Genomic DNA, 57,671 nt, shown 5'->3' with positions numbered 1-57,671 from the left:
ATCAATGAGATTCCAACGACAATTGAAATGGATGATATAGAGTATCATATGGAAGAACAATATAATGGACGTGTTGTTGTCATGGGGAAAACACCATTTGCAGCATCTGATGAACAATACGTATGGGAGTTCCAATCTGATAATCGAAAGCTGCTTCGCATTGAGTGGCAAGATGGACGTACAATGATGTATGAGGGAGAATCAATTCTTTCAGCTGATGTACAAATTATAAGAGCAACGTAAGGGGGGATAATCATGTCAAACCGATTGTTTTCCATGATTAAATCATTCGCAATCCCTATACTTGCCATTGTTATGTTACTTGTGATTGCAGGTTTTGCCTTATCGGGATGTCAAAATGGAAAGTCGATTCAAGACCGTTACCCATTAGAATCAGTTGCGAAAGACGGTAAGCAAGAATCTTATGTGTATCGGGCCGCCAATCGGACAGTTCCTCAAGTTGCCAAAGAATTAATTGATGAACAGGAACCAAAACAAGCGTCTAAAGAAGACGAAAATCAAATGTTCCTTGTGTATTCTGACAAAATCTATAACCTTCAAAAGGATAAAGAAAAACCGTCGGATACATTAATTGAAATCAGTAATAAAGAGTTTGTTCGTCAAAATTATCAGCCATCCTTTTTAGAAGGATATATTCTGGCAAGTATATTACATGATATATTTGATTCGCGTAAATCGTATCCCGGAGATTACCGCGGGTATACAGATAGGCAAAATCATAAGCCGGTTATTACGCAGCGACCACCGACAAAAGAAGAGAAGAAAACACCACCGCCAATTACAAAGCAAGGTACAGGTTCTATTATTAAAAGAAGTGATAAAGCAGATCCAAAGACATCGGTAGGTGATTCAGGAAGTATTACGGAAAAAGGCACGCAGAATGCTCCACCTTCTACGGAAAATAAAGGTAAAATCATAAAATCACCAGGTGGTTCTAGCGATTCAGATGTGCAGCCGAAATCATCAATTAAAAGCCCACCAAAAAATACATCGCCTCCGAAAACAAAAGTTGGCGGTTCGGGGAAAGTTACGAAAAGAAGGTAAAGAAAAAAGCGCAAGAAGCAGGGTGTATGCTTCTTGCGCTTTTCTTGTATGTGTTAAGAAAATAGAAAACGAATCGCTGCTAGGAGTACGGAGAATCCTAAGATAACTCCTACAACCTTAGTATGGCGTTTACGACCCATGACAACAATCGCAATATACTCTCGAATCATCGCGTTTGGCCAGTAATAAAAAGCTGTTTTTGAACCAATTCCTTGGCTATCGAGCCCTGCTTGTTTTGCGTATAATCCGGCACGAAAAAGATGGAAATTATTCGTCGTAAAGATGCTTTTGTATTGTCCTTCTTTTCGTGAATCCATAATTTTCTTTGAAAATAACATGTTTTGATACGTGTTAACGGAACGATCTTCTTTTATCGTATGTCGGATAGGAATCCCTTTTTCAACGGCATACATTTGCATCGCCTCAGCTTCAGAGATGTTTTCATCAGGGCCTTGTCCACCAGAGAAAATGATTGTAGGTGGAAAAGAAACAGCTGTTTGTTTCCAATAAAAATCAATCGCTTTATTAATTCTGCTTGCTAAAAGTGGTGGCACTTTATCATGAATTAATCCACTGCCAAGAACAATAATGAAATCTTGATTGTATCTTGGTCTGTTGAATTGATACAGAAAATAAGCTGTTAAGAAGTTGGATAAATGGAAAAAGAAATAGACCATAATGAAAAATACTCCTGTAAAAATCGGGCGGAAATGAGGAGATAAAAATCGAATTGGCTCAAATAGTAAGAAGAATATACTAAATAAAATACCTAGTCCAGCTAGTAAAGTTAAACAATTTGAAAGCCGTCGTCCTTCTTTTCGTATTAAAATTCTTGCATTAAGAAATAGCCCAATCATTAAAGCGAATATACCAAAGGTTAACATAAATGCAATGATAAAAAGAGGTATAATTGCAATCATTCTAAGTATCTCGTTATCTGAACTAAGACCTAAATAAAGACAAAGGATAAGGAATGAGCAAAAGAACAGATTAAATAAAAATCCGATTATTAAACTTCTTGGATCTCTTAAATAAAAGAATAGAAAAATAATAAGTAAAATAAAGGTGATAATTTCTAAAAACATAAATTTTGTAAACACCTCAACTTTCCAATGAATTCCTTTTTCATTATATATCAAGAGATAAAGAAATGAATAGAAAAAACCATCCCCGGATAGAGGATGGTTCGCGATTTTAGTGATACCCTTTTGCAGAGTCTTTATGAATTTTCTCTTTAAAGATTGTGTAGCTCCATAATTGATAGCCAATAACGATTGGTACCATTACCATTGCGACAAAGAACATAATTTTTAAGTTTAATTCACTACCCGCTGCTTGGAATAATGTTGTGCTGTATGCATCGTTAATACGAGATGGCAGCATTCTTGGGTACATACCAGCAAAACCAGTTGCCATAAACGTAGCAATTGTTAAGCAAACAAATGTGAAAGCTAAACCAATTTTACGTTTGAACACCATTGTCATTGCGATAACACTTAGCAACATCGCAAGTGCTGGAATTAAGAATAGTACAGGATATTCCGTAAAGTTTTGGAATAAGTTTGTACGATTTGCTGTTGCAACGTAGAAGATAGCTAAAATGATTGCTGCTGCCATTGAAAATGGTTTCGCAATTGTATAAGCACGATCTGATACTTCACCAGTCGCTTTAATCATAACCCAAAGTGAACCCGATACAACAAAGATTGCCGTGAAGAACAGGCCGCCTAAAATGCCGTAAGGGTGTAATATGCTAAGTAAATTTCCTTCATAGCCATGTTTACCAATTTGTAGCCCGTAGTAAAGGTTAGCGAATGTAACGCCGAATAAGAAAGCAATTAAGAAACTACCAACGGCATATGTCCATTTACAAACAGTTTGCCAAACTGGTGAATCATCTTTATGCATGAATTCTAGTCCGGCTGCGCGAGCGAACAGAGCAAGTAATACTAAGAATAATGGTGTATATAAGTAACTGAACATGTTTGCATATGTGATTGGGAAAGCAGCGAATGTTGCTCCCCCCGCTGTAATTAGCCATACTTCGTTGCCGCCCCAGAACGGTCCAATTGCTTCTTGCAGCTGATTGCGTTCTTGGCGATCTTTCGTAACGAATGGGAAAATCATTCCGTTACCAAGTGCATAGCCATCGAGAATAAAGTAAACTGTCCAAATCACGCCCCATAAGCCGAACCAAATAATTGCAAGTGTATCATGAGACATGAGCTGCACCTCCCTCTGTAGTATCTTCTAATGCTTCAGGTCCTTTTTTCGCAAATTTTAACATAAGGTATACATCAGCAATTAGTAGTAAAGTGTAGAACAAGACTAAGCTAATTAAAGAGAACCAAATTTGTGGTACAGAAATTGGTGAAACTGCTTCTGCTGTTCGCATCAATTTGTATACTGTCCAAGGTTGACGTCCTGCTTCTGTAACAATCCAACCTGCGTTAATTGCTACATATGGAAGTAATACAGACCACATTGTAATTTTTAAGAAACGTTTTGAGCTTTCTAGTTTTCCTTTGCGGCTTAAATAGAAGCCAAACCATGTAAGTGCCATAAAGAATGTGCCAAGTGCAACCATTAAACGGAAGCTGTAATAAACAAGATTTACGTTCGGACGATCCTCTTTCGGAACATCTTTTAAACCGACAATTTTTCCATCAAATGAATTTGTATAGAAGAAGCTTCCGAGTTTTGGAATTGTTAATGCTTCGAAGTTTTTCTCATTTTTCACATCAGGAATTTGAATAATTGAGAAGCCTTTTCCTTCCCCAGTGTCCCAAACTGCTTCCATTGCTGCACCTTTTACAGGTTGCATTTTCGCTGCGAAAGCACCAGATTCGTGACCGATGAACGGCGTTGCAGTTGATGCAAATAAACCAAATATTAAACCGAACTTAAATGATTTTTTAAAGAATTCAACATCATTTTTACGTAGTAAGTGATATGCACTAATCGCCATAACGAAGAATGCACCAACGATATAACAACTAATAACAGTATGGAAGAACATATGCCATGCATATGGATTTGTAACTAATGCCCAAAAGTCATTTAATTCAGCGCGGCCATTGCGGACTACATAGCCAACTGGATTTTGCATGAAGCCGTCAGCTGTGATGATCCAAAGTGCGGAAATGTTTGTTCCAATTGCGACCATCCACATAGAGAAAGCACGGAATTTTGGTGAAATTTTATCTTTACCGAACAACCAAATTCCCATGAAAGTAGATTCTAGGAAGAAGGCAACAAGTGCTTCTATTGCTAATGGAGATCCGAAAATATCTCCCATATATTTGGAGTACTCAGACCAGTTTGTTCCGAACTGGAATTCCATCGTAATCCCGGTGATAATTCCCATTATGAAGTTAATCGTAAATAACTTACCCCAGAAATTCGCCATTTTACGATATGTTGGATTTAATGTACGTGCATATTGCGTTTCCATACACGCTACTAAAATAACAAGTCCGAGTGTTAACGGTACAAATAAGAAATGATAAAAAATTGTAATTGCAAATTGAAAACGACTCAGTAACAGAACGTCGGACATAATAAAGCTCACTCCCTCTTTTCATTATCTACATTTAGTTTATAGTGAAAAGGTGAGCAAATTCTGAGGTAGTTGTTACAGAACTGTGTGGAAATTATGGAAGAATTATGACTGTTGTCTGAAAAATTATATTCTTAGGATAAAACAATACATTTTTTGTTTTTTTTGTTCTTTGGTACACTTGCATTGTAGGTAAATAAAGAAAAAGGGGGATTGACTATGAAAGCGCTAGAAGAGATTTTGCAATATAATAATGAATTTGTTGAAAGTAAAAAGTATGAAGAATACGTAACAGGAAAATTTCCAAATAAAAAAATGGTGATTATTTCATGTATGGATACGCGTCTTGTAGAACTATTGCCAAAAGCGATGAACATGCGTAACGGTGACGTGAAAATTATTAAAGTAGCTGGCGCTGTTATTTCGCATCCATTTGGAAGTATTATGCGCAGTATTTTAGTTGCGGTTTATGAACTTGGTGCTGATGAGGTTTGTGTAGTTGGTCACCATGATTGCGGGATGGCGAAAATTCAAGCGAGCAGCACAATTGAAAAGATGAAAGAGCGCGGTGTTTCAGAAGAGAAACTAGACACACTTCGTTATTCTGGAATCGATTTAGAGAAGTTTTTACGTGGATTCTCAAGTGTAGAAGAAAGCGTAGAGCACAGTGTTTCTATACTTCGCAACCATCCGCTTATGCCAACTGAAGTGCCTGTACACGGACTTGTTATTCATCCGGACACTGGAAAATTAGATATTGTTGTGAATGGTTACGAAGGTTAATTCTTCTTCTCTTTTTTCTCAGGGACAGGATCGAATCCGCCTGGATGAAATGGGTGGCATTTCAAGATGCGTTTTACTGTAAGCCAACTTCCTTTTAATGCGCCGTGAGTTTGAATAGCCTCAAGCCCGTAGTGAGAACATGTGGGATGGAAGCGGCACGTTGGCGGCGTCATCGGAGAAATAAACTTTTGGTAAAAGCGAATAATACCGATGGAAATGCGTTTCATAATAAGCTCCTTTCCTGCATATGCTGTAAGTATTATAGCACGGTCTGTACATAATACTTTACTAATTCGCAATTCCGTTATATCATATTGGATATATAGGGATTTAAAATAAAAGCGGGAGAGATGACTATGCCATCAGTAGAAAGCTTTGAATTAGATCATACAATTGTAAAAGCGCCTTATGTAAGACATTGCGGTGTTCATCAAGTAGGAAAAGACGGTATCGTAAATAAGTTTGATATTCGTTTTTGCCAACCAAATAAACAAGCGATGAAGCCAGATGTCATTCATACGCTAGAGCATTTATTAGCATTTAACTTACGTAAATATATCGATCGTTATCCACACTTTGATATTATTGATATTTCGCCAATGGGCTGCCAAACAGGATATTATCTTGTCGTAAGCGGTACACCAACAGTACGCGAAGTCATCGATTTATTAGAGTTAACACTGCAAGACGCAGTGAAAATTACAGAAATTCCTGCGGCAAACGAAACACAGTGCGGCCAAGCGAAACTTCATGACTTAGAAGGCGCAAAACGCTTAATGAATTTCTGGTTAAGCCAAGATAAAGACGAACTTGAGAAAGTGTTTGGATAATACGTGGGAAAGCTGCCTGGGGAAGGCAGCTTTTTCTAGTTATAAATAAGGAAAAAGCCAATTTCATCGAGTAGAAATAAGTATGCTACACTAATGATAAGAAAAGGAGGCGGTTGTAATGAACTGGTCAGAAGTAAGAAGGAAGTATCCTCATACATTTGTACTTATAGAGGCTGTTTCTGTATATTCAAAAGACAATAGGCGTATGATTCAAGAAATGTCTGTGATAGATGAGTACAAAAGTACAAGTGATGCATGGAATGCTTATAAGAAATTACATCGCGAGTTTCCTAAAAGAGAGTTTTATATATTTCATACGAGTAAAGAAGAGATTGAAGTGGAAGAGCAGCAGTTTATTGGTGTGCGAGGACGAGTATGAATATTAGAATGGAACATGGCCTTCCGATTGCATCGTTTACATTGCATTACAATGGGAATACACTTTTGCTAGATAATGTATTACTTGATACAGGCTGTGCAACTACTATTTTTGATACAGATGTACTAGCAGATGTAGGAATAGAGTTAGATGTAATGAATGGGAAACCGAAACGAATGTATGGTGTCGGTGGATATAGTGAACCATGTTATGAGCAAGAAATGACCAATATAAATATTGATAGACAACAATTAGATAAAGTGAAACTTCCATCAGTGGAGAGTTTTTTCATCTCCCACTGATGGTTAGTTGAACCAATCGGGCTTTTACGGGCAGTTATCCCCCACCTATCTTCCTCGCTTCTCTCTGAATCTTGAGGTGGGGGTCTTACTGCCCGTTAATGCGGGATAAATTTCTTATCCAGCTTGGAATAACAAAAGAATCATATGGATTTGATGGGATTTTAGGAATGGATTACATGAGAAAAACAGGAATGCTTTTAGATTGTAAATATATGAAGATACGCTATTGAACATAGACGCCACCCGTTATCACGGGTGGTCAGAGTGGATAGATGGATGTTGAACCTTGTCGAGGAGTCTTTATTTCGTGTCGCATCGCCGATATATTGCAAAAAGCGCTGATATATATGCTATTTCCGTCGATATATTGTAAAAAGCGCTGATATCCAGAGGTGAGAATATTACCGGAGCATTTTTACGAAGGCGACGAAGGATATAACGAGAGCACCACAAAAGAGTAAAATCCCCATTGATTTGCGCTACTCTTTCATTTCAGATATTCCCCAAGTTATAAAGGTTGGTATTGGAAATATTTGTATATAAAAAAGTAACTGGTCCCCTTCATGAGAAAAGGAATAAATAGCTAAGATTACAACAATTGTACTAAATGGAATGCGAAGTATCTTTAGCATGATAGCACTCCTTATCATTTTTTGTGGTAGTTTTTAGTGAAAGAATTGCGAGAGTGGAACATATATTGACAATGCACCAGTAAGAAATAGTAAAACCCCAGTAGATGTTTGTTGTTTTTGAAATTCTTCAATACTAGAAATGAAACACATGAGTCCTAAAGAGATGAGCATATAAGGTAAAATAAATGGAGTGTTATCTGTAAAAAATCCAAATGCGCCTAAAAGTAGCGTGATGATGGGAAAAGTAATTCGCAATATTTTGAGCATATTCGTGCCTTCTTAACTGAATCCTTTTAAATAAGATGGAGAAATTCGTTTTTTATTTCAGAAACCCACTACTAAAAAGGTGATACTGAATACAGTATCCGTCTAGCGAAGGAACATTGATATAACAACGAAGAAAAGGAAGCCAGCAACGAAAAAAGATAGCATGCCCATGTCTTTTCGTTTAGCTTTTCTTTCGGAAATGCCGATGATGATAAACATGAAAGCAAGAGACAATTGCATGTAAGGCATAAGTGAAACATCCTCGGTAGATAAACTGTATATACTGATGGCGATTGTGAGCAGTCCAAAGAAAATCCGCAATCCAGTTAGCATCTTATTTCTCTCCCCTATCCTTTTCTTCTTAATCTGGATTATTATTAGTCGAATCCATATGTATCTTTATTTTAACATTGTTTATATTGTATTTTACATATTTTTGTAAAAAATGAAAACAATAGAAAGTAAAGTAGGTGAAAGAAGGGACGTTCTATGGATAAGAAAATATACTATATTTCAGTAGCAAATGGCGAAATTTCACAAATGAAAACGGCCAATACATATAGTTTTACGATTGAAGCGACGGATGAGGAAATTCTTAGGCTGCGCGAGTATTTTGATAACGCGTATCGTGAAGATCTTGGGACGTTTGTACGTTCGCATGTGCCGTTTGTAGAATATCATCATGATTCCAATAATGACCGGTATGATGAACAGCTGCAACAAGCATATCGAATGATCTACGAGCTTGGGGACAATGAAGCGAAAGAGTTAATTGCGCAAATGGGTATTATCGATGGGTTATGATAGGATAAGATTAGTCATACTAGTCAGAATGTGCTACAATTTATGGTAAGAAACTTGTAACCATCAATAGGGGAGTAGGGCATGTACACATTTAAAGATTACTATCATAACACTGTACAATTATCGTTTGAACGTTACCCATTTTCTCCTGAACCAAAGCATGTGTGGGTTGTGTGCCGGTACGGAGATCAATGGTTGTTAACCCATCATTTACGCCGTGGTATTGAATTTCCAGGTGGAAAGGTAGAAGAGGGGGAAACACCAGAAGAAGCGGCAGCTCGTGAAGTTCATGAAGAAACGGGCGGTATTGTGTCGAGCTTAACGTATATCGGACAATATAAAGTATCCGGAAAAGACAAAATAATCATTAAAAACATTTATTTTGCAACAATTAGTGCCGTAGAACAACATACGCACTATGAAGAAACGAAGGGATCTGTACTATTGACACATATTCCAGAGGACATTAAAGAAAATAGACGCTTCAGTTTCATTATGCGCGATGACGTACTAGCGCGCACAATGCAGCATATAGAAGAAATCGGCTGTTTTACGAAGTAGAGCAACCGATTTCTTTTTTTATTTTTACAGAAGTAGGTTTGTTAGTATGGGATAAATAGTTGCAGTGTTTATCCCGCTATTCGTGGGCAGTAAGACCCCCACCTCAAGATTGAGAGAGAATCGTTGTCCAGCTCCAGTGGCTAGAATGTTCGGTGGCTTCGCTTCTTCCTACGAGGTAAAAAACACCTCTACGTCAGAAGCTCCATCCCCCTCACATTCTGAACGAGCCACTTCCGCTTTTCTAAAGAAGATAGGTGGGGGATAACTGCCCGTAAAAGCCCGATTGGTGAGAGCTTTCCGTCAGTGGGGGATGAAGAAAACCCCCACTGACGGAAGTTTCACTTTATATAAATTCATTTTGCTTTTTTGACATATAAGCCACTGCTATGTAGCATTTCTCCTATTGTTTTTAAAAAAGGCCCTGACCGTTTCTATGCGCAGTCAGATGCTCCCTTTGTTTTAAACCCCGCATATGGCAGAAAAAGGCCCTGACTGTTTCTATGCATGGCCAGATCCTCTCTCCTACCCTAAAAAGAAAAGGTTTTTATCAACTTGTATGTATATAGTTAAATCATATTATTGTATCCTTTGCCAAAATTGATTATGATTTCAATGACATAATAGATTGCAAGGAGGATGTTATGAGGAAACACCATATTCATTTTTTATTTTTGCTCATATTTATTTGCTTGATTAGTAGCTGTAGTAAAGCAAATGATGTTGCAAAAGAAGTATGTAAAACAAAAGAAGAGTGTTTAAAAACCGGGGATGCATTCCTTAGTAAAATTAATAAAAACATGCAAGGAATCTCTGAACTAGAAACACATACAGAAGTAGAAAATAAAGAAGAATTAGCAGCTTATGAAGAACAAAGAGGAGATGACGAACGTTACTTCTTTTTAGCATCTTATTATATTGATAACAATGAATTAATAGATCCATATTTTGAAAAGCTAGATAAAAAAAGATTACAGAAAGTCTTTGCTGATGATAAAGAGGCGAGGGAAGAAATTAGCGCATTTCATGAAGATACAGATTATCACCAAACATTATGGGACATGTACAGTCTTCTCATTCCAGCAAAATATAGGGAGAATATAAAAGAATTTGATATTGTATCGGATGGATATGATCATATCGTTGCGCATGTGATGCAAAATGAACACAAACCTGAAGACTGGATATTAAGTTTAGATGCGCTAGATTCTAATATTAATATAAATGAAGTGGTGAAAACGTTAATTCATGAAACTGCTCACGTTTTAACGTTAAACAAAACGCAAATTCCTGTAGATAAAAAGTATGTAAAAGCTGTTACAGAAGAACAAGATGTCTCGGCATATGAAGCGAAATGTACGACGCTGTTTTTAACAGAAGGTTGTACAAAGAAAGAGTCGTATGTGAATCAATTTTATGAACAGTTTTGGAAACCACTTGAAAGTGAATGGAAAGAGAAAAAAGTTGAAACAGATGTAGAAGCGCAAATCCAGTTTTTTAAAGAACATGAAGACAAATTTGTTTCTGAATATGCAACAACGAACGTCGCAGAAGATATTGCCGATACATTTACAGCGTTTATTTTACAAGATTCTAACAAAGTGAAACAAGCAAAAGAAGTAAAGTATCAAAAGATTGCTTTCTTTTATCAATTCCCAGAGCTTGTGAAAATGAGAGCGGAAGTGCTGGCGGGGTTACAGCAAATTTCGGAGGAAGTGGAAGAAGCATAAAATGAAAAAATGAGATAAAGTCATTATGTAATAGGGAGAGAATGCATCAGTTATGAATAATAGTGTAACTATATTAATCATATCTTTTTATGGGACTAATTTGGGAATATTTTTGTTAACTGTATTTGGTGTTTCTATGTTTTTAGACGCTCCAAATGCTGAGTTTCCACCTATAGTAATGTTACAGCTATATCCTCCTTTGATTGGTTTTTAATGTTTATTTATATCTATTCTTTTCTGTTACTTTTATCAAAAGTTTGCCCCAGAATCGCAATGGAAAAAGCAAATAGTTCAAGGGAGTTTTCTTGTTTTTGCACTTATCATTCCTGTGTGCTTAGGCGCATTTAAAATACCACTTGTGGAAATGGTAATGAGTGAGTACCCCTGTTAATTTGATGTGGAAAAAGTGAATTATCTTAATTAATAGAATAATAAGGGGGGAAACGTAAAATTATCCCTAAATCTGTTATACTGTAATATAGTAAAGGTTTGTAGTTTTAAGATGTTGCAAAAAATGTTTTATATAAGTGTTGTTGTTTATTAAGTGATTTTTAAGAACACGTTTTTGTTAACCTTATTGGGTTTAAGACAATTTATAATATATTGCTAAACTAGAATATGTAAGAGAAAAGGAGCGTATAATATGGATCAACAACTAGCTGGGTTTTGGAGACGATTTGGAGCCAATATTATTGATGGATTATTGATGGTTCCATTTGTGGTGATTTTTATGTTATTAGGTGTATCTGAAGAGGCATCAGATAAAATAGTAAGTAGTTTATCAACACTATACTACTTAATCGTTCCAATTGTATGGGCAGGGTTTACAGTAGGTAAGAAAGCGCTAAATATTCGAATTGTATGTATTGATGGAAAGGAAATTACGATTTGGACTACGTTAAAACGTTACCTATTAGCTGGATTTGTATATGGAATTACATTTGGAATTGCTATTATCGTAAGTGCATTTATGGTAGCACTGCGACAAGATAAACGCTCTATTCACGATTTGATTGCAGGAACACAAGTTATTCGTGACTAATAAGAAAAGCAACCTAGTTAACTTAGGTTGCTTTTTTCGTGCGCGTAATGAATTTTTCAAATGCTGCGACAAGCACATACATAAGTGTTGCGAGAATACATGTGAGAAGGACGCTCAGCAAGACGAGTGTAAAGTTAAAGACTTGAAAACCATAGCTAATTAAATAGCCAAGCCCTTCTTTTGAAATGAGTAGTTCTCCGAAAATGACCCCGACCCAAGAGAGACCGACGTTTACTTTTAATGTGGAAATAATCGCAGGGAACGATGACGGTAAGATAACCTGTTTGTAACATTGCCATTTGTTTGCACCAAAAGTTTGCATGACTTTCAAATAATTGGCGTCTACCTCTTGAAAGGCACTATAAATGACAAGGATCGTAACGATGATGGAAATGATGACGCCCATCGCCACTGCAGATGAAATATTTGGACCGAAGATGACGATAATAATTGGCCCGAGCGCTACTTTTGGCATTGCGTTTAAGACGACAAGGTACGGATCGAGTACACGGGCAATGAAAGGACTCCACCATAAAAAGGTTGCAATGCATGTGCCAAGAAGTGTTCCAAGGATAAAGCCGAGACACGTTTCAAGGAGTGTTGTATATATGTGCGGCCAAAGGGAATGATCTTGCCATTTTGTGATGAGTAAATGAAAGATGCTAGAAGGTGAGCTAAATAATAATGGATCAATCCACTCGTTTCGGCTAGCGACTTCCCATAATGCGAAAAAGAGAATGAGCATGAGCAGCTGCAATGTTCGAACGGCAATTGTCCGCTTTGTTTCACGTTTTTGAAAGCTTTGATGAAATTCTTTTATATTATCCAAGTTGTTCCAACTCCTTCCATATTAATTGGAAGAATGAAGGAAAATCACGGTGCTGACGTGCTTCAAATGGCGAGAGGGAGCGAATGGTTTCTGGAACAGAAAACACGTTGGCAATGCGGCCTGGTTTCGGTTGTAACAAGTAAATACGATCGCTCATCGCAATGGCCTCTTCAATGTCATGGGTAACGAGAAGTGATGTTTTCTTATATTCTTTTAAAATAGAAAAAACGAGTTCTTCTAATTTTAATTTTGTTTGATAATCAAGTGCAGAGAATGGTTCGTCTAGTAATAATATTTTCGGGTTCGTTACGAGTGTACGGACGAGAGCAGCGCGTTGGCGCATTCCACCTGATAATTCACGCGGATATTGCTTCTCAACTCCCTGCAGGCCGACTTGTTCTAACAGATGTAAGGCATGTTGTTTCGTCTTTGATGTGTATGCTTTCGTAATCTGTAAGCCGACGGAGATATTATCTTCAATCGTTTTCCACGGAAATAAGTAATCTTGCTGGAGCATATAACCGATGGAGGACGTTGGTTTTGTGACGCATTCACCATCAAGAAAGACACTCCCTTCAATTGGCTGCAGTAAGCCTGAAATGATAGAAAGTAATGTAGTTTTGCCGCAGCCGCTTGGACCGAGGAAGGAGATAAATTCTCCTTCCTCGATTGTTAAGGAAATATTCGATAAGACGAGGCTGGCATTTTCTTTTGAGAAGAAGCAATGAGATACGTTAGAAAGCTGGAGGAAGTTCATTGTCTGAGCCTCTACTTCTTAATAACGCTTTCTGCAATGGAGGTGTTTACTAACTCTTTATGTTGCACTTCTTTCGGTAATTCGCCAGCTTCTTTCATAATGCTTTGGAGTTGTTTCCACTCTGCCTCGTCTAACGATGGATTCGTTGCGTACGAATGTTGTTGTTTATAACGATCAATGACTTTTACCATAATATCTTTCGGTGTATCTTTAAAGCGTGGTTCAACAGCTTTTGCGATTTCTTCTGGGCTATGTGTATCGACCCATTGCTGCGCTTTATAAATAGCGCGTGTGAATTTCTCCGCAGTTGCTTTCTTCTTCTTTAAGAAGCTTTCTTTTGCCATAAAGGTTGTATACGGAACTGTTCCAGATTCAACGCCAAAGGAAGCAACGATATGACCTTTCCCTTCTTTCTCGAAAATGCTAGCAGTCGGTTCAAAGAGCTGTACGAAATCACCAGTGCCAGACGCAAAGGCATTCGCGATATTCGCAAATTCGATATTTTGAATTAAATTTGTATCTTTGTGCGGATCAACTCCATGCTTTTTCAGTACGTATTCCCCAACCATTTGGGGCATCCCGCCTTTACGCTGACCGAGGAAAGTTGTGCTTTTCAGATCATTCCAGTTAAAAGAATCAAGTTTTTTACGGGAAACGAGAAATGTTCCATCTGTTTGTGTCAACCTGGCAAAGTTAATTGCCGGATCTTTTGCTCCTTGCGCATAAACATAGATGGACGTTTCTGAACCGACAAGTGCAACATCGATGCCATTTGATAATAAAGCGGTCATCGTTTTATCGCCGCCGGCAGTTGTTTGCAGATCAATTTCTAATCCTTCATCTTTAAAAAATCCTTTTTCCATGGCGACATATAACGGAGCATAAAATAATGAATGTGTCACCTCACCAACGCGCACTTTCTCTACCTTTGCACTTTCTTCTTTTTTATTACATGCAACAAACGTAAAGGCAGTAAGGAAAACAATTAAAAAACACGCTAGAATTTTTCGCAATGTATGACACCTCCTAAAATACATTTACTTTAATGTATGTAGGTAAACGCCTATATGTGAGTGGACATAGGAGGAATTTTTTGAGTAGGAAAGAGGTCTAAATCAATATCATTCTGTAATTAAAAACTCTGGTTATAACATGCGCTGAGCGAAATTAGTGCGTGTTTTTTTGTGTAATTCAACTATACAGTTGAAATGTATAGTTGAACTGTATATAATAAGTGTTAAGTTCAACTATATAGTTGAACTTAATATCTGGAGGTGAATGAATGATAAAGCATAAATTACTGCCATTATCCGAAACGATGTATTATATCTTATTAGCGTTACGAGAGCCGTTACATGGCTATGCAATTATGCAAAAAATAGAACGAATGAGTAAAGGTGACGTAATTTTAGCAGCTGGCACGCTCTATGGTGCAATCGAAAACTTAAGTAAACATGATTGGATTGAACCAGTACCAGGTGAAACTGGACGACGTAAAATATACCAGATTACACATACTGGAGAAGAAATTTTAAGAATAGAAAAAAGACGGTTGCAGCATATATTATCACTCTATGAAATGAGGGAATTCGATGAAGAAATATAAGTTATTCACAAATATTTTAAACGAACAAATTTGGTTAAATGATATGCTTTCTCAAGGTTATACATGTACCGGCGTCAATCTGCTTGGGGGATATACATTTGAAAAAACAAATGTTAAAAAAGTAATGCGCCTGGACTGTCGAGATTGTATGAGCAAGGAAAAATACAATGAATATATCGCAACACATGAAGAATTTGGATGGGAGCATGTTAGCGGTAGTCGTTTCGGTAGAATACAATATTGGCAAAAGAAAGAGGATGGACGTGATGAAATGTTCTCTGATCAAGCGTCTCAATTCGCTTTTTACAGGAGATTGATGAACTATTCGCTTGGACTTGTGGTGATACTTTTTATTTACATAAACATGTTAGTTGATGGTCCGTTTTTTTCTCATTTGTTAAATCCTAAAGCGAGCTATTTAACAGAGGGATTATGGGAAAAGGAAGGGACAGCATTTTGGAGTGCTTTTTTATTTGAAACTCCATTTGCGATGTTTCGCTTTTTACCACCATGGATGTGTATTATCGCAGTCTTTTTCTTCCTGTATTCCTATTCACAATATAATAAGAAAAAGAAAGAATTAACTTAAGTCGAAACAAATGAATGTTACATAAGCAAGCGTTTATTTAAGAAATATTTTTTTGTTTATCAAAAGAACCCTGTTCAGAGACAGGGTTCTTTGCCGTGAATAAAAAATACAGCAATCGTTACAATAAAGTACATACAAAGATTATGGTAGTCTTCGGTGGCATCGATCAAAAAACAGCTATTCATCATATTGATTTTCATACAATTGATTTGTTAGTAGGGATGATGATATCCATTATCCCGCATTAACGGGCAGTAATACTCCCACCTCAAAATTCAGCGAAAGCAAAGAAGTTAGGTGGGAGATAAACTGCCCGTAAAAGCCCGATTGGTTCAACTAATAATCAGTGGGGGATGAAGAAAACCCCCACTGATTAAAGTTTCACTTTATCTTATCAACTATTTACATATATGTTAGGTGTTTTATGTGAAGAAAGAATAGAAGAGCATTTTTCCTAAAAAAATGTATAGGAGAAACAACTATGAATAACAAACAAAAAATAATTTATATGGATCCTCCGAAAACGTTAGTAGCAGGATTCGCTTTCATTATTTTCATCGGCACGCTCCTTTTAACGCTTCCAGTTGCGACGGAAGACGGTCAAGGTCTTCCGTGGTTAAATGCATTGTTTACAGCTACGTCTGCTACATGTGTAACTGGGCTTGTCGTAGTGGATACGGGAACAACTTTCACGTTGTTTGGCCAACTCGTTATATTGTTTCTTATTCAAGTAGGTGGTTTAGGATTTATGACGTTTGCTATCTTTTTTGCTGTTTTGTTAGGAAAAAGGATTTCTCTTAAAGAACGGTTGTTATTACAAGAGGCGTTGAACTATGTATCCATTGCGGGCATTGTTCGTTTGGCAAAAAGAATTCTTATTTTTACAGTCGTGATTGAATTCATTGGCGGGATTTTATTAGCGATTCGTTTTGCGTTTGATATGCCGCTTTCCAAGGCGTTGTATTACGGGATATTCCATGCCGTTTCAAATTTTAATAATGCAGGATTCGATATAATGGGAGAGTTTAAAAGCTTGACTATGTATGTAGAAGATCCAATTGTTACATTGGTAGTCTGTGCATTAATTACATTAGGCGGTATTGGTTTTATCGTAATGAATGAGGTATATGAATATAGACAGATAAGGCGCCTTTCCTTACATACGAAGGTAGTTCTTTTTACAAGTTCTCTGCTAATAGTAGTAGGAACGATTCTTATTTTCTTGTTGGAATTTCATAATCCAAAAACGTTACAACCGTTATCCGCGTTTGGTAAATTTTTAGCTTCTTTATTTCAAGCTATCACACCGAGAACAGCTGGAGCGAATACGCTAAGTATTTCCGATTTACATCATTCAACCCTTTTTCTTATTATTGTTCTTATGTATATTGGGGCATCTCCGGGATCTACAGGGGGAGGAATCAAAACAACTACATTTGCAATCCTTTTAGGTGCAGTACGGTCACAAATAAAAGGAAAAGAAGATGTGATTTTTTTTCGGAAAAGAATTGCATACGATACAATTTATAAATCACTTACCGTTATGTTAGCCGGTCTTTTTATCGTTATGATAGCTGTCATGCTGCTAACAATAACAGAACCGGGAAAAGATTTTTTAATGATTCTCTTTGAAGCAACTTCTGCTTTTGGAACAGTAGGACTTTCTATGGGACTGACTCCTGAATTATCTCCGCTTGGAAAAATCATCATTATTTTAACGATGTTTGCTGGAAGGGTAGGTCCATTGACAATCGCTTTTGCCGTTACACTTCGAAGAAATTCAGATCCGTTCCGTTATCCGAAAGGAAAAATTATGATTGGTTAGATTTTCATTCATCCTTAGAGGAGCGATAGAAATATGAAAAAGCAATACGCAGTCATTGGATTAGGAAGGTTTGGTTCAAGTATTGTAAATACATTAGTAGAAGCAGGAAATGAAGTATTAGCGATAGACAGCAATGAAAGACGTGTAAATGAGCTTGAGGACGCTGCCACACATGCTGTTATCGCTGATGCGACAGATGAAGAGGCATTAAAAGCAATCGGCATTCGGAATATTGATACAGTTATCGTAGCAATTGGAAATGATATTCAAGCAAGTATTTTAACAGTTTTAGTACTAAAGGAATTAGGAGTAAACAAAGTTGTAGTCAAGGCGCTTAATAAACGCCATGGCCAAGTGTTGGAGAAGATAGGAGCAGACTGGGTCGTATTTCCTGAGTGGGATATGGGCGAGCGTGTAGCCCATCAGCTTATGTTACCGAATGTTCTTAATTTCATTGAACTCGCCAAAGATTACAATGTTGAAGAAATTAAGGTACCTTCCAGTATGTCAGGAAAAAGTCTTAAAGAACTGGATATTCGAGCGAAGTTAAATGTAAATGTAATTGCGATTAAAAGTAAGGGGAGAATCAATATTTCTCCTTCCCCAGATGAAGTTGTGCAAGAAGGGGATGGTTTAGTTATGGTTGGAGAAAAGATAAATTTGCATCGTTTTGCGGATTTTGAATAAACGGACGCAAATATCACAGTTATTCCTTGCGGTGAACATTGGGAAAATCCAAAAGAAGATGAAAATGACTTGAGGCCAGCAATAGAGGATTACTTAGGTGCAGGTGCAATTATGGAAAAATTGCAAGGAAGTAAGTCAGTTGAAGCACAATTATGTATGGGCGCTTTTCAATATGCAAAACCTAATCTTAACGAATTGATTTGGGATTGCGGAAGTGGCAGGGAGTTACGAGAGCGTGGATTTTCGAAAGATGTAACGCATAGTACATCTTTAAATGTGCTGCAAGTAGTACCTATTTTACAGAATGGTCGATTTGTGAATTTCGTGAAATAAGATCTCCTTTAGGGGTCTGTTGCAAAGTTGTATTATATAACAAGCGAAGTCTTCATCAGACTCCGCTTGCTTCATATACCACAAATCACAAAACTGTTATAGTCTAAACTTAGGTTTGTCATGTTTGTTCAAAAGCTTTAAAAAGAACCGATATTTCCTTATTTTTGTGGAGGTTGCACGTTTAATGCTTTTATCCCTTCTTTTAATGTGACCGCATCTGTTTTTACTGTTTTCCAACTGTCTTTAGCCGCATCCAAGTTAGGTTTTAAGAATTTAAATTTATTTTGATCAGCTTTTTCAGATGTCTTATCAATGAATTGTAGAACCGACCCATATTGACGATCTAAATCACTCCATTGATCGTACATAAAAGTAAGAGATTTAAGAGCATTATCAATCGCACTATGCATCTGATCAATATTATTAAACGCAACTCCAACTACACGATTTAATGTTAGTTTATAATCTACAGTCTGACGTAATTTTGCTAATTCTGGCTCTAACCAGCCTAACTTACTTCTTGCATCACCTATCATTATACCACCAGAAATCATTACGGGAAAAAACGGAATCTTTACCATTGTCAATCCTTTAGATTCTATGTCTTTCTGATAGTTTACTTGTCCTAAAACCTCATTTAGACGCTTTTGATCGGCCTCAACATCAGCACCTTGGTTTTTTAAAATTGACTGCAACTGATCTTTATCGCTTCCAAATGATCTAACATCTTGTCCAATATCTTCTTTTAACTTAGTTAATTCTTGTATTAATTTTTGTGCATGCTCTTGGTTTTGTTGAATTTCACCTCGTAAATCTGTAATCCCTTTCTTTAAAGTAGCTCCATTCCCGGAATTAATCGCCTCTACTAATGTTCCGTAATGATTGTCAAATTTTGCATCATATTCAATAATGTCTGTCAATGTATCTAAAAGCTGTCCTTTTACTTGCGTATCCCATGTAACAGCATGTTCTCTTGCATTCTTTTGGTCTTGTATAATTTTACCGGGTAAATCTGGATACCCATTAATAATAATTCCTTGAAAATTGACATCTGGATTATTAATTAACAAACAAGAATAGTCATTCATAGATTTTGCAAATACTCCAGCATCTTGCAAAGCTTTTTTCATCTTTTCTTCATTTGCTGAAAGAGACATATCTCCATTGTTAGTTTGCACAATTTCACTTGCAAAAGTTGCTACTGGTGTGACTGCATAAGTTGTTGTAATCGTTAAAAATGTCGATACAGCGAGTAGTTTGTAAGGGATTTTTTTCATCATTTCCTATTCCTCCTATGCAGGTTTTGATTATAGGTTCTATTCTTTTTTAAAAGTGAAATTAGTTCTGTATCTTTATGAATATCATCCCAACTTTGTTTCGTAGTATTTATCCCGCTATTTGTGGGCAGTAATACTACGACCTCAAAATTCGGCGAAAGCGTTGTCCAGTTCCAGTGGCTAGAATGTTCGGTGGCTTCGCTTCTTCCTACGAGGTAAAAAACACCTCTACGTCAGAAGCTCCATCCCCCTCACATTCTGAGCGAGCCGCTTCCGCTTTTCTTAAGAAGTTAGGTGGGAGATAAACTGCTGGCATGCGCCCGATTGGTGAGGGCTGATAATCAGTGGGGGATGAAGAAAACCTCCACTGATTAAAGTTTCACTTTATAGTGAAAGGCGAAGTCTTTCATCAGACTCCGCCTTTTCGGTTTATAAGGAATTGTTAATTGTTATACTAAAATTTAAAGATACAATCCTGGATTCAGAACCGATATTTTCTTATTTTTGCGGATTAACAGGTTCCACTTTTAATTCTTTTATTCCACTTTTTATTGTGACTGCATCTTCGTGTAATGTGTTCCAAAGATCTTTAGCTGTCTTCAAGGTAGGTTTTAAGTAGCCAAATTTATTTTGATCAGCTTTTCCAGCTGCCTTATCAATCTGTTGCAGTACCCCAGCATATTGATTATCTAAATCAGTCCATTGCGTTTGCATATAAGTAAGAGCATTAATAGCATTATCAATCGCCTTATGCATCTGATCAGTATTATTATACGCAACTCCAACTACGCGATTTAATGTCGTTTTAGAATCTACAGTCTTACGTATTTCTGTTAAATACGGCTCTAACTTACCTAAATTATCTCTTGCTGTACCTACTATTATACCACCAATCCAGTATAGGCCAAAAACGCCAACCTTCATTGTTGTAAATCCATCAGATTCTAATTTTTTATAATAGTTTACTTGCCCTAAAACTTCATCTAGACGTTTTTGATCGTCCTCAAGCCCAGCTGTTTGGTTTTTTAAAATCGAGTACAATTGTTCTTTATTGCTTCCAAATGCTCTAACATCTTGTCCAACATTGTCTCTTAACTTAGTTAACTCTGCTATTAAATTTTTTGCAGTCTTTTGGTTTTGTTGAATCTCAGCTCGTAAATCTGTAATCCCTTCTTTTAAAGTATCTCCATCCCCTGTATTAATCGCATCTACTATTGTGTCATAATAATTGTCAAACGTTGTATTGTATTCGACAATGCCTGTCAATGTATCTAAAAGCTGTCCTTTTACTTGCGTATCCCATGTAACAGCATGTGCTCTAGCATTCTTTTGATCTTGTAAAATTTTACCAGGTAAATCTGGATACCCATTAATAGTAATCCCTTCAAAATTAACATCTGGATTATTAATTAACAAATAAGAATATTCATTCATAGATTTTGCAAATACCCCAGCATCTTGCAAGGCTTTTTTCATTCCGTCTGTATTTGCAGAAAGAGACGTATCTCCATTGTTAGTTTGATTAATTTCACTTGCATAAGTTGCTACTGGTGAGACTACAGAAGTTGTTGTCAAAGCTAAAAGCGCCGATGCAGCGAGTATTTTGTAAGGGATTTTATTTAGCATTTCATATTCCTCCTATATAGGCTTGGATTTTTAGTTCTTTGTTTCTTGTGTAAAAGCGATGTCTTTCGAAATGAATTCTGCATCTTTATGAATATCACTCCAACTTTGTTTAGCAGCTTTTAAATCATCAAGTATTAAAGAAAGTTTATGATCTTGCATAGAGTCGATATTATCATGTAAATCTGTATAATTCGCCCCCATTTTATTCCATTGTTGTTGAATACTTGTTAGAGACAGTATCGCTTGATCCACTGTTTGATACAGATCTGTCAAAGTTGCTTTCGCGTTAGTAAGCGAAATAACTGCTTGGCTAGCAAGGTCGGCTTTCGTACTTAATTGTCCGATTTTGTTAGAAATTGCGTTATAGGAGTCCATATTCTTAGACGCAATGACACCAGATGCTGTTCCTAAACCGATACCAGCTGCACCGAGAGCTGTAAGACCACCAATAACAGCTGGTGTTGCTGTACCGCCAGTCACAACAATTACTACCGTTCCTGCAATGGCTGCAGCAACTAGAATGAATGCTCCCAATCCACCACCAATTGACCATGCTAATACATTGTTAAAATGCTCTGTCTGAGTAGAGCGTAGCTTCTCAATTTCAGCTTGAAGTTGTGGAATCAGGGCATTATTTCCGGCTAATAGTGCCGTTAATCCACCTTGTCCATCTGGACCACCAACATTATTTTTAAACCCTGTAGAATTGTCATACAGTTTTGCTTTGAAGTCTTGTAACATCTTAATTACTTCTGTAACTTCTTGTGAATTTGTATTAATTGTAGTGATTAAATCATTTAATCCATCTTTTAACTCTGCTTTATCTTTCTTTTGTACAGCAGCTGCCAATGTATCGTAATAATTTTTAAATTCTTCATCGTAATTTACAATATTACGTGCTGTTTTTTGAATTTTCGGCTTCGCTGTATCTAACCAATAATTCGCATTGATTCGTGACAGTTCCTGATTAAGGTGAATGCTTTTGAGTAATTCTGCTCCTTCTGAACCTAAATCAATACCGGATAAATTTACATTCGGTTGTTTAATCATTGTTTTTGCGTACAAATCCATTACAAGAATATTAGATCCTGTTTGAGCTAATGCTTTCTTCAGCCCTTCAGGCCCTAATTCATAATTCCCTACTTTTTGTTCTTGAGCGGTTTGTTCCTGTGCAAGTACATGAATCGTGTTACCGTTAGTAGCAGTTATAACCGTTGCAAGAGTGGCTACAGCTAACACCTTAAATGGAAGTTTTTTCATAAATATTCTCCTTCTTCGTTTTTTTGATAGATTCTTATATACATTTCATTTTTCAGTAGATAGATTGCTGTATTTCTTTGTTTGTAACTACTCAGCCATACATTTCATGTAGAAGTTTGGTAAGTGTATTATTCCAGTGAAAATACAGATTGCTGCCACGAAGATAAAAATGGCCATGCACCTCGCCACCTTTCTTTGTTTTAAAACGTTGCGCGTGGCAGAAAAAGGCCCTGACCGCTCCTATACATAGCCAGTCCCCTTCGACCATTAAAAAAAATGCTTTTCTGCCTTTTTTTCATCGCGTGACTGAGTGGGTGTAAATTCGTAATATTAAAACTTATTAACTTGTTCTCCAAGGTAACTTGTTACATTTTTTAATTGTCTTAATGTATCTTTTTGAGACTGCTGGTCAGTTGTATCAACATTAGTAGATAATTTTGTAATATTATTTTTGATTAGATTCAAATCTTCTTTATAGCGTTTTAGTAGGTCAAGTTCTACATCTACTTGATTTGCAAATGTATGTAAATCATTTTGCGTAATAAGAAGCATTGATTTTTGTAAATCTGCTACTGTTAGGTTTTTTGTTAAATCATAAAACTTTTGGTTTTGTTGCTCTAAATCATCTAAATGTGCTCGTTGCTCTGCTGTTAGTTTATTTACTTCAGCGAAGGCACTATATGTTTTTTTGACTTTTTCAGGGTCAATAACTTTCGTAAGGTCATACTCTTGTGTCTTTGTAATTGCAGCTGCAGCTAGTTCGCCTTTTTTGTTTTTTTCAATTGCTTCACGAGCTTCCTTTTTGGCAGCTTCAATCTCTAGAGCAGATTTACCTTTTTCTTTCAATTCCTGCTCTACTTTTTTCTCTGCTTCTAAAATAGAGTTGTTAATTTCTTTTCCTTTGTTATACGCCGCCACTGCTGTTTGAGCAGCTGGTTCAATGATATCTTTTGAAAGACTATAGACTTCTTTGAATATATTAAATCCTTGTTCATTTAAAGCGCCTGGTAACAATGCTATTTGTTGTAAATCATCTTGAATTGATTTTTGGGTATTTTGTAATTCATTTTTTAGTTGGTCTATTTTCCCTGTTCCATCTGAACTTAGTACACCTTGCGCTTTTGTCACATCAGTGTCGAGATCTGTAAGTTTTTTATCGAGTTGTAATTTAAGATCTGTTAGTTCATTAATTTGGCGCTGCACGTTATCTTGGTTCGTCATAGCCATGTCTTGAAGAACTTCAAGTCTATCCAAAAACCCTTCTTTATCCTCTTTATTGTCTACAAATCCTTTTAATGCTGGATAATAGTTATTAAATTTAGTTACGAATCCTTTACTTTTTGCATTTAATAGAATTAACTTTGGATAAAGTTCCGATGACCATTCGTTCATATCTTGTTTGATTAGGGATTGGTTCGTATTTAAAGATGGAACTTCCATTAGTTGTATATTAGGATTTACTAAAGCTTTATCTATATATGTTTGGATTAATTTAGATTGCGCACCTAATTTTCGTAATGATGAGGAAATATCCGTGTTCTCTTGTTGCGTTTCGGCCTTAACGATTGGCGTTGCGAGAGCATTGATAGGAATATTCGCTCCAGTAACAATGGATGTTATTAAAAATCCTGTAATTATTTTATTTTTCATTCCGTACACCTCTTCACGATTGTCTGTTTACAATCTTATTTATATATCTTGAACGATCTATCGCTTTGTTTTCTCCTTGCATAATTGAGGTAGGAGAATTCTTTCGGATAGAGTGTTAAATCAAGAAACTCTCGTTAGTATCTATTTTTATAGAATGTAAGGACCCTACGCCCTCATTGTAAACATTATGTTTTTAAGAAGTAAACAACAAAATTTCACCGCTTACATCTGATAATTACAATATTTGATTTTTATATTTTAAAAAACATTATATCTAAAAAGTTAAATAATACGGATTGCTTTACTAAGTGAAATAATTATACTCTGATAATTAAGTCTAAAATGTAATGATTTTCATTTATCTATATGAATTATTTGATAAAAAATTTTTTTAATATAATTTAATAGTACTTTGTATGTTGCTTTCCTTTATTTAGGAAATGCAAAATTGCATATAAATATGGTCACATCAACGATAAATAATCCGGAATATTATTATTGTATGAATAGTAATTATATTTCCTGTAAGCATTACAGGAGAAAATTTCCTTCCGCAGGGAATGAGATAAGATATGCTAAAAATATTACTAAATGTACACCTTTAATAATATTTTTATATATAAATCATTATAGGTAGATTAATAGATGAAGTGGAATGGCGGAAAAAAGTTTGAATATATTCGTATTAGTAGCAAGAAGCAAAGTGAAGGTAGACAACTATATAGTGCATCTTTAAATGTGCTGCAAGTAGTACCTATTTTACAGAATGGTTGATTTGTGAATTTAGTAAAATAAGGCTCTTAATCCCTTTAGTGGAATATAAAGCTATTACGACAAAATGTAACAAATATGAACTTGTATATTTGGTAAAATAGATGAGTGAATTATTTATATGATTGTTCTAGGGGGATTATTAGATGTTGAAAAAGTTAGTAACACTACTTATTTGTAGTATGTGTGCCTTTAGTTTAGCGGCATGCGGCAATAATGCGAAGGCGACAGAAAACAAGGATACAAAAGCAACAGAACAAAAAAAGATTGAGGAACAAAAGAAAGCTGAGGAACAAAAGAAGCAAGAAGAGGAAAAGAAAAAGCAGGAAGAAGTAAAGAAACAACAAGAAAGCAGTACGTATGAAGATGTTGCAGTGGCGGATCGTGAAAATAACACGCCAAACAGTACGGAAAATAAAGTACAACATGAAAGTTTAGTAACTGGTTCAATTCATCATATTGATGATGAAAAAAATAAAATGAATACGAATCGCGTTGTGAACGCAACTGTAATTAAAAATATTGACGGCGATACGTTGAAAGTGAAATTAGAGAACGGAAAGGAAGAAACAGTGCGCTTTCTTCTTGTTGATACACCGGAAACAAAGCATCCACGTCTAGGTGTGCAACCATTTGGGCCAGAAGCAAGTGCATTCACTAAGAAATACGCAAGCGAAGGAAAGAAAATTCAGCTTGAATTAGATGTAAGTGATCGTGAAAAATACGGACGTCTATTAGCTTATGTATGGGTAGATGGTCAAATGTTAAACCGATTATTAGTGGAGCAAGGATTGGCACGCGTGGCATATGTATATGCTCCGAATACAAAGTATGTTGATTATTTGCGTGAATTCCAAACAAAGGCACAGGCAAATAAAAAAGGCATTTGGAGTGTAGAAAACTATGCAACAGATAACGGATTTGAGAAGAGTAAAGTAGCAAAGCCTGCTACACCTGCACCAGCTCCGAAACAATCACAACCAAAAACAGAAGCACAACCAAAGCCAGAACCGAAACCAGAACAAAAACAACAAGTGCAACAACAACCAAATAACAACTTACCACAAGGTGAATATCATTTTAGCAGCTGTAAAGAAGCAAAAGCAGCCGGGTTCTCCAATATTCCGAAAGGTCACCCCGCTTATTCTTCTAAGCTAGACCGAGATGGCGATGGGGTCGCTTGTGATAAGTAAATACAAAAAGGATTCGCCTGATACGCGAATCCTTTTTGTTTAAATCTCTAAAATTGGTACAACAAGAATGTTTTTGCGTTTTTTTAATATATAAATCCATTTTTCAACTTGTATCTATAATAGATGACTTTCTGTTGTTCATAATTTCTTATATTGTTAGTATAGAGTAATAATAAAAACGTGTAGAAATTTATGTCTACACGTTTTTATTAAGATAGAAGAAAAATAATACACCATCCTTTGTATTGGATGCGCCATACTGTACACCGTGTAAATCTAAAATGTTTTTGGAAATGGCAAGTCCTAATCCAGTTCCACCTGTGGAACGTTGTCGAGAAGTATCTCCGCGATAGAAACGCTCCCATATTTTACTGAGTTGTTCTTCAGGAATATGGGATCCTTTGTTTTCTATGCATATTTTTACGCATGTACTCTCTTCTTCTGCTGAAATAATAATTCTTTCATTTTCAGGAGTATAACGAATGGCATTCGTTATAAAGTTTGTGATAACTTGCTCTATGCGATGCGGATTGGCTAACACTTCAATTTCAGAAAGACTCGTTTGAACGTTTAACTGTTTATTTTTTATTTCGAAGGATAGATGTTCACATATATGCTCAATCGTTTTGTTAATAAGAAATGGTCTCATTTCCATTTTATACGTACCGGATTCTAATTTTGCTAATTCAAGCATATCCACAATGAGTAGATTCATCTTGTTTACCTCTGTTTCCATTGCCTTGAAATAGTAATCTTTCTTATGACTAGCGACCCCATCTTTTAAAATAGACATACAACTTGTCATAATACTTAGAGGTGTCTTTAATTCATGTGATACGCCTGCAATAAATTCTTTTCGTGTATGTTCTAATTGTTTTTCTTTTTCTATATCTTGCTGTAGGTTGTTAATGTATGAATGTAACGTAGTTGATAGTATATTAATATTTTGTGATAAGTCACCAATTTCATCTTTTGATGTAATGGGAATTGCTTCTGAAAAATCAAGCTTTGCCATCTTCTGTGTCGTGGTATTGATTTGTAACAATGGTTTTGCAATTTTTTTTGAATAATAAAATGCAGCAAGAAAGATAAGGGACAATGCGAATATAATGATGTATATATAATAGTCTTTTATCATTTGTATAGCTTCATCAACGGGTTGTAAAGATGCTAGTGCGAAAATATATGTGGTTTCACCATTCGGTTCTGTTATTGGTTGAATAAAAAGGCGGTATTTTATACCATTTTCTTCCTTCTCGAGAATTTGTAATGTATCTTGTTTCAATCTCTCTTCATCGAACAATATCTTTGCTTGAAATTCGTTTACTTTTTGCATAAATAAATGATTTGTATAAATCGAATTGGATAGCGTATTTTCTTCAGGAATGTGTATCGTTTGAATTTTCCCATAAACACCTACATTTTGTTGTCCTAAATTATTTTGTTTCATAACATCACGTCCACCGAAATATGAATCTACTTTTTTTAATATTTGTTGATTCACTAATTTTTGATTCACTACTTCTTGATCATTGTCGGCTCTAACTAAATGATAAGGAACTAGGGTGGTACTTGTCTTTGGTGAAACAAAATAACCGAGTAACTTTTTATTAGGCGAGAGATGTTCTTTTAAAGAAATATCCCCTATATTTATAAGATTATACAGTGGTATTATGAGTGTTGTATTAATTAGTTCTTTCTTAGAAGAATCTTCCACTTTTACTTCGATATAAAAGTCATTACCGTTTTTTAAGTTTCCGTTCGTATCTAGTAACGTAATCGAAGCATTATTATTTCTAGAAAAATCTTGTTCGAGTCTTTGAATACTTTGTAAATTATCTTTGTTTTTCACATAATCTTTTTTAAATGATTGTATATTTGTTTTAATCGTATTTATTTTTTTATTTACATAGTATTGTTTGAAAAATACGGTTTGTCCAACAAACACACACGCCAAAATTAACATACATAATACTGTTGTTAAGATAAATAATTTGAATACAATCCCTTTTTTCATAGCTGGTCCTCAAATTTATAACCAGTACGAACAATGGTTACGATAGAGGAGGATTTCTGTCCTAATTTACTTCGTAAATTTCGAATATGACTATTTAGTGTACGGTCATCCCCAGTGAATTCATATCCCCAAATGTGTTGAATTAATTGTTCTCTTGTTATAACAATCCCTTCGTTTTGCATCAAATATGTTAATATTTCAAATTCTGTATGAGTTAAATTAATAACTTCCTCATTTATTGTGATAGTACGTGAAGGAAGATGCACAACAATCTCATTTCTAGATAACAAATTATTTTTAGATGGTTTATGTGCCACATATCTGGTTTCGAGTAATCGTTTTGCTCGCGCGAGTAAAATAGGTGGGCTGTATGGTTTTGTGACATAATCATCTGCCCCTAACTCAAATCCAAGTAATGTATCATCTTCATCGGCTCGAGCTGTCAGCATAATGATAGGTACATTAGATGTTCTTCGAATCTGTCTACAAACAGACCAACCATCTAATTTTGGCAGCATAATATCAAGAATGATTAAATGTACTTCATGTTTTTCAAAAATAGATAGTGCTTCTGTTCCGCTTGTCGCTTCTAGTACTTTATATCCATCGTGTAACAAATAGTCTTTAACAATTTCGCGTAAAATATCTTCGTCTTCTACAATCAAAATAGTTTTTTGCATTGTATCTCTCCTGTATGAATTTAAACTTATTCATTTCATAGTTTTCGAATGGAAATATATAAATTATAGCAAACCCATATAAAGATAAAATAAAGAGTAGAGTAATTCAAGAGGAATATAATTCATTTTACTATCCATAAAAAACGTGTAGAGAGTTATTTTTACACGTTTCTTTTATTTTTCGACTAATTTCTACATTATCTGCACATTATCTTTATTTGTTTGTATTAATATATTTATTGAAAGAGAAATTAATGATTTATATGTATGAGTGAAAAAATAGAGGTGAGTAATATGAAAAAAATATATAGAGGAAATGTAATATTAATAGCTGTAACGATTATGATATTGATTACATGTATTATTTTTGTGTGTAATCCACTTATTTTCTCAAATTCTATAAAAGCAAAAGAAAATCCATTAACAGAACCAACTAAAAAGCACGAAAATCCATTAACAGAACCAACTGAAAAGCACAGTGAAACTCCTGTAAAAAAAGAGATTCCAAAAGATCCAAATGATATTCATATTATTGTAAATAAGAAGAGTATGCTTCCCGATGGATATAGACCAAATGATTTAGTTGTACCAGATGTTACTTTTGCATTTTCTGGTATATGTGAAAAAAGTTATATGCGTAAAGAAGCTGCAAGAGCATTGGAGAAACTGTTTGCGCTAGCTGAAAAAGATGGAATAACATTACAGGCTGTATCTGGATTTCGTTCTCTAGAGTATCAAAAAAGTGTTTATCAAAATAACGTTAGAAAACAAGGTAAGGAGGAAACTGATCGAGTATCTGCAAGACCTGGTCATAGTGAACACCAAACGGGGTTAACAATGGATGTTTCAGCAAGTAGTGTAGATAACACATTAGAACAATCCTTTGGTACTACAAAAGAAGGAAAATGGTTGGCTGAAAATGCCTATCGTGCAGGGTTTATTATTCGGTACTTAAAAGGAAAAGAAAATATTACAGGGTATTCATACGAACCATGGCACATTCGATATGTAGGCGATATTGCAAAAGAAATTTATGAAAAAGGTATCACGTTAGAAGAATATTACAATGAAAATTAGTGATATTCTTATTACAAATAATCTATACATGGTGGGTGCTTTTCATCAGTGGGAATAAAGGAGAACGCATTACATGTCTATCAAGTTCGGATTTAGAAGTCCCATCTAAACGAGAATTTTCCTTCTATACAGTTAGTTATTATCTCGTTTTTTTCATTTTGGGAACAAAGAATTTCTTAACTTGATGGCGATGGGATTGCTTGTGATAAGTAAATATAAAAAAGGATTCGCTTAATACGCGAATCTTTTTTTGTATTTTACTCGCTGCTTATTGATAAGGTTATACTTAACAATCAAGATAACTATATAAATTCATTTTAAAAAATAGTAGGTGGAGTGTATGATTCGAAAAGTGATTTTTGCTGCTTATGAAAAAGAGTCTGAGGCTAATTATAATACGGCATGTTTTTGACGGTATTGTCTAGGAGTAGTATTCGTGAACTTTTTGAAAATCTTTGTGAAGTAACTTTGATCGTTAAAGTTAAGCCAAGCACAAATATCGGATAAAGGATATGTAGTTAATGTTAGTAATTTTTTTGCTTCTTCTACCCGTTCCATCTGAATATATTCACTTAAAGGGATACCTACTTCTTCTCTAAATAATTTAGATAAATAAGTAGGATGTATATTAATAACATTAGCGAGATCATGGAGGGATATTTCATGGTAGATGTTTTTCGTAATATGATTTAGGCATGTAGTGATCGTATGCGAATACTTGTGAACGTTATAGTCTTTAACACGATCTGCAAAAGTACATAAAGCATCTTCTATTAATCTATTAACAGAGTACATATTATCTAGTTGTTCGAGGGTTTGTATATATAAAGCACTAAGCGAAAAAGCAATTTCTGATGGAAGGTTACCCTCTATTGCATATCGAGTAGCTAGGGTAATGGCAATAATTCCATTATTTTTTTGGTGTCTGAGTTGATTTCCTTTTGATAAAGTTACAGCATCTTCTTGTGGGAATGCATACGCATATTCTATTACTTTCTCCTTGTTTCCTTCCTTGATGTTTGTGAAAAATTTCCTTTCTAATAATATATCATAATTACTTGGATTATTTTGACGACGGGTTGAAATATATAAATCAGGATTTACAATCGTATAGGAAGTTTCTTCTAATAATTTATTTTTCTTCCAAACAGTGTTTACATCTAATTTTTTATTATAAATCATGTAATATAATAAAATGCCTATATGAATTAAAGTTATTTTTTTAATTATAGGTACTGAATGATAGTAATCGATTCCGTCCTGTACTTTAGTAGTCAAATCAGATTCATTCATAAGTTTAATGACCATGTCTTTTGATATTTTGGGATATACGGAAGGACCAATAATAAGAGTTCCTTCCGTATGTATATTATTTGCTATGTGAATGAAGAGGAAGTTTTCTAGATAACGATTGGCTTTGATAAGTGGAAAATTATTGAGATCATTTTCTTGATACAGATCACGTAGTTGTTCTTCTTTGGAAGAATAAAAGGGGCTACAAGTATCGCTAGAAATATATTCGTACAAGATATCTTTGTTTGTGGATAAAAAACGGACAGGAATTGCAAAAGTTTCATAGATTAAGTGGTACAGATATTGTATATCGTTGACTTTATTCATGATATCCTCCTTTGAATTTTTAGTGAATTACCAAAAAAATTTAAAAAGATACTACCATATATTTCTTTTAAAAACACTTGTTTTAAAATCTGCGCATTTTAACTGGATTTACAGGCTTATCTTTTTTAGTCTGCGAGCTTTGTTCTATCATCTACCTCACTTCCTGTTCTTTGCTCCATCCCACTATGATTAAACTTCTTTACATAGCTTGAAATTGCTTCGTGATGTACTCCATCTTTCTGCCGCTTGAATCGCATGATTTCTCCTCGCTTTTTCATAGGTGCCCTTCTTTTAAGTTAGTTGAAATGAAAAATATATATTTGTTAATTCGGATATACATTTTTACGGAAAATATCTGCAAATTTCTATAAAAAAATACCATTTATGATAATAAATTACCATAAATTCAATGGAATAACATTTAATATTTTTAATGTAAGGAACATTTTTCAAAACAGTATAAAGAGGGAGGGGAACTATTTTTCACTTTATAGTTGTTTAGGTGTGAAGCTTCACTATTTTCGAAAGGGGGAAAAGGAGAGGACACGATGAATAAAAACATATCTATAGTTGTGATATTTCTTTTGTTATTACAGTTATTCTTGCCAGGTTTGCAATCCCTCGCTGCGTCGCCAGCCACAGGAATAGAGCATACGTTACGAACGAAAGAAACAGCGAATATGTGTTTAAGAGAACATGAAGGAGAAATAAAATTTCAGTGGCCATCCAACAAAAAGAAAATAGACCTTGTAATTGTCCAAGATGCAAGTGGGAGTTTTAGGGACACTATAGGAAGTGTGAAGAGTTCATTAAAAAAAATTGTTGATCAATTGGATCCGCAAAATGATCGAGTTATGGTAACAAGTTATCAAGATTACCTTGGATATAAAAAGATGAATGGTAGCGTACTGGACCAAAGGGGATCGGGCATAAAAACTATTTTGCAGTCAGGTTTAAATAGTGGTTTTCAGTCTGCCAAAAATGGGATTGACAAAATTAGCGCGAATAGCGGAACGCCAACTGCAAGTGGTCTTCAATTTGCATTGCAGCAATATGAGCAAGCAAAAGGACAAAATGATCCAGATCGCGAGACAATTTTCTTACTAGTAACAGATGGTGTTGCGAACGTTCGTTTAGATGGATATATCTATAAAGAAACAAATCAACTAACAGATACAGGACCAGGATATAGTTCTAGTGAATATGGTCAAGATTACAAAGGAGCTTTACGGGAAGTTACCGATATAGCTGGGCAGATAAAACAAAAAGGATATAAATTAGTTACTGCTTTCTCGGAAGACAGAAAATCTTTATCAGCTCCTAATCAATATCATACAAAGTATGATAAAGAAGTAGGACCATATGCAAGGAATGCACTTCAAAATATGGCGACGAAACCGGAATGGTTTGTCTTATCAAGTAATATTGAAGAGTTTTCTAAGAAATTGTTTGAGATAATAAGTGAAGTTACAAAAAATGACAAGCTGGTTTTAGATTTTTACAATGATCTGCAAGTAACGGGATTCAATGGATCTGGACCGAACGGTGTTACGACGAAACCTATTTTAAAAGATAATCAATTAACTTGGGATCTCTCAAAACAACCAGAAGGAATGTATACACTTACTTATAAAGTAAAAGAAACAAAGCCGCAGCTAAATCCATTTGATGTTGCGGGTGGATATTTCCTTTTGTATGATACAAAAGGAAATATCCACCCGCAAAAGCAAGTCCTAATCCGAATGCAGGAAATTGTTCCAATCAAGTAACGAAGAAGGTTTCGGATGTAGATGAAAAATTAGTAGAGGGTGCATCGCTAACTACAATTGATGAAGAGTTTACATATGATGTAAATTACAATTTTGGCTACGATGTGGAATCAAAAACAGAAATTAAGTTACAAGACGACTTAGAAGATATACTAGAAATTTTAGATACCAAATTAACGAATACTAAAGGTGAAGTGATTTCAATACAGCCGTCGATTGATAATGAAAAGTCTATCGTTTCATACAAGATTCCTCAGCAAAATGGTTCCTATGCTTATCTAGCAGGAGAGCGGTATAAGCTAACTATTAAAGCAAAAATTAAGTTGGGTACAAATATTGAGGTATTGAAACAATATATTTCAAACGGCGGGATTCCAAATACGGCAAATCTTGTATTAGATGATCAAGCGTTAACATCGAATAAAGTTACGGTCACTCCTCGAATTGAAGAGCCGAAACTTCATAAAACGGTTTCTGACACAGATGAGAAAAATGTAGAAGAAGCTACATTATCAGATATAAAAGAGAAATTCACCTGGAATGTAAAATATGAATTTGGAAATGCGCCAAGTAGTTACAATTCCATCATATTAAGTGATGATTTAGAGGACATTTTAGACATTACTGATGTAAAAGTTGTGAATAAAAAGGGTGAAACGATCAACGTTCAACCGAAAATTGATTCAGTTTCGAAAAAGGTAACAGTAGAATTACCGAAAAAAGATGGAAGTTATGCATATTTAACGAACGAAACATACACGTTACAAATTGCTTCTAAAATTTCTGATGTTGCATCACCAGAAGAATTGGCGAAATATTTAGTAAAGGGTAAAGTACCAAATAAAGCAGAGCTCGTATTGGATAATAACCCGAAAATATCTAATGAAGTAAATGTTATCTTACCGAAAGAAGATCCAAAGATAACAAAAACAGTATCAGATCGCGATGAAAAAAATGTAGAGAAAGCTACATTGCAAGCGAAAGATGAGGAATTTACTTGGAATGTCAAGTATCAGTTCGGCACTGATACTGCAAAGTTAGAAAAAGTAGTACTGCAAGACGATCTAGAAGATATCCTTAATATTTTGGAAGTGAAGCTTGTAGATGCGAGCGGTAAAGCGATAGAAGTTACACCGCAAATTGATGAGACAACGAAGAAGATAACAATTGAGTTGCCGAAGAAAGAGGATAGCTATGCGTATTTAGCAGGACAAACGTATACGATGCACATGAAGGTGAAAATTGCCGATAGTACTTCAGTTGAAGTAATTGCGCAGTATTTAGCTAAAGGTGGCATACCGAATAAAGCAGAGCTCGTATTTGATCACAACTCAATGATGTCTAATGAAGCAAAAGTTGTACCGCCAATTGGTCAAATCGAAATTGAGAAAGTCGATGCGAAAGATGAAAATTTGAAACTGAAAAATGCGGTGTTTCAAATTTTGGATCAAGACGGTAAAGAAGTTGGCAGAGTAACGACAGATGAAAATGGTAAGGCAGTTTCTGAACAATTATTGTTTGGAACGTACATGATTAAAGAAATAAAAGCGCCAGATGGTTATATGTTGTTGAGAGATCCTATTGAAGTAGAAATAACTGCAAATAAATCCATACAAAAGATAAGAGTTGCAAATACGAAGAGTGAATGGAATATTCCAAACACTGGTGGCGTAGGAGCGAATATTTTCTATATTATTGGGGCTGTCTTGATGGTGGTAACACTATTTTTGTTTTTCCGTAAGAGAAACAAAAATTAATAGAATTCAAAATTTGTAGGGATAATAAAGGAGAGAAGAACTGTGAAAAAGATTTTTAGTATGCTTTTAGTCTTTGTATTAGCCTTTTCTACATTCCCAAGTATGTTTGCAAGTGCAGCTTCAAAAACGACAGGCTCTTTAACAATTCATAAGTATGAACAAGAAAAAGATGGGAAACCAGGCGCTGAAGGTGATGGATCTGCGAATCAAACCGTTCCTGGTGATGCAAAGCCGTTACAAGGTGTAACGTTTGAGATTAAACAAATTATGTCATTCGAAAAAATTTCAAGTGATGGAAAGATTGTTAAGGAAAGTGTAAAACCTGTTACAAATGCAAAAACAATTCAAGTGACAACAGATGCAAATGGACAAGCGGTATTTAAAGACCTTCCGTTAGGACGTTACGAAGTAAAAGAAATTGCTGGCCCAGCACATGTTAACTTAAGTCCAAATACGTATACAGTTGATATTCCAATGACAAGCAAAAATGGTGATGTGTTAAACTATGATGTTCATATGTATCCGAAGAATGAAATTAAACGCGGAGCAGTAGAATTAACGAAAACAGGTGCAAAAGATAAAGCATTAACGGGTGCTGAATTCTCTTTATTTAAAGAAGATGGTACAGAAGTTCAAAAAGGTTTAGTAACAAGTGCAAATGGTAACATTCGTGTTCAAGGTTTAGAGTATGGTAAGTACTATTTCCAAGAAACAAAAGCACCAGCGGGATATGTTGTAGATCCAAAAAAATATGAGTTCTTTATTTCACAATCAGGTACAACGAATGAAGATGGTACAATTACATCTGGCGTAGTCGTAAAAATAGCAGTGAAAAACTACGAAGAGCCAACGATTGATAAAAAGATTAATGGAGATCAAGAAGCGGCAGCGATGAATCCGCTAACGGATTACAATTATGATATTAAAACATTAATTCCAGAAGATATGAAAGACTATAAACATTATGTGGTAACAGATACTCTCGATAACCGATTAGCTATTCAAGGTAAGCCAGTCGTAAAAATCGATGGTGTAGAAGTAGATGCAAGTGTTGTAGAAGTAGTTGTAGACGGTCAAAAAGTAACAGCTACTGTAAAGGATTTTTCAAAATTAGCTGGTAAAAAAGAGTTCCATTTACAAATTAAATCACAAATTAAAGAAGGCGTACCAGTCGGAACAGAAATTTCAAATACAGCAACAATTAATTTTACAAATAAAAATGATGTAACTGGTGAAAAAGGAACGAAACCAGTAATTGTTACGCCAACAACTGGTAGCATTCAATTAACAAAAGTTGATAGTAATGATGGTAAAAAGTTACAAGGTGCGGAATTTAAATTAAGAGATAAAAAGGGTAATGTAGTAATCGTAGAAGGAAAAGAAGTAAAAGGTGTATCAGATGAAAATGGTATGATTTCATGGAATAACCTTCCATATGGAGAGTATCAAGTTGTCGAAACAAAGGCACCAACTTATAAAAAAGATGATGGTTCAACAGCTTCTTATCAACAATTAAGAGACCCAATTGATGTAACAATCGATACAGAGCACAAAACAATCAAATTGAATGTAGAAAATAACAAAAGTGGTTGGATCCTTCCTTCAACAGGTGGTATGGGAACAATTCTCTTTACTGTAATGGGCCTTGTAGTAATGGCCGGGGCAGCATTTGTTTTCTTCAGAAGAAAGCCTGTAAATAATTAAGTCTTTACAGAATCATAATAGTTGAATGCCAAAAGAGGAGGCGCAAATAGCTTTCCTCTTTTCAACATTTAGTGGACTGAGAGGAGGAACTATGAAACGTCATACCATCTTTGGCTGCATTTTTTTATTAGGACTCGGTATTTTTTTATATCCATTTGTCAGCAATTGGCTAGCAACAAGAACACAGTACTCTCAAATTAGTTCCTATGATACAAAAGTAAAGGCACTTCAAAAGAAAGAATTGGAACGCCGGGAAAAAGAGGCGAACGAATATAATAAACAAGTGCAAAACTCCCCGCAAACATTTGCAGATCCATTTGCCAAGCAACAAACAAACAATCAAAAATCGTATGCAGATGCACTGAATTTAGGGGATGTAATGGGTTATGTGGAAATACCGAAAATTGATGTAAAACTTCCCATTTATCATGGTACTTCTGAGGAAGTGTTGAGTCGCGGAGTAGGGCATTTAGATGAATCTTCTTTGCCGATAGGTGGGAACAGTACGCATACAGTTTTAACAGGACACCGCGGATTGCCTTCAGCGACATTATTTACCGATCTAGATAAAATGGAAAAAGGAGATGTTTTCTATATTCATTCGCTAGATAAGGTTCTTGCCTATAAAATAGATCAAGTGAAAGTTGTGCTTCCAAATGAAATCGATGATTTATTAGTTATAAAAGATCAAGATTATACAACGTTACTTACATGTACGCCTTACGGGGTGAATACACATCGATTGTTAGTGAGAGGTCATCGCGTACCGTATGAGCCAAAAGAAAAAGAAAAAGAGATAAACAAAGAAAAAACATTGATGTTAGAAGATTGGGTGATAGAAGTTTCAATAGCTATTTTAGTTGTGCTTGCACTGACTATTTATATAAGAAAGCAGAAACAGAGACAAAGAAAGGTAAGTTAAATTTAAAATATTGTTTTTATGAATCGTTATAAGGATTTGAATTTCTCTTAGAATAGAAAATTCAAATCCTTTTTTTGTTTGGATATCTTTGGAGTAATCCGGGTCTCTCTAGTTTTCTCAAAAAAATTCATAACGTCATAATAATTATGAAAGATGTTTGCAAGACTTTTGTAATATTTATGAGAGAGAAATGAAAGATTTGTTGGATATGATGAAGTTAATCTTACTAGTAGAGGTACTCATACCCTTAGAAAACAAGGAGGAAAATGACGATGAAGAAAACGAAGAAAATGAAGCCAGCATTTGCTGTATTAAGTAGTGTAGCGATGGCACTAACTTTAGCATCCCCTGCTTTAGCAGACGTACAACAGCCAAGTCCGGATAGTAAAGTTGAGAAGTTCAAAGAGAACGCAAATGTAAAAGAAGAAAAAGCTGTTCTTGGAACTGACGGAAAAAAAGGAGAGATCTCTCCTGAAAAAATTGAAATGCAAAATAATGATTGGGATAACGATGGTATTCCAAATGACTTAGAGACAAATGGATATAAAATCGAATTTAATTATCAAACTGGAAAAAATGAAGCACGAGCATGGGATCCAGAGAAAGACAAAGGAAAATTAAAATTTATCACTAACCCTATGAGTGCGAATTCGGATGGAGATCCTTTTTCTGATGCATATGAAGTTCAGTATTTTGGCAGTGATTCGGATACTGAGTTGAATCCAATGATTGCCAATATGCCGAATTTACAAATTGGAATCAAACGTATTGGAGTTACTCCTATTAAGGAGATTACGGATTCAAAAGGCGGATCTATTAATAAGGGCTGGGAGAAAAGCGTATCGACGCAGCATTCCTTTAATGTTGGTTTAACTGTGGGAGGCGGTGTTGAAGGTTCAGCAGCGGGCCCTGTCCCAAAAGCTGATGCTTCATTAAATGTAGGCTATGGATATTCAAAAACTAACACTGAAACAGAAAGTTATTCTAATAATTTTGATTGGTCTACTGCAACGACAGTTGATACAGCAAAAGCAGCAAAAGTAAGCTTACAGTTAGAATATAAAAATACAGGTACAGCATCAGCTGAAAATGTTTCTCCTCATTTTAACATTCGCTTAGGAGATAAAATTATCAATACGGTAAAGGCAACACAAGATCGTTATAAAGCACAACACTTAAGCACAGAAAAAGGCGGAAGAAATAAAACAGAAGTGTTAATAGACAGTTTAGACAATCAAGCGGATGTAAATATTTACTTATCGTTAGATGAATTAAAAGCTGTTGAACAAGGTGCGCCTCTTTCTGTTGAAGTATTACCTACGAGTACAATGGACCTGGCTATCGAGAAAGATGGAGAGTTTACAAACTTAGGAGATGCAGGAAAATATGAATCTCGTGTAAATGCGTCTACTGCATTACTAGAAACTGATATCGGGAATAAACCGAAGTTTAGAGTGTATGCGCCAGACGGTGTTGGTTCCGGAAATTTAACGTTTAATGAGGTATTTAAGCACATTAACGTAGATTCTAAAAAGGTAAATGAATTTATCGATAATGGAAGAGGAACTAGAGAGATTGTTACGAAAGAGTATTTAGAAAATGCAAAAGAATCTGGTGTATCAAAAGGCGTGAGGGCTGGCGTTTTTGAAAAACTACAGCCACCAACATTAACATATAGTGCTTATGATCCAATTAAGAAAAAATTATATGCGGCAGTTGTACCGGGTATATTTGGAGCAAGCAACGAAATTTTCGCTTCTTATGAAGATAAAAAATCTAAAACAACAAAACAAGTAACATTAGTGAAAAATGGTAACGTATATGAGTCTAAAGAAAATGTAAGTTTAGATCAATTCGATCCATCAAAAGAAGTTACATTTGAAATCAATGATTCACTAAAGAAACTTCCGACGCAAAAAGTCTCTACAGTTGTTAAATATAATAAAGAATTTGATAACTTATTAGTAGACAATAAAGGTGAATTCATTGTAGAAGGAAAAGAATATTATTTGAAAACAACTGCCAACATACCTAACGGTGTAAAAGAATGGTGGTCAGTAGGTAATCTACACCAACAGATAGATGGGCAATATGTGCACTTTAGTGTAAAAGGGAACAATTGGGATGGATTAAGACTTGGGCCGAAGAAACAGGCAATACATGGAACAGATATTGAAGCTACACCGGTCATCATTGAGAGAAAAGGTCAATCTAAACCAGGAGAGCCAATTGGAAAAGGTGAAGAAGTATTCCTTAAGTTTACGAACAGTACTCATGGTGGTTATGAGTATCTCAACGCTGGAAATGGATATGATTATAGCTGGTTAGATCAAGAACGTAATAAATCTACAATTAAATTAGATAAAATTTCGAATGAAAAGAGCTTCTATTTAAAATCTGATTCTACTTACATCACATATAGAGGAAATGAATGGTTTAGTAGTGTCGCAGATAATGGTATTGCTCCAACTGTATTTGGTCATGAAAAAGTTTTAAAACCTGAACATACAACTTCACCAGGCGAGAACCATAAATGGGAATTAGAAAGCATTAAATAAAGCAAGAAATCAACAGACCGCAAAGCGTTTCTTTCGGAAAGCTTTGCAGTCTGATTCTATTTTTTGGTTAGGTAATTGAAAAAAGAATTAAAAACCCTTTCTTTTTAGGTAGGCGAGAGCATCTGGCTATGCATAGAATCGGTTAGGGCCTTTTCCTGCCACATACAAAGCTTAAACAAAAGAAGAAAGCAAGTACAGGGCATGCAGTTTCCCATAGCAGCGACTTATGTGTTGAAAAATGACATTGACATACAAGTGGATCATTAATAAAGTGGTGTAAAATTACACTTCGTCGGAGGTTTGACACCATGGATCAAAAAGGCTTAAATATAAAATTATCTATTATGCAATTATTTATTTTAATACTTAACTTATTTATCTTCTCTTCAACGATGCGATTTTTACCTTGGTTTGTTGAGGATGCTTTCGGTTGGTTTGGGATTTTGATTACTGCTCCTTTATTATTAGGTATTGGATTCATTATGATTTATCTTCAGAAGAGTAAGGGATATGCTATTACAGCAACAAGAAAACTCATCCCATTTCTTTCTTCAATCTTTTCTATTTGTATTTCATTATCATATATCACTGATTTTTCTGTTATAATGGCTCTTGCAGTCAATTTTGGAATGGTTATCATAACAATGGCATTTTTACTACAAGATGTTTCTAAGCTTAGTAGAAATTGATTATTGATAAGTTGTAATAAGGTCTCCATTGCGATCAATGGAGACCTATATTATGTAACAAAGCCCTTCCACTTCTATGCTCAAAATTATAAAACTTCGATATTTAGTCCCCAAAGGATTGTAAATATATAGAATTCTCCTTTTGGGTAGGTCACCTAAATTACATAATTATTTTTCATAACGTTTAGTGAATGTATGACCATGGTACTTGACTTGGACTGAATATATTGTTAATTATTATATCTAAATGAAGGATTACTATAAGTATTTTAAATAAGAGAAATGTTTTTACATTATTAGGAAAGAGCAGCGGGGGATCTACATATGAAGCAAAGAATTGTAATTGTAGAAGATGAAGAGAATATTAGAGAAATATGTAAACGGTATTTAGAGAGAGAAGGATATGAAGTATATACAGCTGAAAATGGAGCAGAAGGCTGGAATATATTTCAACAATATCACCCAGATTTAATTATTTTAGATTTGATGATGCCGAAAAAAGATGGTTGGGAGTTATGTGAGGAAATTCGTCAACAATCTAACGTTCCTATTATTATGTTGACCGCTAGGGGAGAGGAAAGAGATCGAATTTTAGGCTTAACAATTGGAGCGGATGATTATGTGACAAAGCCGTTTTCGCCTCGCGAATTAGTATTAAGGGTTCAAATTATATTAAGAAGAGGTAGTCAGCCAGTAGTGCAAACGAAAGAACCAGAATTAGAAGTGATAGAGTTTCCAGATTTGAAGATTTATCCAACGAAGAGAAGTGTGTTTGTTTGTGGGCATGCAGTCGATTTAACAGTTAAAGAATTTGAAGTACTTTATACGATGGCAAAACATCCAAAACAAGTGTTTTCTCGGTCGCAGCTTCTTGAGCAAATTTGGGAATTTGAATATGAAGGGTGTACCAATACAGTAACGGTGTTAATGAGCCGTTTACGTGAAAAATTAGATAAACATACGACGAAAAACCGTTGGATTCATACAGTTTGGGGTATAGGGTATCGTTTTGATCCAAATGGAGGAAATGAAACATGAAATTACGTTATCAATTGTTACTGATGAATGTATTAAGCACGAGTATCATGGTCATTGCTATATGGTACAGTGATACGAGAATGTTACTTGAACCAGAACAAACACGGTTATTAACAGGAATTGCGATTGTAGCAATGATTCTTTCAACTTTTATCTATTGGCTATTAACACGTCCTATTATAAGATCCATTCAAAATTTAATTGCATTAACACAACAATTTAGTGATAGACACTTTGGAACGACGTATATAATTGGACAGGAACCACAAGAGTTTAAAGAATTAGCAACAGCTTTTCAAAAGATGGCTAAAAAGTTAGAAGAAGGGTTTACGAAGTTAGAAGAAGGTGAAAAAGCGCGTACAGAGCTGATTGCAAATATTTCACACGACTTACGAACGCCTATAGCCAGCATACAATTGATGATAGAAGCACTACAAGATGATGTAATTGAAGACCCGGATATGAAAAAGCAGTACTTAGCGACAATATTAAAGGAAATACAAAGATTAAATGGCTTAATTAATAATTTATTTGATCTTTCCAAGTTAGAACTTGGACAAGAAGTGTTTCATCCAAGCTTAACACATGTGGACAGAGTGTTAATAGAAGTACTAGATTCACATTCTATCTTACTTGAAGAAAAACAGATGCACTTAGAAGTACAGATGTCTGATACATTGCCTCGGCTGTGGATTATGCCGTGTAAAATAGTGCGGGTTATTAGTAACTTGTTACATAATGCAATTCGGTATTCTCCTGCATCTTCCACAATAGATTTGATTGTGAAGGAAAATAAGCAGCGGCAATATGTTCAATTTATTGTGCGTGATGAAGGAGAAGGCATCGCATACAATGATCAATTACGCATATTTGAACGTTTCTATAGAACGGATCAGTCCAGAAGTTCGCAATCTGGAGGATCAGGGCTTGGATTAGCTATCGCAAAATCATTAGTTGAAATGCACAAAGGAGAAATTGGTGTGCGAGATCGTTCAGATGGGAAACAAGGAAGTGAATTTTGGTTTACACTTCCTATTACATCAGAAAAGAAATAAGACTATTGAAAGACTTTTGTAATAGTTCTGTTATGAAAATGAGAGGTTTCCTTGCTAACATATAGGTGTTAGAGGAGGGTACTTACTTTATGAAAAGAAAATATATATTCCTTATAGGAGCATTCGTAATTGTTGGGGGGATATTGTGGTCTTTATTCCGCCCAGAGAAATTATTCATTGATAAAAAAGTAAATGAAACATTGCCGCAAACAGAAATGAAGTCAAAAGAAACAAAGCAAGAACAAGTAATAAGCGAAGGACAGTTTCAAAGCGGTGTTCATGAAACAACTGGAACAGCAACAATCTATCAATTAGCAGATGGAAAACGTATTTTACGCCTTACTCATTTTTCAACTTCTAACGGTCCAGACGTTCGAGTTGTGTTAGTTCCTACGAATCAATTGAAAAATAATGAAGATGTTAAAAATTATAAGTATATTGAATTAGGAAAGTTAAAGGGAAACAAAGGCGACCAAAATTATGAAATTCCTGAGGGGATCGATGTAAGTGCATACGGCGCAGTTTCTGTATGGTGTAAGAGATTTAATGAAAACTTTGGCGTGGCTTATTTCAAGACAAATTGAAAAAACTAACATAAAAACTCCTTTCTTTTAGATGAGCAAGAGCATCTGGCCATGCATAGAAGCGGTCAGGGCCTATTTCTACCACGTGCGAGGTTTAAAACAAAGGGATAAAGCGAGTGCAGGTTATGTTGTATTCTGCCTAGCAGCGACTTATATGTCGGAAAATGAAAATGGATGTATATAAAAAACAGGTGATAGAACCGAAATCTATTACCTGTTTTTTTTATGGAAGTTTATTTCCGTATATAAATTGAAAAAATACATAAAAACCCCTTCTTTTAGGGGGACGAGAGCATCTGGCCGTGCATAGAAGCGGTCAGGGCCTATTCCTGCCACGTGCGAGGTTTAAAACAAAGTACAGGTCATGTTGTATTCTGGCTAGCAGCGACCTATATGTCGAAAAATGAAAATGAATTTATCCCGCATTAACGGGCAGTAAGACCCCCACCTCAAGATTGAGAGAGAATCGTTGTCCAGCTCCAGTGGCTAGAATGTTCGGTGGCTTCGCTTCTTCCTAAGAGGTAAAAAACACCTCTACGTCAGAAGCTCCATCCCCCTCACATTCTGAACGAGCCACTTCCGCTTTTCTAAAGAAGATAGGTGGGGGATAACTGCCCGTAAAAGCCCGATTGGTTCAACTAACCATCAGTGGGGGATGAAGAAAACCCCCACTGATGGAAGTTTCACTTTATAATACATATAAAAAGCTAGTAAAATATAAAAAAAATAATGCAAACGGTTGCAATAAGTGATAATATGTAAGCGTATACAGATATGTTTGTAATTACAAATATAGAATGAAATCCTTTGCCTTCATTCAAGTTTTTATTATTGGTAGTCTTAATTTTCAGAAAGGGAGAGAGCGTATGAAAAAATATTTAAAAGGCTGTAGTATTGCCATGTTATCTGTTCTTATATTGTTTGCTTTTTCAGTATTTCCAAGCCAGAGTTATGCAGCTGTAAACGGGCAATCAATGAATGGAAATTACAAAGCATATATTATGGCACCGCTAAAGAAAATACCGGATATGATGACATGGGAGACGTTTGAAAATGATTTACGCTGGGCAAAACAAAATGGTTTCTCTGCTATTACTGTTGATTTTTGGTGGGGAGATATGGAGAAGAATGGAGATCAACAATTTGATTTTTCTTATGCGCAGCGCTTTGCACAATCTGTAAGAAATGCTGGTATGAAAATGATTCCGATTATTTCAACGCATCAATGTGGCGGTAATGTTGGAGATGATTGCAATGTACCGGTTCCTTCTTGGATATGGAATCAAAAATCAGATGATAGTTTGTATTTTAAATCGGAAACAGGAACGATTAATAAAGAAACATTAAATCCGCTAGCTTCAGATGTAATTCGAAAGCAGTACGGGGAACTATATAATGCTTTTGCAGAGGCGATGGCTCCGTATAAAGATGTCATTTCGAAGATTTATTTATCAGGCGGTCCGGCTGGAGAAACACGTTATCCATCTTATACGTCGGCTGATGGATCAGGTTACCCATCTAGAGGAAAGTTTCAAGCTTATACGGAATTCGCGAAAGAGCAATTTCGTTCTTGGACATTACAAAAATATGGATCTTTAGCAGGAATAAACAAAGCTTGGGGGACAAACTTAACTTCTATGTCACAAGTACTTCCTCCATCTGATGGAAATCAATTTTTGACAATCGGCTATCAAACAAAGTACGGTGAAGATTTCTTAAAGTGGTATGAAGGTGTGTTAGAAGGGCATACAAAATTGATAGGTGAATTAGCTCATTCTGCATTTGATAATACGTTCCACGTACCAATTGGTGCAAAAGTTGCCGGCGTTCATTGGCAATACAACAATCCAAATCTTCCGCACAGTGCTGAAAAGCCAGCGGGATATAATGATTATAGTAGTTTGTTAGACGCTTTTAAGAGTGCAAAATTAGATTTAACATTTACCTGCTTAGAAATGTCAGATAAGGGAACATATCCAGAATATTCAATGCCAAAAACACTTGTACAACAAGTAGCTAAGCTTGCGAATGAAAAAGGGATTGTCCTAAATGGCGAAAATGCGTTAAGCATAGGAAGTGATACTGAATATAAGAAAGCAGCTGAAATGGCTTTTAATTATAACTTTGCGGGATTCACACTGCTTCGTTATCAGGATGTTATGTATAATAATACATTGATGGCGCAGTTCAAGGATACTTTAGGAGTTACTCCTACTTCGCAAACAATCGTTGTAAAAAATGCACCAACAACTACTGGAGATACAGTGTATATTGCTGGAGATCGTGCCGAGTTAGGGCAATGGGATACAACGCTATATCCTATTAAATTATCATACAACTCTACTTACGGGGATTGGAGAGGCACAGTTTACTTACCAGCTGAGCGAAATGTTCAATTCAAAGCGTTTATTAAGCGCCAAGATGGAACGATTAAAGCATGGCAGCCAAATCAGCAATATTGGACGCCAATTCCGGCGACTTCTACTGTGTATACGGATTTATGGTAGTTTCATTGCTTAAAAGAAGTTTTTAATTTTTGTTGAAGTAAACAATGATAAAGAGCAAACTAAGCAACCAAATCTATGATAGATTTGGTTGCTTTATCATATTTTACCTTAGAAGACCCCTTCTTCAAACGCGTGAAGGGCAGAGCCCAGCGGTAAGGAGGGGATGAATGGGGGCTCTTGCTGCTCCTTTTTCTGCCTGATTTTCATACACATGAAATTTTTCTGTAAAATCTCATGTATTTGTTGAAATCACTTCCTAGCTTGTATAAAATAGAGTTAGAAAAGGAACGAATGTTCTTGTTAGGTGGTGAAGAAGGAAAATGAAGAAAACTTATTTTTCTCAAAGGGTGTATAAACATACCTTACCAACTGCACTTGTGAACGAATTGTCTCATGTTTTGCACATTTTCAATCAAGCGAAACGTTTTGCCTTTCAAACTTTGGTTCGTGAAAAGCGCTGGAGCCGAAATCTGCATAATGAAAGTCTACAAATTGTCTTGAAGAAAAACTTTCGTCTTAACGACTATTATGCCAATAGTGCTAGGCAAGAAGCGATTGCCCTATTCTCCGCTGTAAAAGAACAACAAACACTCCATCTTCAACAAATTGACGAGAAAATCAAGGACCTCAAGAAGAAACTCAAATCCGAACGCTCCTATCTAACAAAGATGAAAAAAGTGAAAGAGAGTTTTAAGAAAGGGAAACCGACATTTCCTAAGAACACTTTTTTTGCCATCCAACCAAGCGGGATTGTCTCCCTTTCTCTTCCAAAGAAAACGATGATTTGGCTGACCTTCTATTCTTTTGAACACTACTATTTGGACCCAAAAATCAAAAACACAAAAGCAAAAGTTGGACGGCTGAAGCACCGATTCGATCGCCTGCAACAAAAGAAAGAAAAGCTGCAAAAATATGTTCCAAGTGCTGTGTTTGGCACAAAAAAATTGTTTCGATCTCAGTTTACAAAAGAAGAATTTGTAACACATCATGAAGGATGGAAAACCCTTTTCTCTGCCGCCCGGAACAAACAGATGATGATTTCCGGCCGCAAAGACGCTCGCTGTGGTAACTTTGTGTTTCAATACAACATCGAAAAACAGGAACTCTCTTTTACCTCTATACATGGAAACGTGTGGACTTTCCCATTTTTGATGTTTCCGTATGGACAAGATATCGTCAACCATGTAATAGCCGCACAAATTGCGTGTAAACAAAAAAAGAAGTACGGTGAGCCGATTTCTTGGTCTATCGAAGACTACGGAGCGTATTACCTCATCAAATGTATGGTAGATGTAGAAAGCAATTCTTACATCAACTTCAGTACAAGTGATGGCGTCATCGGAGTAGATTGTAACTACGATCATTTGGCGTGGGGAAATGTTTCAAAAGATGGAAACTATCTCGAAAGCGGCAGTCTTTCTTTTTCTTTGGAGGAGAAATGTTCTGGCGCTATTACAAAAATCTTAGAAGCAGAGGCTATTCGTCTAGTTGAATTGGCCGTCCAAAAGAACAAGCCGATTGTGCTTGAGAAGCTGGATACTACGCTCTCGAAAACGGGAAACAAGTACGATAGCAAGAAGAGAAACCGAATGAAAAGTATGTTTGCGTACCGAAAGATGATAAAGGCGATTCAAAGCCGTGCAAACCAGATGGGGGTAGAAGTAAAAGAAATAAACCCAGCGTACACATCGATTTCCGGGAAAATGAAGTATATGCGCAAATTTGGCATCTCCATTCATCAAGCAGCTGCTTTCACGATTGGGAGACGCGGGTTAGGTTATCAAGAGAAGGTACCGAACGTGTTCAAAACCTATATGGATCTAACGAACATGCATCATTGGAAACAGTGGAACATATGGAACAAACAACTAGCTGTTCGTACACATGTATTATATACGTTGTTTGATGTAAATCGGCCTCATGATGGTATAAATGAATCTCATATGGAGCTAACGGAAGAAGAAAGAAAAGGAATGCGTAAATTACTTGCATATAAAGGATGAGATTACGAATCATTTGATTTACATTTTACCAACACAAAACAGAACATAGGGTACCAGTCTTTTACTCCCTTCACCAGAGCAGATGATGTGGTCTAGGAGCTGGGTGCATTACCTTGTGTTCTCTCCTCTATGTCGCTTGAAGAGGGCGTACCTTTTTCTGTCTGCTTGCACAGGGGGAGAATTTGGTCATCTATAGATACTTCGGATTGACAGTATAGAGAACTTCTCTTGTTGAACGGAGGAGGTTCTAGAACCTGTTGTCATCGGAGCAAGGGGTTCTAGAATCCCCCACTTCAAGTGGCGTTAGCCGATAAGTGGGGATAGTTCAATGCCGATCGAACGAAACTTGTTTTTATGGATGATAACTTGACTGTTGATTTTTCTGAATCCGGAGGAACCTTTCAATTAAAAAGTCCGAGTCAATATTATAATCCGAATATGAAATTGCATGTTCGAGTGTAATTGATGGAAAAGAAGAAAGCAGATAATATTTGCTTTCTTCTTTAATTTATTACCAAACTTTTTAGTGAGAAGTGAATTTATGCATATTTTCTTACGGAATCTATGCTATATTTCTTTTCTTTATTTCTTAAACGAATGAAAATCATCAACATAACGAAAGCAGTAATAGAAGTATAAAAGGAGAATTTTTGAATATCTGTTCCTGGGTACGATACTTCTATTTTACCTTTTCCTTGAATCGGTACTTCTATCAATCCGTTGTTAGACATTTTTAACGGAACTATTTTGTTGTTCATTTTCACCTCATAGCCTTTGTAATAAATCATTGGAAGTTCTAAGATATCTTGATCCTTTGCATCAAAATTTATATAAAGTTCATTGCCTTCCTTTACTATATGACTTAATTTCGTTGTATGATTTCTTGTTTTCACTTCGTCTTTCTTTCGAGATTTTAAAACATCCATCTTTGTAACAGAAGGTAGGTATTCAGAACCTGCACCTATATTGTATGAATCTTTAAAAGTTTGCTCTCCTCTAAATTGATTTTGGTCATGTATACGAGAATCTTTATAATATTGAGCTATTGTTGATGTGTTACTGATTGATAGGGAAAGAACAATAACTAGCAAACCGATTAAATGATATTTTTTCTTAACAGCATAGGCTATATAAATAGAACAGCTAAATGCCATTAATAATGTTACAAGTGCAAAAAGTCTAAATGTGAATTGTATAAAGTCTAGCGTATGGAAGTGTTTCCATGGGAAGTAGTTTGTTGTCATTAGTAAAAATATCATTGCGATTAATAAGCATTTGTCAGCAAAACTTATTATTGCATTTTTCTCTTTAATGTTAAATCTATATATTAATGGTAAAAATAGAACGTATCCTAATCCTATAATTGCAGAACCTTTATTGCTTAATGCAATGCTTTTCCACAATGTTCCAAGTGAATACATCGTATCGCCAGGTGTTGTAAAAATATATGTATTGAGATAGAAGGTATTCGATGCCATTTGCTCTACCATTGGAAAAATAAAAAAAGCTGATAGTAAGATTGTTACTCCGCCAGCAATAACAAAATAAATTATTTTTGTTTTATCCTCCCAGAGTTTATGAATTGAAAGGAGTAGGAAGAGCAGTAACATGCAAAAAGCTAATACACTTGATAAAACGTGAGTATAAATCATTCCAGTGAACCCAATCGTTAAAATGTACCACTTTTCTTTCTGTCCATATAAAATTTCATAAATTCCATACAATATAACAGGAAGAAAGATAAACGCCAATGACTCCCCAAGCGCAGCCCTTTGATAAACATCAAATGCTCTATAGAGTGAAAAGACATACAATATAGTCATAAAGCTTGATGAAGTTACTTTTTTACTCATTTTATAGGTACAATAATAAGTTACGCATGCTGTAGCTATTGTATAAATGATTATATAAGTTCTATAGGAAACTACTAAACTGTATCCTAAGTTCAATAAAATAGCCATTGGAAATAGAAAGAGGTTAGAATAGAACCAATTTGTTGCATAACCATATCCATTTAAAAAGGTACTATCAATGTAAAATGGGTAGTGAGATGTTTTGATTGCTTCAGCTAATCCGAATACACGATTAAAATGGAATCCCATATCATCTCCCGACAATACTAAATCTTTGTCCCAAAATAAATTCATTTGTATAATAGCACATATTAATATAAGGACGATGATAGCAGAGAATGCTAAAGCATCTTTTTTATTAACCTTTATTAACTTCACGATTTTTTATCCTCCATATATTTTGATTTTTATATATATCGAATGGAAATATAAGGTTATTTCACCATGTTCATATTAACAAATAAACAGTTACTTGTAAAAGAAAATATATCAAAATAAGAAAGCAGAGTAGATCTGCTTTCTTATTTTTTGATTTTCGGTAATAAAATGAGATACAAAATAGCTGTAACAAATGGAATCCAGTTAAGAAAAGGGAAGCGAAAATAAGTGACGAGAATCATACCGGTGAGGAGAACGCTGAGGACGGCATAGAGAACACTATGCTTAGGTGTGTACCAATATATTGTTAAGCCGACGAGAGCCGGGATAATGAAATGAATAAGAGCGATGAGAAAGAAGAGCAATGGAAGTCCCTCCTTTATTGTGTACTTACTATATCATATCCATATTTTTTTAGATTGATATCGTATTTTGCAAGAATCATAAAAAAATGTTTGCAAAAACGACACAATTCATCATACTTCTTGCAAAAGAAATTTTATATAATGTTATTTCTTACAAATATTTTAATAACGTAAACACTATCTAAATGGTGTAAATATGTAAATTCATTTTGATTTTTCGGCATGTTTGTCTAGCTCTATCTCCTAGGCCCTCATGTCTAAACAGTCGTCTCCACTTTTCTTTTTAAGACGCTGCTATGCAGAATACAACATGACCGCTACTTGCATGCTCCCTTTGTTTTAAACCTCGCATGTGGCAGGAAAAGGCCCTGACCGCTTCTATGCACAGCCAGATGCTCTCGTCTCCCCCTAAAAAGAAAGAGGGTTTTTATGTCGATTTTTCAATTTGGATGAAGTTTGATATAGAGATTTTGCAGCAGAGGAGTTACAACATGATTAGTATGTCGTTACAAACATTTAAAGTACAAACGTATTATATTTTAGCATTTATGCTATTAGGCTGGGCATTTACTCCTTTTTCTCCGCACTTTTTAGGAATCGGTCTTGGTTTTCTAGTGAGTACGTATTGCGTTTGGATTTTAGGACGCCGTATTGAAAAAATTGGAGAGAGTGTAGTGAAAAAAACGAAATCACCAACTCTTGGTATGATAAACAGATTTGCAGCAGCGATATTTGGTGCTATTATTATGTACGAAATTGAGCATCATATGGTGATGTGGGCATTTGCTGTTGGGATTATGGGCGGATATATATTAATCGTTATTAATTTAGCATATTACAGCATGCAAGATGCGAAGAAATAGGGAAGAGGCTTACGAGATTACTCGTAAGCCTCTTTTTATATGTAAGTATGTGCGATTACAAGAAAACGTGGGCTTTGTCGGTGAGTACTTGTTTTCTTGCAATAACAACATACTTATTCACATGATTTTAAGCGATTGGACCGCCAAGGTTTACAATTGTTTCAGAAACAGTATCAAATTTCTTGAAGTTCTCTTTGAACTTATTTGCAAGTTCAGTTGCTTTTACTTTGTAAGCTTCTTTATCAGTCCATGTTTGTTCTGGCATTAATACTTCATCAGGTACACCAGGAACATGAAGTGGTACTTCAAGGCCAAAGATATCATGTTTTGCTGTTTCCATGTTATCAAGCTCGCCGTTTAATGCAGCTTGCACCATTGCGCGTGTATGACCTAAGTTCATACGTTTTCCAACGCCGTATTCGCCGCCAGTCCAGCCAGTGTTTACTAAGAATACTTTCGCATCATGCTTCTCGATTTTTTCACCAAGCATTTCTGCATAGCGAGATGCATCGAGCGGTAAGAACGGAGAACCGAAGCATGTTGAGAATGTTGCTTGCGGTGAAGTAATACCGCGCTCAGTTCCTGCTAGTTTACTAGTGTAACCGCTTAAGAAATGATACATAGCTTGCTCTTTCGTCAATTTACTGATTGGAGGCAATACGCCAAATGCATCAGCAGTTAAGAAAATGATTGTATTTGGATGACCTGCAACGCTAGGTAATACGATGTTATCAATTGCATCAATTGGATAAGCTGCACGTGTGTTTTCTGTTAATGCAGTGTCATCGTAATCTGCAATGCGTGTATGATCATCGAGTACAACGTTCTCTAAAACAGAGCCGAATTTAATTGCATCAAAGATTTGTGGCTCTTTCTCGTGAGATAAGTTCACACATTTTGCATAGCAACCGCCTTCAATATTAAACACACCGTTATCAGACCAGCCGTGCTCATCATCACCAATTAATTTACGGTTTGGATCAGCGGATAATGTTGTTTTACCTGTTCCAGATAAACCGAAGAATAAAGAAACATCGCCTTCTTCTCCTACGTTTGCAGAGCAGTGCATAGAGAAAATATCTTGCTCTGGAAGTAAGTAGTTCATGATAGAGAAGATTGATTTTTTCATTTCACCAGCGTATTCTGTACCCCCGATTAACACGATACGCTTTTCAAAAGAAATGATAATAAATGTTTCTGAATTCGTGCCGTCAACTTCTGGATCTGCTTTAAAGTTTGGTGCAGATACAATTGTGAACTGTGAATCATGATTTTGTAATTCTTCTTCAGTTGGACGAATAAATAATTGATGCGCAAATAAGTTATGCCAAGCGTATTCATTAATAACTTGAATAGGAAGACGGTAGTTGCGGTCTGCTCCTGCAAATCCTTTGAATACGAATAGTTCTTCTTTATCTTTTAAGTATTCTAGCACTTTTGTATATAATTTATTGAAATGCTCTTCAGAAATTGGTTGGTTTACAGATCCCCAAGCAATTTTGTCCGTAACAGATGCTTCGTCTACAATAAATTTATCTTTCGGAGAACGTCCTGTATATTTTCCTGTTGAAACAGAAACAGCGCCAGTAGAAGATAATTGACCTTCTTTTCTCATTAATACCTTTTCCGTTAATTGCGGAACGCTCAATTGAACCTGTGCATTGCTTCCGTTCAATAGTTCATGTAATCCAATTTGGACATTCGCAGTACTCATATTTATATACCATCCTTTATTTGATTTATGAATATTCATCGTAATCCCCACCAAAAGTATAACACAATCATATAAATAATGTATACTATTTATTTGTTTTTTGTTTGTGTTATTATATTAGTTTTTTCCATAAATTTCTGTGGCTAAAAACTTATAGGAATATGTGTATATGGATTGACAAATGAAAGTCATTTCTTTAGTATAGTTGAGGACGGATACTCTCTTATCCCGAGCTGGCGGAGGGACAGGCCCGATGAAGCCCGGCAACCTCACTTGTATGGACGACAAACGAGTGAATAGGTGCTTAAACCTGTGCGAGGCTAATGGTCTCGAACGATAAGAGCGAAGGGCAAAAAGCAGTATGCAAGTAGCAAATACAACCTTTCCTCTATAAGGAAAGGTTTTTCTTTTGCACTTGTGTGGGAAAATACATGAATGTCGCAGTTTGTGGCAAATTAAGGATGAGTTCCGTACAATATATACAATTACTGTAGGGAGGTTTACCACATGACAAAAAAACGTCATCTGTTCACATCTGAGTCTGTAACTGAAGGACATCCAGATAAAATTTGTGACCAAATTTCTGATTCTATTTTAGATGCAATCTTAGCAAAAGATGCAAACGCACGTGTAGCTTGTGAAACAACAGTAACAACTGGTTTAGTATTGGTAGCGGGAGAGATTACAACTTCTACTTATGTAGATATTCCAAAAATCGTTCGTGAAACAATTCAAGGAATCGGTTATACTCGTGCAAAATACGGATTCGATGCAGAAACTTGTGCAGTTTTAACATCTATCGATGAGCAATCTGCTGACATCGCAATGGGTGTTGACCAAGCGTTAGAAGCACGCGAAGGTCAAATGACTGACGAAGAGATTGAAGCAATCGGTGCTGGCGACCAAGGTTTAATGTTTGGTTTCGCATGTAATGAAACAAAAGAATTAATGCCGCTTCCAATCTCACTTGCTCACAAATTAGCTCGTCGTTTAACGGAAGTTCGTAAGGATGATACATTACCATACTTACGTCCAGACGGTAAAACACAAGTAACAGTTGAGTATGATGAAAATGGTAAACCAGTTCGCGTCGATACAATTGTAATTTCTACACAACATCATCCAGAGATTGCTTGGGAACAAATCGATCGCAACTTAAAAGAATTTGTTATCAAACCAGTTGTACCAGCTGAATTAATCGATGAAGAAACAAAATTCTTCATTAACCCAACTGGCCGCTTCGTAATCGGTGGACCACAAGGGGATGCTGGTTTAACAGGTCGTAAAATTATCGTAGATACTTACGGCGGATATGCTCGTCATGGCGGCGGTGCATTCTCTGGTAAGGATGCAACGAAAGTTGACCGCTCTGCAGCATACGCAGCTCGTTACGTTGCGAAAAACATCGTAGCAGCAGGACTTGCTGACAAAGCAGAAGTACAACTTGCATACGCAATCGGCGTAGCACAACCAGTATCTATCTCTGTTGATACATTCGGCACTGGTAAAGTATCTGAAGAAGTACTAGTAGAACTAGTTCGCAGCAACTTCGATCTTCGCCCAGCTGGTATCATCAAAATGTTAGACTTACGTCGCCCAATTTACAAACAAACAGCAGCTTACGGCCACTTCGGACGTACTGATGTAGATCTTTCATGGGAACGTACAGACAAAGCTGAAGCTTTAAAAGAGCAAGCTGGTCTATAATATAGGAAGAAAAAAGCTTTGCGCACACGCGCAAAGCTTTTTTGTAACTGAAAAAAAGGCAGAAAAGCATTTTTTTAAATGGGTGTGAGGGACTGGCTATGTAAAGGAGCGGTCAGGGCCTTTTCCTGCCACGCGCAAAGTTTTAAAACAAAGAAAGGTACAAGATGCATTGCCATTTTTATCCTCGTGGCAGCAATCTATATGCTGGAAAATGAGAGTCTTACTGTTCACCAAAATGCTTATGTTTATAGGAATAAGTGTTAAAGTCTACTTTTTCATCATGTAATGCTGCATCATAAAGAAGAAAGCTTTTACTTTCCGCATGATGTACACGTAGTTGATTTTTTACCGAACATAATTATCCCGCATTAACGGGCAGTAATACTCCCACCTCAGAATTCAGCAAAAGCATTGTCCAGCTCTAGCGGCTAGAATCTCCGGTCGTTTCGCCCCCCTCGGACGAGGAAAAAAGCGCCTCTCTGTCGGGTGCTCCAACGTCCTGCGATTCTGAGCGAGCCGCTTCCGCTTTTCTTAAGAAGTTAGGTGGGAGATAAACTGCACGTAAAAGCCCGATTGGTTCAACTAACCATCAGTGAAAAAAGCATCACTGATGGAAGTTTCACTTTATTCCCCTTTACGATAATGAATTTTTCCTGTACAAAAGGCTGAACATAGTAAAAAGAGCGTACCTAATCCCCAGCCCCCAATTGCAGCATATGGTACAGCGTCTTTTAGTGCCATGCCAGCGCTAATAGAAGCGACGAATAGTAAAATGAATAACGTCGTTAATTTTCTCATTGTATCCATGCGAATCCCCTCCATTAGAAACCCTTTATTTCTATTATAAGGTAAATTACGGAAAGTAAGTGTGACAGGTCTCACATTTTTTTGCTGCTATATTATATATGATAGAATTTAGAGAGGTTTATCAATAGGGAGGAAAAAAGAATGAGCGTCACAGAGCATAAAAAACAAGCACCAACACAAGTTCGTTGTAAAATCATCACAATTTCAGATACACGAACAGAAGAAACTGATAAAAGCGGCAAGTTATTAAAAGAGTTATTAATAGAAGCAAATCATCAAGTAACAGCGTATGAAATTGTGAAAGATGATAAGGAAAGCATTCAACAAGCTGTCTTGTCCGGATATCATCAAGAGGATGTTGATGTTGTATTAACCAATGGAGGAACAGGTATTACAAAGCGTGACGTGACAATTGAAGCTGTTTCTCCATTATTAGATAAGGAAATCGTTGGTTTTGGTGAGTTATTTCGAACGATTAGTTATTTAGAAGATATCGGCAGCGCGGCGATGTTAAGCAGAGCGATTGGCGGGACAATTGGTAGAAAGGTTGTCTTTTCTATGCCAGGGTCAACAGGTGCAGTTCGCCTGGCAATGAATAAATTGATTTTACCAGAGCTTGGCCATATTATATTTGAGCTGCACCGCCAATGAAAATTGCAGGAATTGTATTAGCCGGCGGAAGGTCAAGTCGTTTTGGAGAGCCGAAAGCATTAGCAATTTGGCAAGGAAAAACATTTATTGAACATAGTATAGAAGCGTTAAAAGAAGTTGTAACAAATATTGTTGTCATTAGCCATCCAAACATTAAAAACGAGCTTTCGCACATGCTGAATGTGCCCGTTATAGAAGATATCGAATTATATAAAGGAAGCGGCCCCCTTGCTGGTTTCGTAACAGGCATGGAATTTATAGAAGCAGATTGGTACATCGTTGCACCGTGTGACACACCAAATGTTTCGAAAGAGTGGGCACTGGGACTAATTGAGCGAGCAGACGAAACATACGAAGCAATTGTTCCAGTAGTTGAAGGACGGAAACAACCGCTTTTAGCGCTATATCATTATAAGGTAAAAGAAAAAATAGAACAGTTATTAAAGGAAGAAAAAAGAAGCATGCAAGGCTTATTATCGCAGTGTAACGTTCAATATGTAGCGGTGGAAGAAACAGATATATATGTAAATGTGAATACAAAAGAAGAGTATAGCGAATTGCAGAAGAAAAAGAGCTGATACTCTTTTTCTCTTTTTTATAAAAATCACTGAAAATTATTATTTTTCTGGTAAAATAAGTAAAGAACACTTTTAATATTGGTGTATAAAGTTTTTAAAGGAGAATACATAATGGAAAGTGAATTACTAAAAATATTTGATGAACATAGAAATCCAGTCGGAGTCGCAACACGTGAAGAAGTACATCAAATAGGGCATTGGCATGAAACGTTTCATTGCTGGTTTATAAGTAGGGAAAATGGAGTAGATTATATTCATCTCCAAATTCGTAGTCATACAAAAAAGGATTATCCGAATTTGTTAGACATTACAGCCGCGGGACATATATTAGCACATGAAACCGTATATGATGGAATACGCGAAGTGCAAGAAGAAGTGGGGATTGATGTCTCGTTTGATGAACTCATATCATTAGGCATTA

General features: G+C 35.8%; 54 protein-coding genes, 4 pseudogenes and 1 riboswitch (2 of these 59 running past the window's edge). Of the genes and pseudogenes, 37 read left to right on the top strand and 21 right to left on the bottom strand.

Annotation, left to right across the window (positions count from 1 at the left end; all coding sequences use genetic code 11):
• Together MR076_RS04200 and MR076_RS04195 are read left to right on the top strand one after the other, a co-directional pair.
• Positions 1-243, top strand: the end of a protein-coding gene (locus MR076_RS04200) for a DUF4178 domain-containing protein (protein ID WP_242217971.1). 264 nt of this gene lie to the left of the window's left edge; 243 of the gene's 507 nt are visible here — the last part of the coding sequence; the start codon falls outside the window, past its left edge; the stop codon is at positions 241-243.
• Between the two features lie 12 nt (positions 244-255).
• Positions 256-1,065, top strand: coding sequence for a DUF4247 domain-containing protein (locus MR076_RS04195; RefSeq protein ID WP_242217970.1), 810 nt, complete (start codon positions 256-258; stop codon positions 1,063-1,065).
• Positions 1,066-1,118: 53 nt separating this feature from the next.
• Here MR076_RS04195 and MR076_RS04190 read toward each other — a convergent pair whose 3' ends face one another.
• The 3 genes from MR076_RS04190 to MR076_RS04180 all read right to left on the bottom strand — a co-directional run bounded on the left by MR076_RS04190 (position 1,119) and on the right by MR076_RS04180 (position 4,624).
• A complete protein-coding gene (locus tag MR076_RS04190; protein WP_242217967.1) occupies positions 1,119-2,150 on the bottom strand; it encodes a YdcF family protein in 1,032 nt (343 codons plus the stop codon).
• Positions 2,151-2,259: 109 nt separating this feature from the next.
• Positions 2,260-3,288 carry a cytochrome d ubiquinol oxidase subunit II gene (gene cydB / locus MR076_RS04185; RefSeq protein ID WP_242217965.1) on the bottom strand — a complete coding sequence of 343 codons (1,029 nt, stop codon included), beginning with the start codon at positions 3,286-3,288 and terminating at the stop codon, positions 2,260-2,262.
• A complete protein-coding gene (locus MR076_RS04180; protein WP_242217963.1) occupies positions 3,278-4,624 on the bottom strand; it encodes a cytochrome ubiquinol oxidase subunit I in 1,347 nt (448 codons plus the stop codon). Before MR076_RS04180 ends, cydB begins: the two co-directional genes overlap by 11 nt.
• A 219-nt stretch (positions 4,625-4,843) precedes the next feature.
• On the opposite strand from MR076_RS04180, the gene MR076_RS04175 reads away from it, so the two are divergent.
• A complete protein-coding gene (locus tag MR076_RS04175; RefSeq protein ID WP_242217962.1) occupies positions 4,844-5,407 on the top strand; it encodes a beta-class carbonic anhydrase in 564 nt (187 codons plus the stop codon).
• Here MR076_RS04175 and yidD read toward each other — a convergent pair.
• Positions 5,404-5,634, bottom strand: coding sequence for a membrane protein insertion efficiency factor YidD (yidD, locus tag MR076_RS04170; RefSeq protein WP_242217959.1), 231 nt, complete (start codon positions 5,632-5,634; stop codon positions 5,404-5,406). The genes MR076_RS04175 and yidD overlap by 4 nt on opposite strands.
• A gap of 129 nt (positions 5,635-5,763) precedes the next feature.
• Here yidD and luxS point away from each other — a divergent pair, with 129 nt between their 5' ends.
• The 3 genes from luxS (at position 5,764) to MR076_RS04155 (ending at position 6,918) form a co-directional block, all read left to right on the top strand.
• A complete protein-coding gene (gene luxS / locus MR076_RS04165; RefSeq protein WP_242217957.1) occupies positions 5,764-6,237 on the top strand; it encodes an S-ribosylhomocysteine lyase LuxS in 474 nt (157 codons plus the stop codon).
• A 118-nt stretch (positions 6,238-6,355) separates the two neighbouring features.
• Positions 6,356-6,616 (top strand): hypothetical protein, encoded by a 261-nt coding sequence (locus MR076_RS04160; protein ID WP_242217955.1) that lies wholly within the window; start codon positions 6,356-6,358, stop codon positions 6,614-6,616.
• Positions 6,613-6,918 carry a hypothetical protein gene (locus MR076_RS04155; protein ID WP_242217953.1) on the top strand — a complete coding sequence of 102 codons (306 nt, stop codon included), beginning with the start codon at positions 6,613-6,615 and terminating at the stop codon, positions 6,916-6,918. Before MR076_RS04160 ends, MR076_RS04155 begins: the two co-directional genes overlap by 4 nt.
• 665 nt (positions 6,919-7,583) lie before the next feature.
• On the opposite strand, the gene MR076_RS04150 is transcribed toward MR076_RS04155, so the two are convergent.
• Both MR076_RS04150 and MR076_RS04145 read right to left on the bottom strand, forming a co-directional pair.
• The gene (locus MR076_RS04150; RefSeq protein ID WP_242217951.1) at positions 7,584-7,817 is read right to left on the bottom strand and encodes a DUF3953 domain-containing protein; all 234 of its coding nucleotides are present in this window, start codon (positions 7,815-7,817) and stop codon (positions 7,584-7,586) included.
• Positions 7,818-7,919: 102 nt separating this feature from the next.
• Positions 7,920-8,150, bottom strand: a complete 231-nt coding sequence (locus tag MR076_RS04145; RefSeq protein WP_242217949.1) for a DUF3953 domain-containing protein — start codon at positions 8,148-8,150, stop codon at positions 7,920-7,922.
• A 156-nt stretch (positions 8,151-8,306) separates the two neighbouring features.
• Between MR076_RS04145 and MR076_RS04140 the strand changes: the two genes are divergently transcribed.
• From MR076_RS04140 to MR076_RS04125, 4 genes are all read left to right on the top strand, one after another.
• Positions 8,307-8,621, top strand: a complete 315-nt coding sequence (locus tag MR076_RS04140) for a hydrolase (protein ID WP_242217947.1) — start codon at positions 8,307-8,309, stop codon at positions 8,619-8,621.
• An 81-nt stretch (positions 8,622-8,702) separates the two neighbouring features.
• Positions 8,703-9,182, top strand: coding sequence for an RNA deprotection pyrophosphohydrolase (gene ytkD, locus MR076_RS04135; protein ID WP_242217946.1), 480 nt, complete (start codon positions 8,703-8,705; stop codon positions 9,180-9,182).
• 641 nt (positions 9,183-9,823) lie between these two features.
• The gene (locus tag MR076_RS04130) at positions 9,824-10,909 is read left to right on the top strand and encodes a recombinase family protein (RefSeq protein WP_242217943.1); all 1,086 of its coding nucleotides are present in this window, start codon (positions 9,824-9,826) and stop codon (positions 10,907-10,909) included.
• A 643-nt stretch (positions 10,910-11,552) separates the two neighbouring features.
• Entirely contained in the window at positions 11,553-11,951 is a 399-nt protein-coding gene (locus tag MR076_RS04125) for an RDD family protein (RefSeq protein WP_242217942.1), read from the top strand.
• A gap of 22 nt (positions 11,952-11,973) precedes the next feature.
• On the opposite strand, the gene MR076_RS04120 is transcribed toward MR076_RS04125, so the two are convergent.
• The 3 genes from MR076_RS04120 to MR076_RS04110 are packed head-to-tail and all read right to left on the bottom strand — an operon-like array spanning position 11,974 to position 14,574.
• Complete coding sequence (locus MR076_RS04120; protein WP_242217940.1) at positions 11,974-12,780, bottom strand: ABC transporter permease; 807 nt, start codon at positions 12,778-12,780, stop codon at positions 11,974-11,976.
• Positions 12,773-13,537: an ABC transporter ATP-binding protein gene (locus MR076_RS04115; RefSeq protein ID WP_242217938.1), complete on the bottom strand. Its 765-nt coding sequence runs from the start codon at positions 13,535-13,537 to the stop codon at positions 12,773-12,775. Before MR076_RS04115 ends, MR076_RS04120 begins: the two co-directional genes overlap by 8 nt.
• Before the next feature lie 11 nt (positions 13,538-13,548).
• Positions 13,549-14,574, bottom strand: coding sequence for an ABC transporter substrate-binding protein (locus tag MR076_RS04110; protein WP_396021648.1), 1,026 nt, complete (start codon positions 14,572-14,574; stop codon positions 13,549-13,551).
• A 248-nt stretch (positions 14,575-14,822) separates the two neighbouring features.
• Here MR076_RS04110 and MR076_RS04105 point away from each other — a divergent pair, with 248 nt between their 5' ends.
• The 6 genes and pseudogenes from MR076_RS04105 to MR076_RS04080 all read left to right on the top strand — a co-directional run bounded on the left by MR076_RS04105 (position 14,823) and on the right by MR076_RS04080 (position 18,577).
• Positions 14,823-15,143 carry a PadR family transcriptional regulator gene (locus MR076_RS04105; protein ID WP_242218131.1) on the top strand — a complete coding sequence of 107 codons (321 nt, stop codon included), beginning with the start codon at positions 14,823-14,825 and terminating at the stop codon, positions 15,141-15,143.
• Entirely contained in the window at positions 15,130-15,732 is a 603-nt protein-coding gene (locus MR076_RS04100) for a DUF2812 domain-containing protein (protein WP_242217934.1), read from the top strand. The genes MR076_RS04105 and MR076_RS04100 overlap by 14 nt, the downstream gene beginning before the upstream one ends.
• 95 nt (positions 15,733-15,827) lie before the next feature.
• Positions 15,828-15,980 carry a hypothetical protein gene (locus tag MR076_RS04095; protein ID WP_242218140.1) on the top strand — a complete coding sequence of 51 codons (153 nt, stop codon included), beginning with the start codon at positions 15,828-15,830 and terminating at the stop codon, positions 15,978-15,980.
• Between the two features lie 212 nt (positions 15,981-16,192).
• Positions 16,193-17,557: pseudogene (locus tag MR076_RS04090) on the top strand (TrkH family potassium uptake protein); the annotation flags it as partial.
• A 33-nt stretch (positions 17,558-17,590) separates the two neighbouring features.
• The gene (locus tag MR076_RS04085) at positions 17,591-18,244 is read left to right on the top strand and encodes a potassium channel family protein (protein WP_242217931.1); all 654 of its coding nucleotides are present in this window, start codon (positions 17,591-17,593) and stop codon (positions 18,242-18,244) included.
• Between the two features lie 69 nt (positions 18,245-18,313).
• Positions 18,314-18,577, top strand: a complete 264-nt coding sequence (locus MR076_RS04080; protein WP_242217929.1) for a 2-phosphosulfolactate phosphatase — start codon at positions 18,314-18,316, stop codon at positions 18,575-18,577.
• Between the two features lie 188 nt (positions 18,578-18,765).
• Here the strand turns inward: MR076_RS04080 and MR076_RS04075 are convergent.
• The 4 genes and pseudogenes from MR076_RS04075 to hblC all read right to left on the bottom strand — a co-directional run.
• Positions 18,766-19,857, bottom strand: a pseudogene (locus tag MR076_RS04075) (ClyA family alpha-helical pore-forming toxin); the annotation flags it as partial.
• A gap of 495 nt (positions 19,858-20,352) precedes the next feature.
• Positions 20,353-21,480 carry a hemolysin BL binding component B gene (gene hblA, locus MR076_RS04070; RefSeq protein WP_242217925.1) on the bottom strand — a complete coding sequence of 376 codons (1,128 nt, stop codon included), beginning with the start codon at positions 21,478-21,480 and terminating at the stop codon, positions 20,353-20,355.
• Positions 21,481-21,510: 30 nt separating this feature from the next.
• Entirely contained in the window at positions 21,511-22,740 is a 1,230-nt protein-coding gene (hblD, locus tag MR076_RS04065) for a hemolysin BL lytic component L1 (protein ID WP_242217923.1), read from the bottom strand.
• A gap of 330 nt (positions 22,741-23,070) precedes the next feature.
• On the bottom strand, positions 23,071-24,390 hold the full coding sequence (gene hblC / locus MR076_RS04060) for a hemolysin BL lytic component L2 (RefSeq protein ID WP_242217921.1): 1,320 nt from the start codon (positions 24,388-24,390) through the stop codon (positions 23,071-23,073).
• A gap of 645 nt (positions 24,391-25,035) precedes the next feature.
• Between hblC and MR076_RS26325 the strand changes: the two genes are divergently transcribed.
• Both MR076_RS26325 and MR076_RS04055 read left to right on the top strand, forming a co-directional pair.
• Positions 25,036-25,164 (top strand): hypothetical protein, encoded by a 129-nt coding sequence (locus tag MR076_RS26325; protein ID WP_277928354.1) that lies wholly within the window; start codon positions 25,036-25,038, stop codon positions 25,162-25,164.
• Between the two features lie 143 nt (positions 25,165-25,307).
• Positions 25,308-26,354, top strand: a complete 1,047-nt coding sequence (locus tag MR076_RS04055) for a thermonuclease family protein (RefSeq protein ID WP_242217919.1) — start codon at positions 25,308-25,310, stop codon at positions 26,352-26,354.
• Between the two features lie 196 nt (positions 26,355-26,550).
• Here the strand turns inward: MR076_RS04055 and MR076_RS04050 are convergent, their stop codons facing one another.
• Positions 26,551-28,371, bottom strand: a complete 1,821-nt coding sequence (locus tag MR076_RS04050) for a sensor histidine kinase (RefSeq protein WP_242217917.1) — start codon at positions 28,369-28,371, stop codon at positions 26,551-26,553.
• Positions 28,368-29,051 (bottom strand): response regulator transcription factor, encoded by a 684-nt coding sequence (locus MR076_RS04045; RefSeq protein ID WP_242217916.1) that lies wholly within the window; start codon positions 29,049-29,051, stop codon positions 28,368-28,370. The genes MR076_RS04050 and MR076_RS04045 overlap by 4 nt, the downstream gene beginning before the upstream one ends.
• A gap of 294 nt (positions 29,052-29,345) precedes the next feature.
• Here MR076_RS04045 and MR076_RS04040 point away from each other — a divergent pair, with 294 nt between their 5' ends.
• Positions 29,346-30,128 carry a M15 family metallopeptidase gene (locus MR076_RS04040; RefSeq protein WP_242217914.1) on the top strand — a complete coding sequence of 261 codons (783 nt, stop codon included), beginning with the start codon at positions 29,346-29,348 and terminating at the stop codon, positions 30,126-30,128.
• 390 nt (positions 30,129-30,518) lie between these two features.
• Here the strand turns inward: MR076_RS04040 and MR076_RS04035 are convergent, their stop codons facing one another.
• Positions 30,519-31,748 (bottom strand): AraC family transcriptional regulator, encoded by a 1,230-nt coding sequence (locus MR076_RS04035; protein ID WP_242217912.1) that lies wholly within the window; start codon positions 31,746-31,748, stop codon positions 30,519-30,521.
• A 125-nt stretch (positions 31,749-31,873) separates the two neighbouring features.
• Positions 31,874-32,026 carry a hypothetical protein gene (locus MR076_RS04030; RefSeq protein ID WP_242217910.1) on the bottom strand — a complete coding sequence of 51 codons (153 nt, stop codon included), beginning with the start codon at positions 32,024-32,026 and terminating at the stop codon, positions 31,874-31,876.
• Positions 32,027-32,296: 270 nt separating this feature from the next.
• Here MR076_RS04030 and MR076_RS04025 point away from each other — a divergent pair, with 270 nt between their 5' ends.
• From MR076_RS04025 to MR076_RS03965, 13 genes and pseudogenes are all read left to right on the top strand, one after another.
• A complete protein-coding gene (locus MR076_RS04025) occupies positions 32,297-33,517 on the top strand; it encodes a vWA domain-containing protein (protein WP_242217908.1) in 1,221 nt (406 codons plus the stop codon).
• Positions 33,518-33,570: 53 nt separating this feature from the next.
• Positions 33,571-34,779, top strand: a pseudogene (locus MR076_RS04020) (isopeptide-forming domain-containing fimbrial protein); the annotation flags it as partial.
• 72 nt (positions 34,780-34,851) lie between these two features.
• Positions 34,852-35,274 (top strand): MSCRAMM family protein, encoded by a 423-nt coding sequence (locus MR076_RS04015; RefSeq protein WP_313897300.1) that lies wholly within the window; start codon positions 34,852-34,854, stop codon positions 35,272-35,274.
• Between the two features lie 42 nt (positions 35,275-35,316).
• Complete coding sequence (locus MR076_RS04010; RefSeq protein ID WP_242217906.1) at positions 35,317-36,978, top strand: SpaH/EbpB family LPXTG-anchored major pilin; 1,662 nt, start codon at positions 35,317-35,319, stop codon at positions 36,976-36,978.
• A 91-nt stretch (positions 36,979-37,069) separates the two neighbouring features.
• Positions 37,070-37,900 (top strand): class C sortase, encoded by an 831-nt coding sequence (locus MR076_RS04005; protein WP_242217904.1) that lies wholly within the window; start codon positions 37,070-37,072, stop codon positions 37,898-37,900.
• Positions 37,901-38,172: 272 nt separating this feature from the next.
• Complete coding sequence (locus MR076_RS04000) at positions 38,173-40,458, top strand: binary toxin-like calcium binding domain-containing protein (RefSeq protein ID WP_242217902.1); 2,286 nt, start codon at positions 38,173-38,175, stop codon at positions 40,456-40,458.
• 308 nt (positions 40,459-40,766) lie between these two features.
• Positions 40,767-41,147: a hypothetical protein gene (locus tag MR076_RS03995; RefSeq protein WP_242217900.1), complete on the top strand. Its 381-nt coding sequence runs from the start codon at positions 40,767-40,769 to the stop codon at positions 41,145-41,147.
• A 324-nt stretch (positions 41,148-41,471) separates the two neighbouring features.
• Complete coding sequence (locus MR076_RS03990) at positions 41,472-42,185, top strand: response regulator transcription factor (protein ID WP_242217898.1); 714 nt, start codon at positions 41,472-41,474, stop codon at positions 42,183-42,185.
• Positions 42,182-43,240: a sensor histidine kinase gene (locus MR076_RS03985; protein ID WP_242217896.1), complete on the top strand. Its 1,059-nt coding sequence runs from the start codon at positions 42,182-42,184 to the stop codon at positions 43,238-43,240. Before MR076_RS03990 ends, MR076_RS03985 begins: the two co-directional genes overlap by 4 nt.
• 89 nt (positions 43,241-43,329) lie before the next feature.
• Complete coding sequence (locus MR076_RS03980) at positions 43,330-43,824, top strand: DM13 domain-containing protein (protein ID WP_242217894.1); 495 nt, start codon at positions 43,330-43,332, stop codon at positions 43,822-43,824.
• Between the two features lie 899 nt (positions 43,825-44,723).
• A complete protein-coding gene (locus tag MR076_RS03975; RefSeq protein ID WP_396021652.1) occupies positions 44,724-46,331 on the top strand; it encodes a family 14 glycosylhydrolase in 1,608 nt (535 codons plus the stop codon).
• Positions 46,332-46,651: 320 nt separating this feature from the next.
• Positions 46,652-48,334: an IS200/IS605 family accessory protein TnpB-related protein gene (locus tag MR076_RS03970; RefSeq protein ID WP_242217890.1), complete on the top strand. Its 1,683-nt coding sequence runs from the start codon at positions 46,652-46,654 to the stop codon at positions 48,332-48,334.
• A gap of 324 nt (positions 48,335-48,658) precedes the next feature.
• A pseudogene (locus MR076_RS03965) lies at positions 48,659-48,796 on the top strand (iron-sulfur cluster biosynthesis family protein); the annotation flags it as partial.
• Positions 48,797-48,873: 77 nt separating this feature from the next.
• Here MR076_RS03965 and MR076_RS03960 read toward each other — a convergent pair.
• Complete coding sequence (locus MR076_RS03960; protein ID WP_242217888.1) at positions 48,874-50,565, bottom strand: YfhO family protein; 1,692 nt, start codon at positions 50,563-50,565, stop codon at positions 48,874-48,876.
• Between the two features lie 143 nt (positions 50,566-50,708).
• Positions 50,709-50,930, bottom strand: a complete 222-nt coding sequence (locus tag MR076_RS03955; RefSeq protein WP_242217886.1) for a hypothetical protein — start codon at positions 50,928-50,930, stop codon at positions 50,709-50,711.
• A 491-nt stretch (positions 50,931-51,421) separates the two neighbouring features.
• On the opposite strand from MR076_RS03955, the gene MR076_RS03950 reads away from it, so the two are divergent.
• Positions 51,422-51,793, top strand: coding sequence for an ATP synthase subunit I (locus MR076_RS03950; protein WP_242217884.1), 372 nt, complete (start codon positions 51,422-51,424; stop codon positions 51,791-51,793).
• A gap of 127 nt (positions 51,794-51,920) precedes the next feature.
• Here the strand turns inward: MR076_RS03950 and pckA are convergent, their stop codons facing one another.
• Complete coding sequence (pckA, locus tag MR076_RS03945) at positions 51,921-53,507, bottom strand: phosphoenolpyruvate carboxykinase (ATP) (RefSeq protein ID WP_242218127.1); 1,587 nt, start codon at positions 53,505-53,507, stop codon at positions 51,921-51,923.
• A 220-nt stretch (positions 53,508-53,727) separates the two neighbouring features.
• Positions 53,728-53,850: riboswitch (SAM riboswitch) on the top strand.
• 164 nt (positions 53,851-54,014) lie between these two features.
• Between pckA and metK the strand changes: the two genes are divergently transcribed.
• Positions 54,015-55,214: a methionine adenosyltransferase gene (gene metK, locus MR076_RS03940; protein ID WP_020060222.1), complete on the top strand. Its 1,200-nt coding sequence runs from the start codon at positions 54,015-54,017 to the stop codon at positions 55,212-55,214.
• A gap of 624 nt (positions 55,215-55,838) precedes the next feature.
• Here metK and MR076_RS03935 read toward each other — a convergent pair.
• Entirely contained in the window at positions 55,839-56,021 is a 183-nt protein-coding gene (locus tag MR076_RS03935; protein WP_242217882.1) for a hypothetical protein, read from the bottom strand.
• 141 nt (positions 56,022-56,162) lie between these two features.
• Between MR076_RS03935 and MR076_RS03930 the strand changes: the two genes are divergently transcribed.
• The 3 genes from MR076_RS03930 to MR076_RS03920 all read left to right on the top strand — a co-directional run.
• Positions 56,163-56,672: a MogA/MoaB family molybdenum cofactor biosynthesis protein gene (locus MR076_RS03930; RefSeq protein WP_242217880.1), complete on the top strand. Its 510-nt coding sequence runs from the start codon at positions 56,163-56,165 to the stop codon at positions 56,670-56,672.
• Positions 56,669-57,250: a molybdenum cofactor guanylyltransferase gene (locus MR076_RS03925; protein WP_242217878.1), complete on the top strand. Its 582-nt coding sequence runs from the start codon at positions 56,669-56,671 to the stop codon at positions 57,248-57,250. The genes MR076_RS03930 and MR076_RS03925 overlap by 4 nt, the downstream gene beginning before the upstream one ends.
• Before the next feature lie 111 nt (positions 57,251-57,361).
• Positions 57,362-57,671 carry the start of an NUDIX hydrolase gene (locus MR076_RS03920; RefSeq protein ID WP_242217874.1) on the top strand. The gene runs 317 nt beyond the window's last position, so 310 of the gene's 627 nt are visible here — the first part of the coding sequence; the start codon lies at positions 57,362-57,364; its stop codon lies beyond the right edge, outside the window.

Origin of the sequence: Bacillus cereus group sp. BfR-BA-01380, assembly GCF_022663535.1 — a bacterium.
Lineage (GTDB): Bacteria > Bacillota > Bacilli > Bacillales > Bacillaceae_G > Bacillus_A > Bacillus_A cereus_BB.
The sequence above is the reverse complement of the archived record's forward strand: the minus strand, read 5'-3'. Positions and strand labels throughout refer to the sequence as shown.

Excerpts from the sequence above, each read along its gene's own strand:
- MR076_RS04115 (WP_242217938.1), bottom strand. The coding sequence starts at position 13,537 with ATGAACTTCCTCCAGCTTTCTAACGTATCTCATTGCTTCTTCTCAAAA.
- MR076_RS04085 (WP_242217931.1), top strand. The coding sequence starts at position 17,591 with ATGAAAAAGCAATACGCAGTCATTGGATTAGGAAGGTTTGGTTCAAGT.
- MR076_RS03995 (WP_242217900.1), top strand. The coding sequence starts at position 40,767 with ATGGATCAAAAAGGCTTAAATATAAAATTATCTATTATGCAATTATTT.
- MR076_RS03980 (WP_242217894.1), top strand. The coding sequence starts at position 43,330 with ATGAAAAGAAAATATATATTCCTTATAGGAGCATTCGTAATTGTTGGG.
- MR076_RS03975 (WP_396021652.1), top strand. The coding sequence starts at position 44,724 with ATGTTATCTGTTCTTATATTGTTTGCTTTTTCAGTATTTCCAAGCCAG.
- MR076_RS04145 (WP_242217949.1), bottom strand. The coding sequence starts at position 8,150 with ATGCTAACTGGATTGCGGATTTTCTTTGGACTGCTCACAATCGCCATC.
- MR076_RS03930 (WP_242217880.1), top strand. The coding sequence starts at position 56,163 with ATGAGCGTCACAGAGCATAAAAAACAAGCACCAACACAAGTTCGTTGT.
- hblD (WP_242217923.1), bottom strand. The coding sequence starts at position 22,740 with ATGAAAAAACTTCCATTTAAGGTGTTAGCTGTAGCCACTCTTGCAACG.
- hblA (WP_242217925.1), bottom strand. The coding sequence starts at position 21,480 with ATGCTAAATAAAATCCCTTACAAAATACTCGCTGCATCGGCGCTTTTA.
- MR076_RS04045 (WP_242217916.1), bottom strand. The coding sequence starts at position 29,051 with ATGCAAAAAACTATTTTGATTGTAGAAGACGAAGATATTTTACGCGAA.
- MR076_RS04015 (WP_313897300.1), top strand. The coding sequence starts at position 34,852 with ATGATGTCTAATGAAGCAAAAGTTGTACCGCCAATTGGTCAAATCGAA.
- luxS (WP_242217957.1), top strand. The coding sequence starts at position 5,764 with ATGCCATCAGTAGAAAGCTTTGAATTAGATCATACAATTGTAAAAGCG.
- yidD (WP_242217959.1), bottom strand. The coding sequence starts at position 5,634 with ATGAAACGCATTTCCATCGGTATTATTCGCTTTTACCAAAAGTTTATT.
- MR076_RS03925 (WP_242217878.1), top strand. The coding sequence starts at position 56,669 with ATGAAAATTGCAGGAATTGTATTAGCCGGCGGAAGGTCAAGTCGTTTT.
- MR076_RS04100 (WP_242217934.1), top strand. The coding sequence starts at position 15,130 with ATGAAGAAATATAAGTTATTCACAAATATTTTAAACGAACAAATTTGG.
- pckA (WP_242218127.1), bottom strand. The coding sequence starts at position 53,507 with ATGAGTACTGCGAATGTCCAAATTGGATTACATGAACTATTGAACGGA.
- MR076_RS04050 (WP_242217917.1), bottom strand. The coding sequence starts at position 28,371 with ATGAAAAAAGGGATTGTATTCAAATTATTTATCTTAACAACAGTATTA.
- MR076_RS04190 (WP_242217967.1), bottom strand. The coding sequence starts at position 2,150 with ATGTTTTTAGAAATTATCACCTTTATTTTACTTATTATTTTTCTATTC.
- MR076_RS04055 (WP_242217919.1), top strand. The coding sequence starts at position 25,308 with ATGTTGAAAAAGTTAGTAACACTACTTATTTGTAGTATGTGTGCCTTT.
- ytkD (WP_242217946.1), top strand. The coding sequence starts at position 8,703 with ATGTACACATTTAAAGATTACTATCATAACACTGTACAATTATCGTTT.
- MR076_RS03935 (WP_242217882.1), bottom strand. The coding sequence starts at position 56,021 with ATGGATACAATGAGAAAATTAACGACGTTATTCATTTTACTATTCGTC.
- MR076_RS03990 (WP_242217898.1), top strand. The coding sequence starts at position 41,472 with ATGAAGCAAAGAATTGTAATTGTAGAAGATGAAGAGAATATTAGAGAA.
- MR076_RS04130 (WP_242217943.1), top strand. The coding sequence starts at position 9,824 with ATGAGGAAACACCATATTCATTTTTTATTTTTGCTCATATTTATTTGC.
- MR076_RS04175 (WP_242217962.1), top strand. The coding sequence starts at position 4,844 with ATGAAAGCGCTAGAAGAGATTTTGCAATATAATAATGAATTTGTTGAA.
- MR076_RS04140 (WP_242217947.1), top strand. The coding sequence starts at position 8,307 with ATGGATAAGAAAATATACTATATTTCAGTAGCAAATGGCGAAATTTCA.
- MR076_RS03970 (WP_242217890.1), top strand. The coding sequence starts at position 46,652 with ATGAAGAAAACTTATTTTTCTCAAAGGGTGTATAAACATACCTTACCA.
- MR076_RS04195 (WP_242217970.1), top strand. The coding sequence starts at position 256 with ATGTCAAACCGATTGTTTTCCATGATTAAATCATTCGCAATCCCTATA.
- MR076_RS04125 (WP_242217942.1), top strand. The coding sequence starts at position 11,553 with ATGGATCAACAACTAGCTGGGTTTTGGAGACGATTTGGAGCCAATATT.
- MR076_RS04155 (WP_242217953.1), top strand. The coding sequence starts at position 6,613 with ATGAATATTAGAATGGAACATGGCCTTCCGATTGCATCGTTTACATTG.
- MR076_RS04000 (WP_242217902.1), top strand. The coding sequence starts at position 38,173 with ATGAAGAAAACGAAGAAAATGAAGCCAGCATTTGCTGTATTAAGTAGT.
- MR076_RS26325 (WP_277928354.1), top strand. The coding sequence starts at position 25,036 with ATGAAGTGGAATGGCGGAAAAAAGTTTGAATATATTCGTATTAGTAGC.
- MR076_RS04025 (WP_242217908.1), top strand. The coding sequence starts at position 32,297 with ATGAATAAAAACATATCTATAGTTGTGATATTTCTTTTGTTATTACAG.
- MR076_RS04180 (WP_242217963.1), bottom strand. The coding sequence starts at position 4,624 with ATGTCCGACGTTCTGTTACTGAGTCGTTTTCAATTTGCAATTACAATT.
- cydB (WP_242217965.1), bottom strand. The coding sequence starts at position 3,288 with ATGTCTCATGATACACTTGCAATTATTTGGTTCGGCTTATGGGGCGTG.
- MR076_RS04160 (WP_242217955.1), top strand. The coding sequence starts at position 6,356 with ATGAACTGGTCAGAAGTAAGAAGGAAGTATCCTCATACATTTGTACTT.
- MR076_RS04035 (WP_242217912.1), bottom strand. The coding sequence starts at position 31,748 with ATGAATAAAGTCAACGATATACAATATCTGTACCACTTAATCTATGAA.
- MR076_RS04040 (WP_242217914.1), top strand. The coding sequence starts at position 29,346 with ATGAAAAAAATATATAGAGGAAATGTAATATTAATAGCTGTAACGATT.
- MR076_RS04110 (WP_396021648.1), bottom strand. The coding sequence starts at position 14,574 with ATGTATTTTAGGAGGTGTCATACATTGCGAAAAATTCTAGCGTGTTTT.
- MR076_RS04005 (WP_242217904.1), top strand. The coding sequence starts at position 37,070 with ATGAAACGTCATACCATCTTTGGCTGCATTTTTTTATTAGGACTCGGT.
- MR076_RS03950 (WP_242217884.1), top strand. The coding sequence starts at position 51,422 with ATGATTAGTATGTCGTTACAAACATTTAAAGTACAAACGTATTATATT.
- hblC (WP_242217921.1), bottom strand. The coding sequence starts at position 24,390 with ATGAAAAATAAAATAATTACAGGATTTTTAATAACATCCATTGTTACT.
- metK (WP_020060222.1), top strand. The coding sequence starts at position 54,015 with ATGACAAAAAAACGTCATCTGTTCACATCTGAGTCTGTAACTGAAGGA.
- MR076_RS04150 (WP_242217951.1), bottom strand. The coding sequence starts at position 7,817 with ATGCTCAAAATATTGCGAATTACTTTTCCCATCATCACGCTACTTTTA.
- MR076_RS03985 (WP_242217896.1), top strand. The coding sequence starts at position 42,182 with ATGAAATTACGTTATCAATTGTTACTGATGAATGTATTAAGCACGAGT.
- MR076_RS04030 (WP_242217910.1), bottom strand. The coding sequence starts at position 32,026 with ATGAAAAAGCGAGGAGAAATCATGCGATTCAAGCGGCAGAAAGATGGA.